Consider the following 54605-nt stretch of genomic DNA (forward strand, 5'->3'; position numbering starts at 1 on the left):
TTCACATCATATTATTTTAAGAGCTGAGTCGACCATCCCTGATTTAGGACAACAGTGGTTATCGAACCTGTCTGGCTATTTATCAGATTACGAAGGGTTATCAATACTAGGACCGACACCTGCTCCTATGACACGAAAAGCAGGTAAGTTTAGACATATGTTGATAATTCAAAGTCAATCTCGCCCTTATTTGCATAAATTAGTGAATTGGTTACTAGAAAACTTGGATACCATCCAAAAGGATAATAGAATCCGTTGGTCGGTCGATGTCGACCCTGTAGATTTAAGTTAATAGTATTAAGGCTCTTTGCCCATGAAAAATAAAGATTACGTTAGTCAGAAAAAACGACAGAAACCAGTAAAGCATGACGTTCCAAAAGGTCGACCTTTTCCCGTTGTGAAAATGTTATTAGTCGCCGCGTTGATAGCTGGTTTTGTTGGTGGTTTGCTCTATATCAAGAGTGACTCCAGCGATTTTCAAGAAACACAACCGCAAGTTCACAAAAAACAAACCCAAAAGTCAAAACCACTGCCTCCTCCTCCTGAAGATGAAGAGTGGTCATTTATTGAAGAGCTTGAAAATAAAAACGTTGAAGTAGAATCAGAAGAACTTAAAGATCGCGGGCCATACAAAATGCAATGCGCAAGCTTCCGTAGTCAATCGGACGCCGAAGGCTTTAAAGCACAGATCGCATTTGCTGGCTATGAGTCACAAGTGATACCTTCCCAAGGCACATCAGGCATGTGGTATAAAGTTGTTTTAGGCCCGTTTGAACGCAAGCGCGATGCTGAGAAAACCCGTCATATTCTGAAGCGAAATGACATCACTGGTTGTCAAATTTGGTTGTGGCGTTAAGCATTTAACGTCACCTCTTGAAATCCCCATAAATACCCCTACATAAGCTAGACTTATTTAAACTCTGGAGTGGATTATTCATGACCACAATTGTATCTGTACGACGCGGTAAAGACGTTGTACTTGGTGGTGACGGACAAGTGTCACTAGGCAATACTGTAATGAAAGGCAACGCCGTAAAAGTCCGTCGTCTGTATAAAGGTAAAGTAATTGCAGGCTTTGCCGGCGGTACCGCCGATGCGTTTACCCTATTTGAAAAGTTTGAAGCTAAACTTGAAATGCACCAAGGTCACTTAACCAAAGCCGCAGTAGAATTAGCCAAAGACTGGCGTACCGATAAAATGTTGCGAAAGCTTGAGGCTTTGCTTGCGGTAGCCGATGAAACTGCCTCGTTAATTATTTCTGGTAATGGCGATGTTATTCAACCAGAAAACGATCTTATTGCGATAGGTTCTGGTGGCCCATTTGCGCAAGCAGCTGCCACTGCACTTTTAGAGAATACTGATCTAGGCGCCAAAGATATTGTAGAGAAAAGTCTAAATATTGCGGGCTCTATCTGTGTTTATACAAACACAAATTTAACCATCGAAGAATTGTAACGATAGTAAGTATTAGAATTAAGGTTATTCCATGTCATCAATGACCCCTAGAGAAATTGTTCACGAATTAGATCAGCACATTGTTGGTCAAGATAAAGCAAAAAAAGCCGTCGCTATTGCGCTAAGAAACCGCTGGCGCAGAATGCAGCTAGAGCCAACGCTTCGAGCAGAAGTAACGCCAAAAAATATCTTAATGATAGGCCCGACAGGTGTCGGTAAAACTGAAATTGCCCGTCGACTAGCAAAATTAGCGAACGCACCATTCATTAAGGTTGAAGCGACTAAGTTCACCGAAGTGGGTTATGTTGGTAAAGAAGTAGAATCGATTATTCGCGATCTTACCGAAATTTCAGTAAAACTAACTCGCGAAGTCGCCATTGAAAAGAACAAACATAAAGCTGAAGAAGCAGCTGAAGAGCGAATTCTTGATGCATTATTGCCTCCTGCTCGCGATACCTTTGGCCAAGTAGTTGAGTCAGATCAGCCAGAAAGCTCAGCTCGTCAAGTATTACGCAAGCGATTCCGCCAAGGCGAACTAGACGATAAAGAGATTGAAATCGACATTGCTCAAAAAGAAATTGGCGTAGAAATCATGGCTCCTCCTGGTATGGAAGAAATGACTTCTCAGCTTCAAGGGATGTTCCAAAACTTATCAGGCGATAAGAAAAAAGCACGCAAACTAAAAGTTAGTGCTGCGTTTAAGATGCTGTTAGACGAAGAAGCCGCAAAGCTTATTAACAATGACGATTTAAAAGAAATGGCCATTGAAGCTGTAGAACAAAACGGCATTGTGTTTATAGACGAGATTGACAAAATTTGTAAACGTGAAGGCGCGAACAGTGCTGACGTATCACGAGAAGGTGTTCAAAGAGATCTACTTCCGCTTGTTGAAGGCTCTACTGTGACAACTAAGTATGGCATGGTTAAAACTGACCATATGTTGTTCATCGCATCTGGTGCTTTTCAGATGAGTAAACCATCTGATTTAATTCCTGAATTGCAAGGCCGTTTACCAATTCGTGTTGAGCTAAACGCATTAACGCCAGAAGACTTCGAACGCATTCTTACTGAACCAAACGCGTCCTTGACCGAACAATACAGAGCGCTGCTTGCCACTGAAGGCGTGACGGTTACATTTAGTGAAGATGGTATAAAGCAGATTGCACAAGCCGCATTTCGAGTAAATGAGAAAAACGAGAATATTGGTGCAAGAAGATTACATACCGTCTTAGAGCGTTTAATTGAAGAGATTTCTTACAATGCGTCTGACCGCAGCGGTGAGTCTTTTGTTATCGATGCAGACTTTGTTAAAGAAAATTTAGACGAAGTCATTGAAGATGAAGATTTAAGTAAATTTATTCTATAAGTTGAAGCTCACAATTTTTTGAGACAATACTACATCATTTAAACTGTGATAATGCTTCACGTTAAAGCCAGTTGCCTATGCTACTGGCTTTTTTATTCGTTGAGTTTCTTTTATTTACATTAATGTGTGTTAGTGTTTTTAATAGCATATTATTTTAATTTGCGATTACTCAAAGAGTGCAGATGGAATGAAAATTACGTTTTTTGGCGCGAGAGCTCAAATACCGACACCTGGTCCAGAAACACAACGTTTTGGCGGAAATACACATTGTATTATGCTCACCGCTAAAAGTGGTCAGAAGCTTTTATTAAACGCAGGTTCGGGAATTCGCTTTGCAAGCCATGAATTTGACGACTACCACGATCCAATTCATATCTTACTTAGCCAACATCACTGGGATCATATTCAAGGGTTTCCATTTTTTGACCCAATAAAGAAGCCTAAACAGCAGATTACTATTTACCCAGCCAATACTAATGAATCGCACGATACCGCTATACTGGATCAAATAAACAAAACTTACACAGCGGATAAATTTCATTTACTTCCATCTACTATTACTATCAAAAAAACAAAGTTTAACCTCCCTGAGGCTGTGCAAATTGGTGATTTTTCAATACAAGCAATGAAAGTCAATCACCCCGGCGGAGGCTCCGCCTACAAGATAACAGCGGATGATAAAACGATCGTTGTCTGCAACAACAATGAGTTATTTGCGCCCGACGCTAATAATTATCATAGCTTTGAAGAATGGAGCTTGTTTTGTCAATATGCTGATTTACTGGTCCATGATGCACGTTTTATGAATGCGGATATGGTGAACCGTTTAGGAATGGGACATAGCTGCCTAAATGACGTTATTGAATTAGGCATTGCGGCGGAAGTAAAAATGTTATGTATGTCGTGTTTAGATCCGTCAAGTAGTGATGAGCTATTAGACTTTTTAACCACTCGGTTATTTGCTGATAGGTTGCCCTTTAGCTTCTTTTTTGCAAAAGAAGGTCGGCAGATGCACATTTAGCTGTGCTTGACCGACCTTGAGACAATTTCAATTTACCGATTTTATTCGCTCTTCGGATCTCTAGCTAACAAAGCCATCGCCGCATGTTCAGCAGGCTTACCTTGATATAGTACTTGATAGATTTGCTCTGTGATTGGCATTTCTACACCCGCTCGCTGAGAAAGCATGTGTACTTCTTTGGTATTGCGATAACCTTCTACCACTTGACCAATTTCTGCCATAGCATCATCAACCGACTTGCCTTGGCCTAATGCTAAGCCAAAACGTCTGTTACGAGACTGATTATCTGTACAAGTTAATACTAAATCACCTAAGCCGGCCATGCCCATTAAGGATTGAGGATCCGCTCCTAATGCAGACGCAAGGCGCATCATTTCCGCTAGTCCGCGAGTGATTAACGCAGTACGAGCATTTGCTCCGTAACCAATACCATCGGCCATACCAGCACCAATCGCAATTACATTTTTCACCGCTCCACCTAATTGCACAGCAGTGAAGTCTTTGTTCTTATAAACTCGAAACTTTCTTTCACAATGTAGCAAGTCACAAAGTAACTGAGCGAAATCATCATCTTCTGATGAGCACGAAATGGCGGTTGGCAGACCTTTCACCATTTCTTTGGCAAATGTCGGCCCAGATAACACTGCCAATGATGGCGTATCACCTAATACGTCTTTGGCGACGTCTTGAAGTAGTCGTCCAGACTCTGGATCTAAACCCTTTGTTGCCCAACACAATTTAGGCTTGGCTGGTAACATAGGTTTAATCTGTATAAGTAGATCAGAGAAAACATGACTTGGAACAACCACTAAATGTAGTTCAGATTGCGTTACCGCCAGCTGCAGATTATCGGTCACCTGCAAGCTCTCTGGGAATGTTGCCCCCGGAAGGTACTTGGCATTTTCTCGGCTGGATTGCATCGCAGCGATTTGTTTTTTATCACGTCCCCACATAATGACGTCGTGACCATTTCTGGCAAAACAAAAAGCGAGTGCGGTCCCATATGAGCCCGCACCTAATACTGCAATCTTAAACTTTTTTTCGATATCCATAGATTAAGAATCTAGAGCTTGGCCTTCTGCGGCCTGCTTTTGAGCTTGTTCCATGTATTGTGCAAATAGCATATCAAAGTTAACTGGCGCTAAGTTTAATGCTGGGAATGTTCCACGGTTAACTAAGTTTGATACTGCTTCGCGAGCATATGGGAACAAGGTATTTGGGCAGAATGCACCAAGGATATGTGCCATTTGCTGCTCTGGCATGTTACCTAATACAAAAATACCGGCTTGTTGAACTTCACATAAGAACGCAGTTTGATCTTCAACCGTCGCAGTGACTGTTACTGAAAGAACAACTTCAAATACACCTGGTTCAATTTGAGTACTTTTATTATCTAAGTCCAGTTTTACTTCAGGCTTCCACTCTTTTGTAAAAATAGTTGGCGCGTTTGGCGCTTCAAACGAAAGGTCTTTCAAAAAGATACGTTGAATTGAGAATTGTGGTGCACCTTGCTCTTCTTGAGCTGCTGTAGCTTGATCTGTCATAAGAAATTTCCTGAAATTTTTATAGTTATAGTTTTGATTTAATCGCGCGAATAACTAAACGTTAAAGAAGCGCGTCTAATTTTTTTTGTTGCTCTAGGGCAAACAAATCGTCACAACCGCCAACATGCATATCACCAATAAAAATCTGTGGTACTGTTGAACGCCCCAATGCGCGTTCAATCATTGGCGCTCGCAATTCTGGCTGTTGATCAATTTTAATCTCGTTGTAGCTAATATTCTTTGAGTCTAACAATGACTTAGCACGCACACAAAACGGGCAGTATGCCTTAGTATAAATATCTATTTGTTTCATCAAAAAACCTTACTCTACTTGTTTATTTACTTTTAATTACTGGTAAGTTTGCACTTGTCCAAGTTTGCATGCCACCTTGTAAAACCGCGACGTTTTCATAACCCGCTTTTACTAATGTATTTGCAGCTGTTTTAGCTGAAATACCTGCGTTACACACCACTATTATTGGGTTTGTCTTATTTTTTTCAAGTGAACCAAACTGTGCATTGCTGATTTTTTCCATCGGCAGGTTAACAGAGTCAGTGATATGACCTTTATTAAACTCAGCCGGTTTACGGATATCAACTACAACGCCGTTTTCACGATTAACTAGCATTGTCATTTCATGAGTATTAACTGTCTTAACCTTCGACAATGCACCAGTTACATAACTAGAAACTAAAAGAACGAATAATATCGCCCACGCAGCCGTCATATACACATGATTACCTAAAAATTCGATAAATTGCGCCATTTACACTATTCCATTTTTACAACAAAAGTCGCGCGATTATACCTACATCTCAGAAAGAGTCCAAAAGCTAATTTTTTGTGACTTTAGTGCGCAATTGACGTTAGAATAATCAATATAAAATTTATCTAATTTGTAGAGTGAGTTATGTCTGATAAAAAACCATTTGTGCTATGTATTTTAGATGGCTGGGGCCATAGAGAAGAAACATCAAACAATGCCATTGCACACGCCAATACACCAGTTTTAGATAAGCTTTGGAAGGATTGTCCAAGTACGCTTATTTCAGGCAGTGGTATGGACGTTGGTTTGCCAGATGGTCAAATGGGTAACTCGGAGGTTGGCCATGTAAACCTTGGCGCTGGACGTATTGTTTATCAAGACTTCACTCGAATTAGTAAAGCGATAAACGATGGCGACTTTTTCAATAACCCTACATTAGTTCAATCGGTTGATTCTGCTATAGAGAAAAATGGCGCTGTTCATATTATGGGGCTATTGTCGCCAGGTGGCGTGCATAGTCATGAAGATCACATTCTTGCGATGATTAAGTTAGCAGAACAACGTGGCGCGACAAAAGTATATGTTCATGCCTTTTTAGATGGTCGAGATACGCCACCAAGAAGCGCAAAAAACTCACTTGAAATGCTAGAAACACACTTTGCAGAAACGCAGTCAGGTAAAGTCGCGTCTTTGATTGGTCGCTATTATGCGATGGATCGTGATAATCGTTGGGATCGTGTTGAGACGGCTTACAATATGCTGACGTTAGGTAAATCTGACTATACCGCCAACTCTGCTGTTGAAGGCTTAGATAAAGCTTATTCAAGAGATGAAAACGATGAATTTGTAAAATCGACCATTATTGGGGAAGCTGCTAAAGTTGAAGATAACGACTCTTTAATATTTATGAACTTTAGAGCTGATAGAGCACGAGAGATAACTCGCAGCTTTGTTGAAACGGAATTCTCAGGCTTTACACGTCAAATCGTTCCTAAATTATCAAAGTTTGTAATGTTGACTGAATATGCTGCCGACATTGATACTGTCGTCGCTTTTCCGCCAGCTGCATTAGATAATGTACTGGGCGAATGGCTAGAAAAGCACAACAAAACACAACTTCGTATATCTGAAACTGAAAAGTATGCGCACGTAACGTTCTTTTTCTCTGGTGGTCGAGAAGCGTTATTTGAGGGAGAAAAACGAGAACTAATTCCTTCGCCTCAAGTTGCAACCTATGATTTACAACCAGAAATGAATTCTGAGTTACTTACAGATAAATTAGTTGAAGCGATTAAATCAAAAGAATACGACTTCATTGTTGTGAACTATCCAAATGGCGATATGGTTGGCCACACTGGCGTTTTTGAAGCTGCAGTCAAGGCCTGTGAGGCGGTAGATCATTGTGTAGGTCGAGTTGTTGAAGCATTACGAGAAGTGGGTGGTGAATGTCTTATTACCGCCGATCATGGTAACGCTGAACAAATGAGTGACGTCAACACAGGTCAAGCACATACTGCGCATACTAGTGAGCCTGTACCTTTTATTTATGTAGGGCGAGAAGCGACACCGGTGACAGACGGTAAACTAAGCGATGTTGCACCAACAATTTTAAACCTTATTGGGATGCCGCAACCCGCTGAAATGACTGGCAAACCATTAATGATGGTTAAATAGTATGAAATCACAAGGAATCGTGAAACTTCTTGCATGGGTGATGATTAGCGCATTAAGCCTAACCGTCACCAATGCGTCTGCTAGATTACTCTTGGTCAATGATTCAGCGTTAGAAAAGTCGAATCAGCAACTCGCCGATATAAAAGCTCAGATTAAAAAACAAACCCAAGCTTTAGATAAAAAGATCGCCGAAAAGTCGACTTTAGAAGACACGTTTAAACGTTCAGAATTAAAAGTGTCGGAGCTAGTTATCGCGTTACAACAAACACAAAATCAATTAAATAGTGTTAAAGATAAAGTAATAAAGTTAACAGCAGAACAAAATAAGCTATTGGCAAAACAAGAGCAGCAGCAACAAATCCTCGGGGAAATGGTTCGTACCGCCTATCTAAACGGCAAACATGACTACACTAAGCTATTACTTAATCAAAATGATCCTGCTCAATTAGAACGACTTATCACCTATTATCGTAAACTGAATGATGCTCGTGTTGAGCAACTCGAAGAAATTGAGTACACCCTTTCTCGTTTACAAGAAATTGCTCGCGATTTAACACAACAGCAACAACAGCTTAATGAGCTAAACGAGCAACAAAATCAAGAACGCTCACAGCTTGTGTCGAGACAAAATGATAGAAAAAAAGCGCTGGCACAACTGAATCGTAAAATAGCGAGTGACTCAAGTAAGTTAGAACAACTTCAAGCCGATGAGCAAAGATTGGCTATTGCAATTGAAAATGCGCAACGTAATGCAATACCAAGACCGGAAGATTTAGCGGGCCTGTACAACTTAAAGAAACAATTAAACTGGCCTGTTAAGGGGCGGATTACCAAGCGATTTGGTCAACGTCGACAAGGTTCGATGCGTTGGAAAGGCGTTATTATTGATGCCAACTTAGGTAAGTCAGTAAACGCTATTGCTGATGGAATTGTTTTATATACAGATTGGTTAAAAGGGTTTGGTTGGGTTACGGTAATTGATCACGGTAAAGGCTACATGAGTTTATACGGTCATAATCAGGCCTTATTAAAGCAGGCTGGCGATTTTGTTGAGAAAAGTGAACCTATTGCACTGCTTGGTCAAAGCGGAGGCAAAGCAACACCAGGTTTATATTTTGAAATCAGATACAAAGGCAAAACTGTAGACCCTGCGCGGTGGTGTCGTTAAAGCTTTTGTTAAAGGTGACTTTATCGATCAGTAGGTTATAATCATTTTTATAAATATAAAAACAACTAAATTTAAGTAGGACCTTAGGATACATAAGGCCACTTAATCATAATAAAATATAACTAAAATTAGATTGTTAACGTGCGCATAATTTTAAAATGGACTGGCGTTATTGCCATAATATTGAGCTTATTTGTACCTGCTGTTAATGCGGGCAAAGTCGCGATCGTAATTGATGACATTGGCTACAAACGCTCTGACAAAAAATTAGTAGACTTAGATGCGGCGTTAACCTTTGCCGTGTTACCACACACTCCCCTTGGCAGAAAGTACGCAAAACTCGCCGCAAAAAATCAACGCGATGTCATTATTCACCTTCCAATGCAAGCTCGCAGTAATAATGAGTTATTAGGGCCCGGCGCATTACTGAACGGCATGAGTAAACAGCAGTATCAAAATACACTTATTGCAGCGTTAGAAGATATTCCGTATGCAATAGGTGTTAATAATCATATGGGCAGTTTACTGACGCAAATGGAGCAACCTATGGCGTGGACAATGGAATTGCTTAGACAACATAATATGTTTTTTCTAGACAGCAAAACCACTCGACATAGTAAAATTGAAGTCATTGCTTCTGAGTGGGGTGTAAATTCGCTTCATCGAAATATTTTTTTAGATCACGAAAAAGACAAAGAGCAAATTAGAAAACAATTCAAACGTCTTATTAATATTGCCAGAAATTATGGGACAGCCATCGGCATTGGCCACCCGTATACTGAAACTTATGAAGTACTGCAAGAACAACTTTTGGAGCTTGAAGAGGCTGGTATTGAGTTAGTCCCACTGTCTAGTCTGTTACCGACTTCTCCGGTTATTCAATTTGCAGGACAGCGACCTGAAAACGAGCAGCTTGAACCAACAATAACTGAATAACCATTTTTAAGTCATATAAAACTGACTGGCTTAGCCAGCCTAATTTACTTCTACTTCGTAGGAAGTGAACTTTCTGATATTTATGACCCCTGTATCTAAAATTAAATACTGCCCTTTTATGCCTTGAAGTACGCCACTTACAACCGGGTTCTTATCGAAGTTATGAGAAGCGATTTTGCTTGGATATTGATCAACTGGAAAATTAATGTCTACAACTTCTTCTGATAACTGCTCAACAGCGTCAGCACCAAACTTGAGCCTTACTTCATCTAAGCGTTCATTAATCAATGGAATTAGCTCTAACGCTTTTTGTTGCAGATCAATTTCAATATTGTCGCCCTTAAGCATGGCTCGCCAATTTGTCTTATCGGCAATAAAATCAGTCAACGCCGTTTCAACCAATCCTGAAATGAGACGGGTTTTAACCTTAAAAATAGGCAGAGCTTGAGTCGCACCTTGATCAATCCAGCGAGTAGGAATTTGCGTATGTCTAGTAATACCAACTTTTAAACCAGAAGTATTGGCGAGATAGACATAATGCGGGATCATACAATTGTCTTCGCCCCACTGAGGCTCACGACATGTCCCCTCCGCATGGTGACATGTTTCTGGCTTCATAATACACATATCACACGCTGCTAATTTCCGCATACAAGGAAAACAAAAGCCTTGTGAGAAGCTCTTTTTGGTTTTTTTGCCACAGTTAGAGCAGTGAATATTGCCTGTGTGTGTCAATGTAACTTGAGTTCCAATTCGCGCTGACAAATCAAATAACTCTTCTCCTACTGGCAGTGAATAAGTTACGTTACTTTGTGCATCTAACGTAGATCGCATCTTTTTTATATTGCCAATCATGAGTGTCCTTAAATAAATTATAGTTAGCGGCCTAAATGAAAAAACCAGCCGAAGCTGGTTTTATTATACGTCAATTTGAGTGTCTAACTGTTCATTTTTATCAATGAATTATGCAGCTAGAAGACCTTGGATTTTTTTCATCGCATTTTTTTCTAACTGACGAACTCGCTCAGCAGAAACAGAATACTTATCAGCTAACTCCTGTAATGTTGTTTTGCTGTTATCATCTAACCAACGACTATAAAGAATATCTTGGCTTCGCTCATCTAGCGTTTTAATTGCCGATAATAAGCGCTGATTTGAGCGTTCTTCCCACTGCTCATTTGCAATGTTTTCGGCCATATCAGAGTTGTCTGCTTCGAGATATAGTGATGGTGAATATGCCGCTGTATCTGAGTCTTCGTCATCTACACCCATATCAAATGCCATATCGTAATTGCTCATGCGAGATTCCATCTCAAGCACTTCTTTTTTAGTAACACCTAGTGTCTCTGCAACATTTGCAACTTCATCATTACTAAACCAACCTAAGCGCTTTTTAGACTTACGAAGGTTAAAGAACAATTTACGTTGTGCTTTTGTTGTTGCAACTTTAACGATACGCCAATTTTTTAAAACAAATTCATGAATCTCCGCTTTAATCCAATGTACAGCGAAAGAAACTAAACGAACCCCTACTTCAGGGTTAAAACGTTTTACTGCTTTCATAAGGCCAATATTGCCTTCTTGAATTAAATCAGCTTGAGGTAATCCATATCCAGAGTAACTACGTGCAATGTGAACAACAAAACGTAAATGAGAAAATATTAATTGACGTGCAGACTCTAAGTCTCCGTCTTCATAAAGTTTATACGCAAGTTCACGTTCTTGATCCGCAGACAACATATCAATGCCAGAAACATAAGACACGTACGACTCGATACTACCTGTTTGAGGCGATAAGGCTAATGTCATTGATTTATTAACTTGACTCATTGTGAAGCTCCTTTAGAAACCTGAATTGGTTAACTGACAATGATATTAGCACTCTCAATCTAAGAGTGCTAATTTTATTTTAACTATTTATAGAACAAAAAGATCTATGTAAAACGAACAACACAGGAAAACAAAATATAACTAAATATCATTGACTTAAACAAAACACTATTCGTGGTATTGTGGTGTAAATTAGCGAATAACAAAAAAGGTGGCTAAGACCACCTTTGCTATATTTGACTATTTTGCTGTACGTTGGTTAGCGAGATATGGATTAATCAAGGCTGGGTTCAATTTCTTTTATATGACGATGAACTGACCAGTAGGCACCTGAGAAGCCTAACCCTGAAGCCAAAAGTAGTAACATTAGGAATTCAGAAAATGTTAAACCCTGAATTTCAAAATCAGACATGTACAAACCAGAGATATCCACCAAAGCAGACTGCATCCACCACACAACAAAGGTAAGGACTATAAAAGCAACTAATCCCCCCATTAAGCCATACCATATCCCAGTATAAACAAACGGCCTTTGGATAAAGGACTCTGTTGCGCCAACCAGTTTCATTACTTCTATTTCTTCCCGACGAGAGATAATAGACAACCGTATGGTGTTTCCAATAATAAGTACAACGGATACTAAAAGAAGAATAGCGACTGTAATAACCGATTCTTCAAGCATAGATACAATGGCGTTTAGTCTCGCTAACCAATCTATGTCTAACTTACCAAAATCAACCTCACGCTCTTTTTGTAGTTTATACAATAAACTTTTCGCTGGCTGTGCTTGTCGATACTGGGGTTGTGGCGTTACTATTAATGACGCTGGTAACGGGTTGCTTTTCAAGTAATCAAGGGCTTGGCCGAAGCCTGACAGCTTTTTAAATTCCACCAGCGCGTCGTCTTTGCTTATATAGCGCAAAGACTCAACTTCATCGTAAGCACCAATTCGTCGAATAGCGCTTGAGATTTGTTGCTCTGATAAGTCTTCATGTAAAAACAGACTTATTTCTGAGGCACTATCCCACTGAACATTAATTGATTGAACGTTTTTAACAATTATATGCAAGGTTGCTGGCAAAGTAAGTGACAGACCCATCACTAAGATCGTCATTACTGAGGCAATTGGGGTTCGCCAAATTTCACCTAAACTTGTTACTATTTGACGAATATTGTTAACCCAGAAAAAAATAAATCGCTGAATTGGAACTATTTTTTGTTTAGATGCACCTGATTGTTCAGAATTAAATAGAATACTCATGTGCGTCCTTAAAACCCTAAACCATTGGTGGTGGAAGTTAATCCATCGTTAATCATTTGTCCTTTGTTTAACGTAAGCGTGCGGTTTTTCATTCGAGCAATTAAGCCTAAATCATGAGTCGCAATTAAAACCGATACTCCTACATCATTAAACTGTTGAAATACGTTAATGATTTCTTTGGACAGTTCTGGGTCTAAGTTTCCCGTTGGTTCGTCCGCAAGTAACAATGGTGGCTTATTCACAACCGCTCTCGCAATACCTACTCGCTGCTGTTCGCCACCCGATAACGTTTTTGGATAGCATTTAGCTTTATCTAGTAGGCCTACTTTATCTAGTGCTGCATGGACACGCTTCGCAATTTCGCCTTGTGTATATCCTTCAATAACCAGGGGCAACGCCACATTGTCAAACACAGTATGCTCTTGTAAGAGTCTATGATTTTGGAAAATCATGCCAATGTCACGGCGAGCATATGGAACTTTGTTCGGGGTAATTAAGTTTAGGTTTTTGTCGTTTATAAAAACGTTACCGATTGACGGACGCTCAATCATACTAATTAATTTTAGTAAGGTGCTCTTTCCTGCACCAGAGTGTCCTGTCAAAAAAGCCATTTCTCCTTTTGCAACTTCAAATGAGACTTTTTCAAGCGCTCTAAAGCCACCTGGATAGGTTTTACTGACTTGTTCAAATCGGATCATTTACGCTTCCCTAAACTTTAGAGCGAACATAGCCACTCTATGATTCTTATTATTATTTACAGATTAACTCAACCAAATCTGGTTAAAAAGTATTTAGTCGAATAACGCGTCAATAAATGTTTTATGCTCAAATGTTCTTAAGTCATCAACACCCTCACCAACGCCAATATAACGAATAGGAATATTATGCTGGGCTGCAACTGAGAAAATAACACCGCCCTTCGCTGAGCCATCAAGCTTAGTTAAGGTGATGCCTGTTAAGCCCACCGCTTCATTAAACAGCTTTGTTTGACTCATGGCGTTCTGACCTGTTGTCGCGTCAATTGTAAGCATAACTTCATGTGGTACTTTGTCGTTTATCTTTTTCAACACACGAACAATTTTTTCTAATTCTTGCATCAAGTTATCTTTATTTTGCAAGCGACCTGCTGTGTCAGCAATTAACACATCAACCTTTCGCGCAGAGGCTGCTTGGTATGCGTCAAAAATAACTGACGCACTATCAGCTCCTGTATGCTGCGCAACAACTGGTACATTGTTTCTTTCGCCCCAGACTTGCAATTGCTCAACCGCTGCGGCTCTAAACGTATCGCCTGCCGCTAACATTACAGATTTACCCTGCTGCTGAAATTGTTTCGCTAATTTACCGATTGTTGTGGTTTTACCAACTCCATTCACACCTACCATCAAAATTACGAATGGCCCGTCATCATTGTGGATCACTAAAGGCTTATCAGCTGTCGCCAAAATATCGGTCATTTCTTTTTTTAATAAGCCATACAAGGCATCAGCATCTTTTAGTTGTTTTCTGTCAGCATGTTCCGTCAGGCTATCAATTAACTTCATCGTTGTATCCATGCCAACATCGGCCATCAACAACTGAGTCTCTAATTCTTCATATAGGTCATCATCTATTTGCTTTCCGGCAAACAATGACAAAAAACCTCCGCCAATTTGCTCACGAGTTTTGGCCAACCCACGTTTTAAACGCTCAAATAAACCAGGCTTTTCTTGTGGCTGTGGCTGCGCATCAACAATAGGTGTGAGTTCTGCCTGTTCTTCAATCTCTACCGGCGCTTTACTTTCGGCGGTGAGCTCCTGAGTAGATGTCGGCTCTAATTCGGAAAACGAGACTGCATCTGTTTGCTCAGTATCTTCTGTCTGCTTAGCATCTTCTGTCAGCTCAGTATCTTCTGCCTGCTCAGTTTGCTCGGTTTGCGCTTTTTGCTCCGTATGTTCATCGATAGATTTAGGTGCAGGAGAAATGGGCGCCTCTATAGACGATTCAAGTTGGCTTTCAACGCCCTCGTTCTCAGTGTTTGCTACTGATTGCTCCGGTGTTGCCGGCGCCTCTTTTTTATCTTTACTAAACCAAGAAAAGAAACCTGACTTCTTTGCCATTAAAAAAACCTTTAAATGTGAACGCATGAGCGGGATAATATGGCCTGTATGTTATCGTAAATCTTCGCAGATTTTAACTGTTCAATTGATGAATAAAGGTGCAACTTTGAAACCCTCCTCAAATTTCCCGACTCGAACCAAAAAGAAATCGAGTAAAACACATAATAAAGGTGAAATTCGTCTCATTGGCGGTCAATGGCGAGGCAGACGCCTTCGGGTTCACGATAAGGAAGGTTTACGTCCGACTACCGATCGTTTAAAAGAAACATTATTTAACTGGCTAATGACTGAAATTCGTAACTCTACTGTTTTAGATTGTTTTGCGGGTGCTGGCTCCTTAGGCTTTGAAGCTGCTTCAAGAGGCGCTAAACAAGTGACTGCGATAGAAAAAAATAAACAGGCTGCCTTACAGTTAAAAGAAAATTGCCAATCGCTAAATGCAGGCACACAAATCACTGTTCATCAAGGCGACTTTTTTCAAAAAGCCAAATCAATAAGTGGCCAATTCAATATTGTTTTTGTTGACCCTCCATTTCACGCTAACTTGGTTCAACCGGCTATTGAGCTATTAATGGCTACCAACAAATTAGCCGAAAACTCATTGCTGTATATCGAGCAGGAACAAGGTGCAGACTTTGATCTCAGCAATAGTAACAAGGCCGATAATTTTGAGTTAATAAAACAAAAGGATGCGGGCCAAGTTAACGCCCAACTCTATCGATTTATAAGCAATTAGAAAAACTATACTTCTGTCCCTGGTCTCAATAGACGAAGTTACCGAATAGCGTTAATCGATAATTGCTCACTACTATTTTTAACTCGAGCTCAAGTTTGCTAAGTCTACAGGGCTCTTCGTGAAACCGAACCTATTTCCCAAAATGTGGGTATAAATTTCTGTTGTTTTTAAATCAGAATGCCCTAACAACTCCTGCACTGTTCTGATGTCGGTTCCCATCTGCAGAAGCTGGGTCGCAAATGAATGCCTAAACGTATGTGCCGTTACTCGTTTTGTCACACCACTAGCGGATACTGCTTTCCTTAATTGTTTCCTAAACGCCGACTCATGGATATGATGACGACAAATATAACCATCAAATGGATGTACGCAACGCGAGGATGACAGGAAAAGATATTGCCAACAAAAGTCCTTCGCAGCGTCACCAATTTTACGCTTCAGCCCTAAACTCATTGATGTAAAGCCCTCTCCTTCACTCAAGTCGCGTTCATGAATTCGGCGAGCCAATCTAATTTGATCTTGTAACGGCGCAATTAACGACATTGGCATTATCGTATACCTGTCTTTAGCCCCTTTCCCTCTATGAACAAGAATGGTTTTATTTTCGAAATTTAGGTCTTTTATCCTCAACTTAAGTACTTCATTGATTCTAAACCCTGAGCCATAAAGCAATGCAGTTATAAGCTTGTATTTGCCTTTCATCTGCATGAGAATTTCTTGCGCCTCATGAGACTCTAGAACCGTTGGCAACCGCTTAGGCTTGGTTGTATTAGAATAAGACAGCCCCTCGATTTCACGTTTTATAACATTCCTATACATAAATATAATTGCACACAAGGCTAGATTTTGTGTTGCTGCACTGACTTTTCTATCAACCGCTAGATAATTTAGAAAGCGCTCAATATCTAAGTTGCCTAAATCCTCTGGATGGCGCATGTCACAAAAGCGAATAAAATTTACAATCCAATAAATATAACTCTTTTCTGTTTTTAAACTGCATCTGCGCGTCCGCATTTCAATCCGAACCGTTTCTATAAAGGGAATTTGTTTCATAATGACTCCACTGTGTTTATACCCAGTTATAACTGTCATTTTTCTAGTCTGCGAATTAATCTGTACCCTATATCTAAATTTTGTATCGGTTTGCGAATTCGACGCCCTGATATTTATTTAAGAAAACAATAAAATAGCTAAAACAGATAAAATTAAACAAGAATAAAACTGAACCCTCTTTTTATTTTCTCGTTTTTACCCGAAAAGTTTTTCTTTCAAACTTTTTAATAATTATCTACAGTACTGATATTAAATAAATAAATTCGTGTAATAGACAATATCTTATTAAGTCGACAAGTCAGCTTAAAAAGAATTCCACCTAATACACTGTTATGTGTATTGGAGATTTAAGTGACACACGGAGGAGCTGGAGCAATATTTCCATTATTAGCGTTGCTCGTTTTAGCTTTACCAATAATTTTATTTTGGGTCTTTCGTGGGTCTGGTAATTTCCAAAAAAGACGACTTATTGGCTTTAGTCAATTAGCAGTTTTGGCTCTATCAATCGTTTTATTCTTTACAGGTATCGAGCAATTGCAAAGCATTGGTTTTGGTACAGCGTTTATTATTTTATTAAGTATGCTATTTACACCAGTCATATTTAAAAACCGAGTGTAAAATACACATAACAAACGCCTGAATTTGCTCGTAAACTCGCTCGGACAATTAACAATGGGTTATTGTCGCTTGCGCTCAATAATTTTAACCCATTGTTAAATTGCCGCTTAGGCGGGCGTTAGGTATACAAGGATAGTACGGTGAAAAACTTAACTTTCGTTTTAATCTGCTTATTGCTTTCTCTCTCAAGCAACGTCAAAGCAGCTTTTACTTCTGCGCAATTAATTGAAAAAGCCAAAGCGTTTGTCTCAGCTAAAAATGCACGCCAACAGCCCAATTCAACAATAAAAGAAATTGATAATTATATTTCTTTACTCTCTGATGACTTTGTTGACGAGCACGTTAAATTTAAGTTTACTTATACAAGTAAAACGAAACTTCGTGAAGATATTGTAAGTAAACTCAAAGATAAAGTAGTTTACAGTAATATCGAAATTATTGAGATCATGGTTGGTGCAAATGTTGTGTTTGTAAAAATGAATGAATCAGGCAAAGTAAAACCAGCTCATTTAGACAAAACAATTGAGTACAATAAAATCAATATTGTCTCTTTAGAATTTGATAACGCAGGATTAGTTAAGCATATTCGTCGACATCACGGCTAATGTATACCTAACAAGTGGTTCAAGAAGGTCTCGTAATAGCTTGCTCGAGCCTTCGGCAAACATTTTAGCAAGCTAAACTCGCCTCTTAACCAGGCGTTATATGTCTATTCGAAAATGGAGTTTGATATGAAACTAAACAAGTTAGTTTGGAAACGTTTTATCTTAATTGCTTTGTTTTTTCACCTCCCAATTGCAGCCATTTTAGTGGGAATAACTGGGGCGATGTTACCAGCTTTGTTTTGGATAAATATTCCTGTGTTGTGGACTGGAATTGCAAGTGCAATGGGAGAAAGTCATTTTCTAATTCGAGAGTTTGGAGCTTTACCACAGTCGGTATTGGCCTATGTTGTAATCTCGGGGTTTTGGCTAATAGTATCTTTTGCGATTTCAATTGTAAGTGTACGATTGTCTGAAAAGCTTTAGACATATAACAAGCGCCTGAATTCGCTCGTAAACTCGCTCGGACAATTAACAATGGGTTATTGTCGCTGCGCTCAATAGTTTTAACCCATTGTTAAATCGCCGTTTAGGCGGGCGTTAAGCGCCCTACTGTTCTTCTGAGCAATGTGTGTAATTGAAGTTGTTCGTTCAAACTGGACGTGGGGACAGTTATATCGAGTGTATTTTTAGTGTACGCTTGAGCGATACGCAACACATGCGAAGCTAGCTTCAACTTGTTGCTTTGATGCACAAGCATCAATGTAAAATTTTTATCCATATGACAGATTTTGTGTCCGTATGTTTGTGTTTGTACTGCAACGTCTTTTTTACAATCGTTGCATCAGTGACCATGTTAGTGACAGTGTACGAAACGAACATCACCACCGAGTAACAGGTGAGTAAAAGCGCTTAACAAGCCTCTGAACCCAGACTCGCCAAAGCTGTCATGCTATTTGCTGGGCAAATCGCTCGCCAGCAATTAGCTCACTGGTTAACGGGGCGTTAGGGTTACCATGAGGCATACTTTATTTTTAGTGTTAATGTTATCTTTTTATTGTCATTCAGAAAGCCTTAATCCACTAATAGGACATTGGAAAACTGATCATGAGCGTACATTAGCGAGTACTAAAAAAAATACAAAAGCGTATCAATGTTTCCAACAAAAATTATGTGGCACTACAGACTTAATCTTTTCAGAAAACGAGCTGATTTCTATTTCATATTCCCAAGATGGCGAAGAAATTATGAGGTATTCAGAGCCATATAAAATAACTTCATTTAAGGGTAATGAAATCACAATCTATTATCCTAAAAAAGACAAAAATTTTTCCTATCAAATAAAATCTAATGTGTTTTATTATTCATCGGAAGAACATGGTTTTACAGAGTATTTTTTGCTAAAAAAGTAACCCTAACAAGTGGTTCAAGAAGGTCTCGTAATAGCTTGCTCGAGCCTTCGGCAACATTTTAGCAAGCTAAACTCGCCTCTTAACCAGGCGTTATATGTCTATTCGAAAATGGAGTTTGATATGAAACTAAACAAGTTAGTTTGGAAACGTTTTATCTTAATTGCTTTGCTTTTTCACCTCCCAATTGCAGCCGTTTTATTGGGAATAACTGGGGCGATGTTACCAGCTTTGTTTTGGATAAATATTCCTGTGTTGTGGACTGGAATTGCAAGTGCACTGGGAGAAAGTCATTTTCTAATTCAAGAGTTTGGAGCTTTACCGCAGTCGGTATTGGCCTATGTCGTAATCTCGGGGTTTTGGCTAATAGTATCTTTTGCGATGTCAATTGTAAGTGTACGATTGTCTGAAAGCTTTAGACATATAACAAGCGCCTGAATTCGCTCGTAAACTCGCTCGGACAATTAACAATGGGTTATTGTCGCTGCGCTCAATAGTTTTAACCCATTGTTAAATCGCCGTTTAGGCGGGCGTTAGTTGTACTGGAATAATCTCATCACATGGAGTGCTTATGAAAAATTTATCTGAAATTTGGTTTTGGTTTACTTTATTATTTTGTCCTATCGGCATTCTTGTCGGTATTTTTCAACTGGCCAGCCTTTCAGGATTTTGGCTATATTCTGATACCGCTATATCAATGCACGAGTTACTTAAATCTGGCCAGTTAGTCATGATACTTGTAGGCTTTACTTGCGCTTGTGTTTTTGCTGACACCCTTAAAAAAGCTAAAATTCGCTTTCGAAGAAAGTACAACTAACAAGTGGTTAAAGAAGGTCTCGTAATAGCTTGCTCGAGCCTTCGGCAAACATTTTAGCAAGCTAAACTCGCCTCTTAACCAGGCGTTAGGGGCCTATGAAGATTGTCGTCGCATTTATGTCCGCAATACTTTTACCAGCATTATTAATTACTGCTTGGTACTTGTATGGCCAATTTGTTACTTTCGAACATGATGACCCCTATATCTGGGTTCGTACGCGAGGCTTTCTAGCTATCTGTATTGCAGTTTCAGCTGGCTTTGTTGTGTTTCTAGGTCTTCCTGCTTACTTTCTGTTACGTAAGTTTAATTCGGTAAATTGGTGGGCAACTTTAATTTCAGGCTTTGTTTTAGGAGCTATACCAATGGCAATTTTTACATGGCCGTTAAGATATCCTGAAATGAAAACATCAGCGTCGGTAAATGGTGTAAAAACTATGATTGATGGTGTGCCCACTTTAGATGGTTGGTTACAGTTTTTACAAGGTGTATCATTTTTAGGTGTTTGTGGCATGGCAGGAGCTTTGGCTTTCTGGCTAGTAGCCCCTAACAAGCCACTCAAGCAGGACAAATAACAGTTGGTTTTTGCTCCTTCGTCGCTTATTTTAACCAACTATTATTTACCTCTTAGCGGAGCGTTAGGTGTACAAGTACATGCAGCCCAGATTGATTCTCGAGTTTTTACATAGTGACCCTTCTAAAATATGGGTAAATGCATGCAATAATTCCTTCGCAGGAGAAACTGAGCAATATATAAATGATCAGATGTTGGAAGTACTTTCTGAACAATTAACAAATTTTCCTAAATCCGTCTCAGATGAAGTAACCTTAAAAGCTGGTGACGCTTGCTCAACTCATGGCTATTGCGAGCTTAAATTCCATTGCTTCGATTCGACTGGCCATACGGCTGTCTTAATCTCGGTAGCCGATGACAATGAAAATGTTGCAAAATTTACAGTTCAGTTTGAGGCGTCATCATTGGATGGTTTTGTATCTTCTATCAAACTTGCTTTAAAGTCAGGATCGGGTGTATCAGAATTAATTGGTATAAAGCCGTATACACAAAATGTGTAAGTACACCTAACAAGCGCATTAAGTCAGACGGTTCAATTTGTCCGATTTTTTGCAAATATAAACGACGCAAAAAAGCGTCCAATTAATTGACCCGCTTCTTATGCGGGCGTTAGGCATACCAACAAGGAAGTCATAAATTGAAATATTTAATCTTAATATCAACTTTATTTTTAGGTGCATGTAGCTCAACCCCTAATGTCAATATAGCTGACACTATGAACTTAATAGCTTTAACCGAAGAAAATGCTCCTGATGGAGTAAAAGGTATTTTTAAGTTTCAGGTCAAAGCATCAGGAATTCGAAGAGGAGAAGTCTTTTTGAATACGGAGCTAGACTACCGAGACAGAAGAGCTGTAACTATTGCTATATCACCAAAAATTGTCTCGCAATTAACCGATAAATACGGCTCATCACCTGGTACTTATTTCATTGATAAGACAGTAGAGGTTACAGGTGAGGCTAAACGAGTAAAAATATATTTCATTTACAAAGGGTTAAAGACTAGTAAATATTACTTTCAAACACATATTAATGTATCTTCAATCGAGCAAATCAAGGTTTTGGGCTAAGTATGCCTAACAAGAGCCTTAAGGCTCGCAAGCTCGCTCGGACAATTAACAATGGGTTATTGTCGCTGCGCTCAATAAGTTAAACCCATTATTAATTCGCCGCTTAGGCAGGCGTTAGGCTTATTGTCTCGCGGCGGCATTTTACAAAAAAAATTACTTAAGGAATAATTAGTACATGGAAAAGTTCAAAGTACCTCTTATTATTTTGCTATCAATTATATCGATAGCATTGTTCTATCAACATCAAAAAATTGTAGATGAAAATTCACTTTTAAAAATAAAATTATCTGAACGACTAGTTGTTTTAAAAGATACTTCTAAATCAATTATTGCCATTGATGACAATTGTTCCGAAAAATATCAAAATAACCCTATAAACAGCAGTAAAGTTACTAATGAAATAATCGAAAATGCCTCTATTAACAACAGTGAAGTTACTACTGAAATAATCGAAAGTGACTCTGTTGTAGTTAATGAAGAAGGAAGTACTGAATTTGAAACAACCCAAGAAAATCGAAATATCAAAACGGTTCCTTTTGAAGATCAAGAAATAGATTATGAATGGGCAACAACAATTGAAACAGCGGTTAGTGATGTTTTTATAACGAGTGAAATATTAGAGAATTTCACATTAGAAAATGTGGAGTGTCGTTCGTCTACATGTGAAGTTAGAATGCCTAAGGGGCAGGAAGATACATTTCACCAATCAGTACTAGTTCTTTTGGCTCTTGAAGAGGTAGGCATTAAGCATCACTCTTTAAAGATGAGTTCAGATACTGAAGAAGGTACTGTTGTGTTTTACTTTAGTAAACATGAATCGTAGTAAAATAAGCCTAACAAGTGGTTTAAGAAGGTCTCGTAATAGCTTGCTCGAGCCTTCGGCAAACATTTTAGCAAGCTAAACTCGCCTCTTAACCAGGCGTTATATTTCAGGGATGAATCATGTTTATATTAAAAATTTTGTTATTAATGGCCGCACTCCAGCTCCACACTCAAACAGATGAGCCTGTTAAGCCGACATTGCTGTACCTTATTCCTATTGTGATCCTTTCTTTATTTTCAGGCGCTAATATATTCCATTTATTATTCGTCAGTATTATTCTTGGCTGTGTTCTGCTCTGTTATTTTCTATTCCTTTCTAGGTGGAAAGATGGGTTACCGTATTATGGAATAATGATCGGTGGACTGGTTATAATACTCATAGGTTTTTAATAAAAGTTACGTATCACTTTGAAACTATTCAACAAATACAAACAGTAACTTACATTGTGCAAAAAGAAATATAACAAGTGGTTCAAGAGGGCCTCGTAAAAGCTTGCTCGAGCCTTCGGCAAATAGTCTAGCAAGCTTAAACTCGCCTCTTAACCAGGCGTTATATTGCAGGTTAAATTTTGAACACTCTGTTTATTGCTCTTTTCATATCGTATGTCATTGTCTATGTGGTAATTTTTTATTGGAAAAATCATCCAGACATAAAGAAAATAGCAAGTCGAGAAAAACAATCTAAATTGAAATTAGGTGTTGTGGTTATACTTGTAACTGTCTTTTTTGCTTTAGTTTTTGTCCGACCGCACAGTTTATGGCTATTCATATTCTTAGTTATTCCAATACTCTTTGTACTTTTTTTAACGAAATTGATTAAAAATCCATACCCTAAAAATTTTAAGTTGTTGTTAGGTGGAGGTGCTGCTATGAATGGACTATGTTGGTTAGCAATTGGTTACGAAATGTCTCAAATAGTAAACTATGCAATATAACAAGCGCCTAAACCACGATAACTTTCTGTTGTCATGGTTTTCGCAAACAACGCAAAAAGCCATGCCAACCGTTACGTGTTAGGCGGGCGTTATGTTTGTCAGCTAATTCGGTGCTGTGCAATTTTATAAACTTCTCCTTTGTCTCTTTTGCCAACCGTTATCACTTTGACGGTTACTTTCTCGTCTTGCACTTCATAAACCAGTCTGTAACCCGCTTGCCTCAACTTAATTTTATAAAGGTTATTTGCGCCGGTTAACTTTGCACTAGTTATATGAGGCCCATCGAGTACAGCCTTTAACTTCTTTTTAAATTGTTCTCTTACTGTCGAGCCTAACTTTTTCCATTCTTTAAAGGCAGATTTATTAAACTCTAACTCATAGGTCATTGAGACCTACCTTAATAGACTCTTCACCTCGTCTCTGCTCGACGATTCTTAGTAATTCTAAATCCTCTAAATGATCAATCATTTGTTCATAAGTTGCTGCTGGAATGCAATAGAACGCAGGCTCATTCCTATTTAAAACGGCAATTGCTTCACCGTCTGCACTTAACGCAACTTTCATAGGATTGGCTTTTAATTCACTTATGCTCGCGGCCGTTTCAGTTAAAATTCTATTTGCCATACTCTCACCAGTACTGTTTAAAGGTCTTTTAATAGGTCTGATTATAGTTCGACAAACATAACAAGGCAATCAAGAAAGACAAAAAACTGTTGCCTCTTGCTCCTACGTCGCTAAAGTATAAGCAACAAATTTTTTTGCTTCTTATTGAAGCGTTATATTTTAATCGATAATCATCATCACAAGGAGAATATGATGAAAAAACTATTTGCCACCGCAGTTGTTGTCGGTACACTTCTTACAACAGGTTGTGCTAGCACAAGTCCATGGGATGGTGTTCCCTATGCAGAGCGGCAGGCTTGGTCAGGTATTGGTGTATCCCCTTATGATGCCAAGCAACTTCGCAGCAACGGGTTCACCCCTAATGATATTGGTCAATGGGTTCAGTACGGAATTAATTCCCCTCAAGTTATAGTCAGTTGGCATAGAGCTGGCTTTACTCCAAAACAAACGTCTAAATGGCTTAAAAAAGGTATATCCTTAAAAGAAGCTATTGATTTAACTAGCTAAAATATAACAAGTTGCTCAAAAGGACTTTTAAAGTTTGGCTCGCGCTTCGCGCAGTGTAGCCAAAACTTTAAAAGCCCATTAGCAAAGCGTTAGTTTTTTTGTTCTGGTTTTGTTAGTTAACCATAAATTAAAGGAGAATCTTTATGGGTTGGTTTAGTAAAAGTAAAGGCACGGATCCATTGTCCGTTTTCAATAAATACAGAAATAGGGCTAGAATCACTTCCTCTCACTATATAGACCCCGATGGGTTTGAATACCCCAAATCATGTGTAGGTTGCCACGATTGTATTTTTAGAACCAAAGGAGGTTTGTTAGTGAATGGTTGTAAAATTTACGACAAGCCAGATTCAGAAATGGCTGAAATTGTAAAGAATGTAATCTCTAGTAACTATTGCGAATACTTTTTAGATCGCTCATTTGATGATGCCGATGAGGCCAGAAAAGAGCTTGGATAAGGAAAAACACGATGGCAATTTTTAAATTTGAAGCAAAAAAGATGAAGACTGGTGCGCATGTTAAAGTTGAGGTGTTTCTAGGGGGTAAGTCTAGAGGCTTTACATCCGAGCGAGCCGGCTCTCCACTGATGGTAGAAACTACACAATCAGGATCTTTTAGTTGGTACGCCAAAAGAATGGGGAGTAAGGTCGACTCTGGAGAGTCATCAGGTGGAAACATATTGATCGCAGTTGACTAAATATACGTTTACGCCTAGATTATTTAATCTAGGCGTAAAGCTCAGACGAGGTGGTTTATGAGAAAGGAAAAATTATCCAAGGTAATTGATCAATACGCTGATTATATTAAGGATGGTTCTAATAACTGGGAAAAGAAAAATGATCATTTAATGGAAATGCTTCTTGACTCATGTGAAGAAGAATCAGAACCTTCCGAAACAATAGAAGAACCATTAATTGATTGCTATTGGAACGACCTGCCAGCTTATAAGCTGATACTGCATCTAATTTATTTGTTTCACCTTGTTATCATGATTGTAACGTCTTTGGAGTTCTCATTTTCCTATTCATTTCGTGACTTCTACGAGTATACACCATGGGGAATGTGGGGAATGGGTAACTATTTTTCCGCTATTGTTATGGTAATCCTCTATGGGTTTGGTGCAGTATGTCTTACTTTTTTTGGGTCGGCGTTTATGAGCCTGTTTCTTAAAAACCATCTTTTGTCGCCCTATGGAAATTACAAAGCGTTTATTCCTTTTTACATTTTATTGATTCCATTTTTTGTAATACCTCTTATGGGGTGAGCACCAAAAACTAACAAGAAATTCAACAAGGACTAAAACAGCGGGCTATTCGCTTCGCTCCATTTTAGCCCACTATTTTTAGCCTGTTAATTAGGCGTTAACTTCACATAAAATTCTGCAACATAATTAATCTGTCGCAATATATTTGTGTCCTTAAATTAAAGTCCCCTTTCCTCTTTATTCTGAATTTATGAGTCTGCTTTAAGAGGCTATTTGCCATTATCACAAGACGCCAAGCCTAGCCGCTTGGCTATTGAAAGTTTCACTTTCCAATAACGTTCAGCAAGGCTTGAATTAGTTTCTACTGGTGATGTTTGATATTACTAACGATTTTGGAGCTTTTTTCTTTTAGTACTTACTATCGCCGCGCTCATGGCTTGGCTTATCAACTATTTGAGTAGTAGGCCTTCGGTTTTCTGAATAATTAGCGAGTTGATTTAGAAAGGAATTTAGGTAAAGTAGTTTTCTATTATTTTCAGCGTTGTCTAGTGATAGTTAACAAGCGCCTAAACTCCGTCAATGTTTCGTTGTCACGGTTTTGGCAAACAACGCAAAAAGCCGCGCCAACACATTGCGTGTTAGGCGGGCGTTATATTTACAGGGAAGTCATGCGTTACATCACTTTAGTATTTGCCATCTTGTGTTTAATTAGTTGTGCATCAAAACCACCAGTACCAGACAGTTGCTCTGATATGGATTCATGTGTCTCTTTAGTTAAATCAAAGTTAGTATCAAATATGATGGTGGATAAAAAGTATGAAGGTTATGAAGTTAAGATAGAGTTTTTCTTAAATGACAATGCTGAAGTTGTAGAATATAAAGTAACAAGTGAATCAGGTTTGTTAGAGCTTGATAATGCAGGAATTGATGCTATTAAAAAATCATCTCCATTCACTGCAATTAAAGTTTTACCTTTAGAAGTTTTTAATGAATTTAAGCATGTCAAACTTACAATAATTCCAACATTTGATTAATTGTAAATATAACAAGCTAATAAACAAGGACAAAAAACAGTTGGCTGTTTTCGTTCCTCAACATTTTAGCCAACAATTTTTTGCCCATTATTAGGGCGTTATATTTACAATTGAATCGGTGAATCAATCACCAACAATTAAACTTAAGGATGGGTTATGAAAAAAGTATTATTGGTAATATCAAGCGTTATAGCTTTAGCGGCTTGCAATGAATCTAGTTTATTTTCTAAAGATTTAACTTCAGAGGAAGTACGCTGTGGCAGTAAACCTGCTGAAGTTGCATTTCAAATATTGGCTACGATAGATCCAGAACTAACGGATGAACACTTTGATATAAGTAAAACAATCGAAGTTTATAAAGCCGAGGGATGTAGTGCTGAGTTTGTAAAAGACGCTTTGCATGCAATGACTAGCGAAAGGTAAATATAACAAGGCAATCAAGCAGGAAAATTTACAGCTGGCTGTTTTCACTGCGTTCAACATTTTAGCCAGCTATAAATTTCCTCTTATTGAGGCGTTATGTGCTTCAAGGAGCCTCAAAATGTATTTAACTGCTAGAAATATCGTCGCTGTCTTATTTTTAGTTCTCATTCACTATCCAACAGCATCGCATTCAAAGGAAAAAACAATGACTGCAAAAGGTAATTTCGAAATTGATTTAAAACCAGCTCAAGATGAGCAAAATCCAGCGGGCAGAATGCTTATCAACAAAGTCTATTCTGGCGACCTCCAAGGAAAGGGAAGCGGCCAAATGCTTAGTAAACGCACAGAAAGTGGCGCGTCAGCTTACTCAGCCATAGAAGAATTCCAGGGTAATATAGGTGGTAAAACAGGTGGATTCACACTTGTACACAATGGGTATATGACACCAAGCGAACAAAAATTAGAAATTATTGTGTTATCAGGATCAGGAACAGGGGAGCTTGCAGGTATTACAGGCACTATGGATATTATTCAAACAAATGGTGGTCATCACTACGTTCTTAGCTACGAGTTACCACGCACATAACAAAGCGCTTAACACGTTCACTTCGTTCACTGGGACAGTAACGCAGCGGCGCTTCGCGATTATGCCGCTACGTCACTGCCCGTTAGCTTAGCGTTAGTTGCAAGGCGTCTAATCCAGTTTCGGAGTATAAAATTATTAAGATTACATTAGTTCTAATTTTCACCTTCTTGCTAAATACGGCTAATGCGAGTGAATGGGTAGATACAACACAGCATAAAATACATTACGTAGAAATGGACGACAATATAAAATTAGAGGTTGTTGATTGGGGTGGCAAAGGTACACCTCTTGTATTTCTTGCTGGCCTTGCTCTTAATGCTCATACGTTTGATCCATTAGTTTCTTCGTTTGTTGATTCATATAGGGTTATCGGTATGACTCGTGTTGGTCATGGAAACTCAGAATCCCGAAATGAAAATTATTCAACAGCTAGGTTAACTAAAGATATCATTACCATTTTAGATAAAATGAATATTGAGAATGCTATTTTTGCAGGTCACTCTTTTGCTGGAGGTGAGTTAAATCATCTAGGAAGGCATTTTCCTGAAAGAGTAAAAGGCCTAATTTATATCGATGCTATCCAAGATTTAAATTATATGGACAGCCACTTAGCAGTGTGCCCAGACTTAGGTTACGCAACAATAGATATATTAAAGTATCAAGATAATTTCTATAATACACAGAGAGTTAAAAATCCTGATGGTAGCTATTTACCATATGCTGACCTCTCAGTTTTGGGGAGGTTCCTTACTGAAGAAGAAGAACGTCATTACTCTGGAATCGAAGCGCCTGCGATTGCAATTAGTCATATACCAGAACAAACAAAAGACTTTTTCATTGGCTTAGGTAATCCTACCCAGAAGTGCTTTGAAGAGATGAACAAGCTAACTTACCTTGGTATCGCTAGTTTTATAAAAGATAAACAAAATGCAGATGTGGCAGCCATTCAGAATAGCCAACACATGATGCATATGGCGACACCTGAAAAACTTGTTATGGTGATGAAAAATTGGCTTGCGAGAACATTTGCAACTAACAAGGAAATTAACAAGGACACGTAACAGTTGGCTACGTTTCGCTTCGCTACACAATTTTAGCCAACCATTACTTAGCCTGTTATTTAGGCGTTAGCTGCTTGAAGGACTTAATGGACATGGATTTTGATACTAAACTAAAAAACGCAGAGTTTTGGTTTACACAAGCGTCTCAAATGTTTGAAGCATCAAAGGCTTTATTTAACTCAATGACTTCAAAGGATTCATCAGATGAACTTCGAGTTGGTGCGCATAAAGGATCTCTTTTTTTACTAGGAATAGCCACTGAAAATGCTTTCAAAGGAGTTTTGGCTTTTAAAGAAGAACTAAAAATTGAAAATGAGAGACTAAAACCAATTACCCCAAAAGGTGTTTCTCCCCATGACTTGGAATGGCTTTCAGAAAAAATAGGCCATACTTTTTCTGAAAAGGAGATAGAGTTGTTTAAACGCTTAAGTGTATACACCATCTGGGCAGGTAAATACGGAACACCTCTAAAGAAAAGTGAGTTCCTCAAAGATAAAGGGGCACTGTTTCAGAGCGAATCCGATTACGATGTTATATCTGACGTTATCTCAAGGCTCAAGATCGAAGCTGGATTCAATAAGAATTCAGGATGGCCATCATTACGCAGCTAACAAACGCATAAACACTCGCTGCGCTCGCTAGGGACAAAAACACGTAGGCTCCCTGCGCTTCGCTTGGTATTGTAGCCTACGTATTTTTGCCCGTTATGCGGGCCGTTAGCTTTCAAGGAACGATATGAGATTGTGTCTAATATTGCTGTATTTAACTACGTTCAGTTTTATTACTTGCGCCAAAAGTGAAACACCGCTGTCGGAGCTAGCATCACATATAAGGCTTCCTTATCAAAAAGGAGAACATGTATCTCCATCAGAATTAAAGTTATACGAATTACAAATAAAAATGATTGGTGAATCCTTTAAAAGTAAAGAACCACTTTGCTACAACTACGATGAGCCATATCAAAAAATACAAAAAGAACTGGCGATATTGGTAGCTAAATCAGCTGTTAGTGATTCCAAGTATATTTTAGAAGCTGCTGTAATGGCTGATAGCTTCTCTGATGTTAAGCGGCTAGTTGAAGCTGGAGCTCCTTTTATTACTCGCAGACTGTCATGGGGAGCCAGTCTGTTACATATTGCTGCAATTCATTCCAGCCCGAAGGTCATAAATTACCTTCACTCTCAGGGAATAGACGTAAATATAAAAATTGAAGATACTGGTGTTACCCCTTTACATCTGGCAGTTAATTCAAACAAAACTATGAATATAGTAGCGCTAGTAGAGCTTGGAGCGGATGTAAACGCTAAAGATGATCAAGGTTCAGTTCCAATAATTAACACATTTGGTTGTAAAGACATCGATACTTTTAATTACTTACTTAAAAAAGGCACTAAAATTTACCCCAAAGTTATTGAGGTGGCTGATAAAATAGGTGCAAACATTGAAAGCTAACAAGTGCCTAAACCAAAGGACGCAAAACAGCAGGCTTGCGCTCCTTCGTCGCTAATTTTAGCCTGCTATTTTATTGCCGCTTAGCAAAGCGTTAGATTCTTTGGAAACTTATTTATTCTGAACAGCAAAAGGACTTACATGGTTTCTCTTCGAGACTTCACCGAAAATGATATTAATAGTCTTGTTACTATTTTAAATGACGAATCAGTAACGCAATTTCTATCCACCAAAATCCCTTTCCCATATACGCTAGAAGACGCAAAATGGTGGGTAAGCGAAGGAAGCCAAGGCGACTTAATAAAAGCTATAACAGTTAACGGTCAATTTGCAGGTTGTATTGGCGTAAACCGCGGCGAATTCGAATATCAAAAGTCGGGAGAAATCGGGTATTGGATTGCACAAGAGTTCTGGCGAAAAGGTGTCGCATCTTCAGCTTTAAACAAAATGTCAGAGTACGTTTTTTCGCACACCGATATTGTTCGCCTTTTTGCATCTGTATTTTCTGGTAATGCTGCATCAATGGGCTTACTTTTAAAATGTGGCTTTACTCAAGAAGCGGTGTTGCAAAAGGCCATTTTTAAAAACGGACAGTTCTACGATAATTATGTCTTCGCTAAACTGATGTCGTTTTAGAATGCGAGAAAAATCTAACAAGGCGCTTAACTCGTTCCCTTCGAACACTGGGAAACAAGCACGCGGCGGCTTCGCCATTTTCGCCGCATGTTTGTGCCCGTTAGCTTTCTTATCTTCCAAGTTGTAAATTGAGTAATCAAGGTATACTTTTAACTCACGTATGATTTCGAATTTAATACACAAAAAGTACGCTTAATTTTGAGAAGCATAGAATCGACTTTGTTGATGCTCAAGAGTTCTGGTCTGCGGTAATTACCTATCGGAAAAAGAACATCCTCATAATTTCGGTTCGAAGCTCCAGAAAGAAAGAGGTGAACTTCTATGAACGCCAGCAAATTTGGTGAAGCGTTTGACAAAATCAAGAAACACTATCTCGCCCTACCTCATTTCTAGCTGATTTAGCTTTTCTTTGCTCCATAGAAGTTTTGGCTGATTCGTGCTCAATAAATTTTGAGTTTCCAGATTCCAGTTTTCAGTTTTCAGTTTTCAGTTTTCAGTTTTCAGTTTTCAGTTTTCAGTTTTCAGTTTTCAAATGGCCTAGTTTATCTGTTCAGTTAGCCAACTATCATGCATTGTTTTTTTCGTTGCTGTTCTGCTAATTGCTCAGTTAGCTCTCGGCATTCATCGCTAATTGTTCGACCTCGCTTGTCATTTTCTATTGCAAACAGCGCAATAAAACTGTCAAACTGTTTAACCCATTATTGAAGCGCTACTTTCCTATCGAGGCGTCATGAAAAAAGTCGCTATTGCTATCTCTATTTTGGCCTTTGTCATTATTTACTTTCTTCCAAAAGAGCAAAGTCGGTTTGATAAGTTGCGTACTAAAAATGATAGCAATCAAGTAACTTATGAACACTTAATCGCTAACGAGAAGATTTCAACTGAAGCTGACTTTGAAGAAAAGGTGTTTACCACTTCTGAAGAATACTTGTATAAAGCCAAACAAATACGTCGTTGCAACACGATACCTAAAACTCAAGATGAGCTTGATGATTGGCTGATTAAAGCAAATGAGGTGGGTGAGCCACACGAATATATCGAAGATGTTTTACTTCGTTTTGAGCAGTGTTCACCGTTTCAATTTATATCTGAGGATTTTGTTGAATTACTCTTTCTCGCGATTGAATTAGGTTATGATAATGCCATCGCAGAATTATGGGCTGTTTCGGATAACGAATACCTTCAAAGTAAAGGCTTAGATGAATTAAATAGAGAAGAGACTATAGAGCAAAGAGTTGAATTTAATAAATTGAAATACCGCCTTTCCGAACGTATTGCTTTAGCTGGCGGAGAAAATGCACTATTACGTCTAGTTAAAGGATATCAAAACGACGATCCTGATACTGGAAAGCCAAACTATATAAAAGCCATCGCTTATGCTGATTTTGGGTTAAACATAGTGAAGAGCAATGATGTTTATCTAAAATTAGACTTTATGAAACGACGTATTTCTCTGAATATGGATTTACAATCACTTGAAGAGGCACAAACGTTGACTGAAAGTTTATTGAGCCAGCTTAATAAAACGGAGACTAATAGTACTGTTTTAGGAAGCAGCCACTAATTGTGGTGGTATGTGGCTGTACTATTTGTTGTCGCCGGCAAACCTATAAATATTGTTATTTTATTCTATTTGGCTGTTATATTTGTCTTATCAGGCTGTTGTAAATATGTATCAAACATAAAAAGGAAATAAAAAGATGAGTCAGAACCTTAAGCTTAACTATGCAGAGTTTCCCGCTAAAGATTTAGCTTCGACTAAACATTTTTTTGCTCAAGCTTTTGGTTGGACTTTTGTTGATTACGGTCCAGACTACACCGCGTTTACTGATCAAGGCTTAGATGGAGGTTTCTACAAGTCGGATTTGAACTCGAGCACAGCAAACGGATCTGCTCTACTTGTTCTAAAAACTAACAATCTAGAAGCTACTCAAGCTACCGTCGAAAAGTGTGGAGGGAAGATATCCACTCCAATATTCTCGTTTCCCGGTGGTCGTCGTTTTCACTTTATAGAACCGAGCGGTAATGAATTTGCTGTATGGTGTTTAGAAGATTCTTAATAGATAAAACGTTTCAAATACTCGTTTTTGGTAAATCGGAATAACGTTGATCTCTGGTTTCTGCTATTGAAGTTGAACCCAATTTAATTCTACTTGCTCATCACCAATGGCCACGTACATAGACTGCCCTGAGATCGTTAATGAAATATCCATTGTGCGATTCGCGTGTGACGCTATAGATTTAATTTCTTCCCAGTCAAACTGATAAACCTCGACGGCAATGGTAGATAATTGAGGTTGTGATTGTTTCCACCAAACCTCTGATTTTGAATTAAACGTATAAATCATGGTTTTTGTTGCTAAACGTGACGCTTTTTTCATTCGTTCAAAGCTAGGCTCACCCACGTCCAACCAAAGGTGCAACTGATCATCGAGGCCCTTTAACCAAATATCCGGTTCATCTACTGAGCTCAGTCCCTTTGTGAAAGTCATGAGCTTTTCATGATCGTTAGCACTTTGAATACAGAACGCCATTACTCGTACCATCATGCGTTCGATTGTTTCTGAAGGGTGTTGCGCTACCGTTAACTGAATGCTGTCGTAATGATCATTGTTAAAGTCTGACAATGCAATTTTAAATTTATAGATGGTTGGCTTTAAGGCCATATTAGGCAAACTCCAGAAGTGACAGAACAAATTAGCTTGTGTTTAAGCAAAGCGCGACCATCATACGCAGGACTGGGTGTAAAAGCATTAAATATGCGTTATGAATACAAGCTACTCATTTTAGAAAGGCAATATGACGAAAGCAACAACCGCAGTTATTGGACTTGGTGATACTGACGCCCAACTTTAACGTGTCTATTGGCAACCGGCCAGCCTTTGATTTTAAAGCCAGCGATGACAAGGTTCTTGCTGCTTAACATGGTTAGACAATGAGTTTGCTGTCTGATCAGAGTCGTGTTTAAAGTAATTACCAAACAGGCAAATAGAATTTAACCCACCGAAAAATAAACATTTATTGAGTATTCCCACTCTATGTATTACTGTTAACTGACCATAACGGTAAACTACTTGGAGAATTTATGAAAAAAATTATTAGTTATTTCTGTATTGCTCTTTTAACTATAGGGTCAAGTGCATCTGCATACGCTGGCGTGATCTCATCTGACAAAATTTTACAAAGTGCTAGTTCTCAATACCAAAAGTCTGAAATTTTATCCATGGTTGACTCTGCAGAAGTTCAGCAGAAACTGATTGAACTTGGCGTAAACCCTCAAGTTGCTAAAGACCGCATAAATGCCATGACCCCGTCTGAATTAGCAAGTGTTAATGCAGAAATGGACGACATGCCTGCAGGTGGTATTGTTGGTACTGTGGTTACCGTATTTGTCGTTTTATTTGTGCTCGACATTTTAGGCGTTACTGACGTATTCGATTTTATCAACCCAATCTAGACGATCACCTTCTTATTTAATAAATCGTAATATTGTTAAATCGCCCTGCCTGTCAGGGCGTTACTTTAAAGATAACAGGCAGAGCAAAATCTTGGTTTATATAAAACATGGTTTGAAGTTTCTAACTCTAGCGGTTCTTTCGCTGTATTTATCTGGATGTATCGCCCCTCAAACGGAGCGCTTTTTAACTACCTCAACAAACGCTGAACACTTGATAAAAGATGTTCCTTTTTATCCTCAACAAGAGTTTTTTTGTGGGCCAACCACCATTGCCGAAGTATTAAACTTTTATGGAGAGTCGATTAAACCTAATGACATCGCCCCGTCGTTATTTATTCCAGGAAGAAATGGCAGCTTACAAGTTGAAATGGCGTCAAGCATTCGACAGCTTGGTTACATTGCATATCAAGATCAATTGAACCTGACAGAACTGATTAATATTGTTGAAAAGGATGTGCCTGTCATTGTCCTGCAGAATAATGGATTGTCTTGGTATCCAAGATGGCACTATGCCGTTGTTATTGGTTATGAAAAAGCATCTCAATCGTTAATAATGCACACTGGCTTAACGGCAAACCGCAAGGTCGATATGTCGCTGTTTGAGAGAACTTGGAAACGCGCAAAACACTGGGCGATCGCTCCAATGCCAGTGAGCCTGGCACCGACTGGGTTAAAGGAAATTCCATACCTACAAGCTGCACAAGATCTCATCACCGTCGGTCAACAAACGAACGGCGTTATAGCATTAACAACAGCATATAATCATTGGAAAGAGTCTCACCTTCCTGCACTGTTACTCGCTAATCATTTTATTGAAAGTGAGCCTAATAGAGCGAGAGAATGGTACAAAAAAGCCTTCAAGTTGGCACCAAACAACGCCCCTCTTTTAAACAACTACGCGTATACTTTGGGGAAATTAGGTTGTAAAAATACGGCTAAACAGTTAATTCAACAAGCCATTGATGCAGAGCCGAATAACGAAAACTATATAAACACGTTAAACTCGATACGCTCTATGATTCCAAACGCTAAGCGTATTGAAGAATGTTCATTATAAAAAGGAATATAAATATGAAATTGAAAATAATTACACTGCTATCTTTATTGCTCTCTTTCTCGGCTTTTTCAAATGAATACCAAGAAGAAATAGATAAGTTTTTTAATCTTTATAAAGCTGAGAAAATCAGCCAAGCTGTTGATTCAATTTATTCAACAAATAAGTACGTGTCGTCAATTCCAGATCAAGTCCAAAATGTCAAAAACCAATTAACTGCTGCGAAGGGCATGTTAGGTGAAATAAATTTCATCAACAAAATTTCTGATTATAAAGTGGGTGATTTGATGGTGCAGGTGACTTACATAGTAACTTATGATCGACAACCACTACGATTTGAGTTTCAGTTTTTTAAGGTAAACGACGGCTGGAGAGTCTATTCATTTTCTTTCGACGATGATCTTGATGACGAGCTGAAAGTGCTAGCTAGAAAGTCAGCACTTTCAAATAGTTAGTTAACTTGAAACTTTTGCCTCTATAAATGCTTTGGCCGCTTCAGATAAGTGAGCAAAGCTTAGGTAATATCGGCCTTTGGTGTAGGTTAAAATAACACCCTTTTCCGTTCGTGTTATCGACTTTATGTCATCCCACTCAATGGTAACCTCGTGATACAAGGTCTGTGTTGATACACCGGCCTCGTCTATTTTTAACGTCACGTCTGAATTCGACTCTTTTGATAGCATTTGACGCCAAACCCACCACGTTTGCTGCCAATAAACACTCATTGCCTCTATCACGGACAAAACAATAATAAATATAGCGACATGCCAAAGTTGACCGAGCAGCAAAGCAATACAGCCGAGTATTAAAATCGCTAGAGCTTTTTTATAAGCTTTAAGGCCTGTAGGTTTGTTCGCTGATTGTTCAAAGCACTCATGGTAGAACGCTTTATCTAACTTAAAAGTTGTCTCGAATGTAAAACTCAAAATTAATCTCTGCTGTGATTTTTTGTGTAGTTTACCTTTAACTATTATTAAAGCCTAGTTTAAGTAAACCTGAGGTGATCACTATAAGTGATGCGCCGGCGGGTGGCTCAATTATATTGTTAGACGCCACACATATTTACGTACAAGACGACTTGATTGAAAATGGCATGATAAACCAGGATAAATTAGACACAGTTGGCAAAATGGCTGCCGACTTTTTTAGCCTAACAAAACAATTAGTTGAACTGAAACGACCATAATGTGATCAACCGTGGTGACTGTCTTTCATCAATAGTTCAAGCTTAGCCTTTGCTTTTTCAGGATTTTCTAAGTCAGTCATCTCTACCATTTCACATTCGTCTCTGATCATTTCGGATAATAAGCTGGGATAATGCCGGCAGTCTTCAGGTCGATTCAGATAAATACTACAGGTATATATTTTTTTTGCCGTTGGGTCGGTTTGTGGTGCGGTTTCTAAAAACGGGCAAGTTGTGTACGGCTCGCCTGTGTTGGGATTAAACCAGATTTGACCGTTTTTTACATATTGGTATATTTCAGGATTGAATATTTCCCAAAGTTCTATTTCTTCTTTTGTTACCGCCAAGTCGCCGCCACCATATTTGATACAGCATTTGCCACATTGATTGCAGTTCTTCATTAAGATAATCGTCCGTTTACTTTGTAAACCGAGTGTAGCACTAATTACACCAGTTCATTGTGGAAGTAATACCATCAGCGAATATAAAAGAGTTGGTTAAATACATAATCATAGTTAAAGTATAACCAGTTGATAAAAATGGAGTATCTAAGTTTGAAATATCTTTGGCTGATAATTTTTACTAGCGTTTTGGTGTGGTCTGGCATTAACCCTAAAGATCATTTTACTTGGATACTTGAAGTCGCCCCAGCGGTATTAGGTGTGGTGTTAGTCGCTGCAACATACCACTCATTTAAGTTAACTCCTCTTCTATATACGCTCATTCTTTTGCATTGCATTGTCTTAATGGTTGGTGGTCACTATACCTACGCCGAGGTGCCATTATTTGACGGTCTGTGGGGCGCTGAGCGAAATAACTACGATAAAGTTGGCCATTTTTTTCAAGGTTTTGTACCAGCTATAATTGCCAGAGAAGTATTAATTAGGAAACACATTATTAATGGCCAGGTTTGGCTGGCTTTTATTATCATTTCAATATGCCTCGCGTTTAGCGCGTTTTATGAATTAATAGAGTGGTGGGTTGCCATCATGACGGGCGAAGGCGCGGAAGCCTTTTTGGGCACTCAGGGTTATGAGTGGGATACACAATCCGATATGTGGTTAGCGTTAATCGGTGCTTGTACCGCATTAGTAACCCTGTCTAAATATCATAACCACCAGCTATCAAAGTGCTAATTTGGAAATACCTTTGAAAAGTAAAAGGTTAGATTTCTCAATATGTTAGAACTAACCTTTTTATGTGGTTATTTTTAAAAAATAAACATGGTGTGCTCATGACTCCTGCAATTAATAGCTTGCTGCAACACAACGTTAAGCACAAAGTGCATGAGTATCATCATGACTCAGCGTCACCTTCTTATGCGTTAGAGGCGGCAGAAAAGCTTAGTGTTGATGCAAGTGCGGTGTATAAAACGTTAATTGTTAAATTGCAGACATCGGAGCTAATTGTTGCTCTTGTCCCTTCAAACTCAAAACTAAATATGAAGTTGGTTGCCAAAGCCACCGGTTCAAAAAAGGCGACGATGGCCGATGCAATAGATGCACAAAGAAGTTCTGGGTATGTACTTGGTGGAATTTCGCCACTCGGGCAAAAAAAACGATTACGCACCTTCATCGACACCTCGGCGTTAAACCAATCTTCTATTTTTATTAGTGGTGGTAGACGTGGACTAGAACTTGAGCTATCGGCAACAGATCTTGCTAAATTATGTGACGCAACATTTACAGAATTAGTCGACTAATCAAAAGTATTCTTTGGTAAATTGTATTTTTACTTTTTTATATTGTGAAAGACTCGTTGAATTATGCTAATTTTGCGGCTCAATTAGGAGCAATTAAAAATAAAATGAACGACGAGCAACAACCTATAGGTATTTTTGATTCCGGTGTCGGTGGACTGTCAATCGCCAAAGACATTCATGCTTTAATGCCAAATGAAAATCTCATCTATGTTGCCGATCAAGCTTATGCACCTTATGGCAGTAAATCGCCTCAACAGATTCAACAACGTTGCCAGAGCATTACGCAGTTTCTTATTGAAAAAAACTGCAAGGCGATTGTGGTTGCATGCAATACGGCGACGGTAAATGCAATCTCGTTTTTACGAGAACAATATTCATTGCCAATTATTGGTGTAGAACCAGGAATTAAACCGGCTGCGTTAAATAGTCGGTCAGGCATTATTGGTGTATTAGCCACTGAACAAACTATACAAAGTGCTGCATTTAGTTCACTTATCAATCGATTTAAGCAACATGTTAAGGTTGAAGTTCAAGCTTGTCCAAAAATGGTGGAATTAGTTGAGGCAAACAACTTATTAAGTGATGAGGCTTTGTCTATTGTTGCTGAGTATATTAGCCCGCTACTTGAAAAAGGGGCGGACCAAATTGCACTGGGTTGTACACATTATGTTTTTTTAGAACCACTTATTAGCAAAGTAATTAATGACAGAGCTGAAATCGTCAATACCGCTAGCCCCGTTGCCGCCCAAGTACAACGACGCTTGTTAGAAAAGAATCTATTATCGAATGCTAAACATAAAGGTAATGTGACTCTGTTTAGCTCATCCGCTAGTGAACAAAACATTAATCTACTTAATCAACTTTGGGGAAGTGAACCAAGTCATTATTTGCACGTAGAGTCTTTTACTCGTTAAGGTGAATTTATATGAAAGCAAAAATACTCTCGACAACCCTCATTATTATCATGGCCTTGTTGCTATCGTCGTGTTCAAGCAAGAACTGGCGTGAAACAAGTCGTGAGCCTGCCGGGATAGCGCCTAACCCTGAAGTGACGCAAGACGCCGTGATTCAATTTTATGCTGCTGACGCTTTTAGCTGGCGTGGTTGGTTTGCCGTTCACTCTTGGTTTGCATTAAAAAAACAAGGAGCTGATGAATATACCGTATACGAAGTGGTTGGTTGGGGTGTAAAAGAGGGCCGCCCAGCTATTAGAACTTACACAACAAAAACACCTGATCGCTACTGGTATGGTGCCAAACCAGAGGCATTTTTAACCATTAGTGGTGCTAAAGCATCTAAACTTATCCCACAAATAGAGGCAGCAGTCCTTCGCTATCCTTGGAAAAATGAATATACCCTTTTTCCTGGCCCAAACAGTAACACCTTTCCCGCTTGGATAGGCTTACAAGTGCCTGAACTGGAGCTAGATATGCCTTTTCGAGCCATTGGCAGTGGTTACGCCGACTAGTGCCTGATACTCAAAAAACAAGGTTACAGTAACGTTAGCTATCGTTTTCTATTTTTACACTCTCATAAGCCGCTATTGCTGTATTAGCAAACTCATTGTTTCCTTTTTGCATTCGTCTATAGTGCGTTAGTGTTTTTATTAAATATCGCTCAAGTATGCTCTTTTCGTTTTCGGTTTTATAAAACCAAAGTGCTTCACCTGCAACGTCTATCCGCTTTGGTTGGCTTGAACTACCTGTGGTCACAAATTCACCTTCTGAGTTCATAAACTTAGTATGTTTAGTCTCCGTAGGTTTAACGTCATTTGTTACTAAAAGTACTTCATAAAAACGATTGTTTTCTTCTAGTACCACTTCATGGCGAAGTCTGAATTCCATTTCCTTGAGTTGCTTACGCAATGGAAATTGGTGGTGCACAGGGCACAACAAAAAATCTAACGATAAGTTTGGAAATCTGTTGTTTAGTTGAGTGATAAACTCAATCATTAAATCACCGCCGACGCCCGCAATTATAATCAAGTGTCTTACATCGTCCGCGACCTTTGAACTTACAGCCGTTTTTCCATTTATATTGGCGGCTTTATCTAAAGGTAAAGAAGAAACGTCTTCGCACAATGTGTGCCATTGATTTGTTTGATTCGGAAAAAACTGTTTTAGGTTTAGCTCTACATTCGCCACCAACTCAGGAACAATATCCACAAAAAAGAGCTGGCTACTTATGCCATTTTTTAACAGTGCGGCACCAAGTTGGCCATGGTCACAACAGGTATCCCATATATAGTCGTATTCAAACTGCTTATGGTATTGCTCTGCAATTGACTGAATTGTGCCTAAACGATCGCTAAGTTTCACCTGTTGGCGCCCTATTTTAATATTATGAAAGCAACTCATTGAATAATCATCGCGTTACTGCAACAATCATTTTATATTCTTGATAACTCGATACAAAGGAATCTCCGTGGACCGTTTTAAGGACAAATACATGTCAAAAAACACTCAACTAATTACCGCTTTGTTTACGCTTGTATTTACTCTTTTTGCATTCCAATCAAACGCTGCTGAATTTGAAGAAGGCGTACATTATCAAGAAATAAAGCCTTATGATGTTAAAAAACCTGAAGTCCGTGAGTTCTTTTCATTTTACTGCCCTCATTGTTTTAAGCAAGAAAGCTTCATGAGAGAAATTAAATCAAAACAAGAATATTTCGCTTTGATTCAGTATTTATTAAATAAACCGCTTTAATAACAAGGTCGTATTTTGACAAAATATATAAACAGTAATGCCCACTATTTAGATGCGTTTTTTACTGATCTAGATATGTCAGACAGCGCTATAAATGATGCCGAATTTGAAGGTTGTACGTTCACAGACTGTAATTTTAGTGATGTAAACTTTGAAGACTGTAAATTTGTTGAATGCCATTTTGTTCGCTGCAATCTAAGCTTGTCAAAAGTAGGTGGTTGCCAATATGCAGATGTTTTATTTGCCGATTGCAAAATGTTAGGTATTGATTGGACGCGAGCTTATTGGCCAAATATCAGCTTGTCGGCGCAGGTAAAATTTGAAAAGTGCGTGCTCAATGACAGTTCTTTTTTTGGCTTAGAGTTACCTAGTTTGGTATTAGAAGAATGCAGAGCTTTTGATGTTGATTTTCGTGAAGGCATTTTTAAAAACGCAGACTTTAGTTTTACTGACTTTACTAATAGCCAATTTAACAAAACGGTTTTAAATAATGCTAACTTTACCGAAGCCGTTGGCTATTCCATTAATTTATTTGAAAACGATATTGAAGGTGCAACGTTTTCAAGGTTTGAGGCCGTAAACTTACTAGAAAGTATTGGGCTAAAATTAGTTTAACGTGTATAACGCGCCTTCTTTTTTCAGAGTATTATCATGACATTAACAGAATTATTATCGATACACCCTTTTAGTTGGCAATCCATTGGGGCCGCATTATTATGTGGTTCCATTATTGGTCTTGAACGTCAGTTACGAGGCAAGCCTGTTGGCATTAGAACCTCGTCGCTGATTGTACTAGGTACTTATATGTTCGTCGCTATTTCTGCCTTTGTTATAAACGACGCGTCTGATCCGTCTCGTATTATTGGTCAAGTCGTTACCGGCGTTGGCTTTTTAGGTGCCGGTGTAATGATGACCCGGGAAGGCGTTGTGACTGGCGTTACGTCTGCAGCAACAATATGGGCACTTGCCGCGTTAGGTGTCTGTATAGCTGTAGTTGACTCGATAGTGGCAATAAAACTGTCGGTGTTAGTTGTGGCTATTTTATACGGAATTGATGCAGTAGAAGGTTACTCTGCTAACTTAAGTCGTGGCGTACATGCCAAATACAGCAAATGGCGTCGCCACAAATAACGGCACCAGACGCAATCAAAATAAGTTAACACATACGTCTATTTAGGAGAATTGAGTGATAAGCCAAAAGTATCACCGCATTGTTTTTTCGTTTTTTATGGCATTGATCATGTCTTGTGTTATGTCACTTGTGATCACTACTTTTAACGTAGGTATAATTCCAGATTTATTATTAATGTGGTTAAAAGCTTGGGGATTTGCCTTTACAGTTGCATTTCCTGCTATTTTTATCGTGTCGCCATTAGTACATAAATTAGTAAATTTAGTCCTTGTTGATAAGTGACAAACTTGTTACTAAAGTGCGAAAAAAAGCAGCGTATTAATAACACTGCTTTTTATAGAAGCTTACTTATTTACAACTAAAAGACTAATCTTCCAGTGAAATTCCTATATTTGTTACGCCGTCAGCATACGCTTTGCTAAGTGCAAGTTTTTTGATTTCATTCGCCGAGAGCTTTTTCATTTCAAACGTTTCTAACCAATCAATCAACTCAGTAAGTAATTCAACTTCGTGGATCATTAGCTCATGGTCACGAATTTGAGCGTTATCTAGCTCTGTATCGCCAGCTTGGTATTCAATCAAATGGACAATACAACCTTGAGAGATTTTTGCGATGTCTACACCGTCAAAATCATCTTCTGTCTGCTCACCAGCGATATAGTTTAGTAGGCCTGTACAAAAGTATATTGCTGGATACACGCCATACATATCAAAGTCAGCTTCATCGGGCGTTAACAATTCGACTTTTTCTTCTAACGCCGAAAAATTCAATTTACTTCCGTGAACTAATAAGCGTTCCCATAAGCTGTTCATTACGTTGTCTATTTGATGTGGCTGAGGAAACTCGGTAACTGTGGTAAAAAGTTTGTAATTCGGCAACATTCGTTGCAATAGCACGAGAGAAAGAATACCTTGCTGCTTACGCGGAAGGGCACGAATTCGTGCAAAGTTGTTCGCCTTGTTTTGGCTCATAAATATAATCTCAGTTTAATAGATCAAATTGAGCAACATAATTAACTTTGTTGCTCTGATAACTGCTGCTGCGCAACAAGTTGTTGTTGGGCAAAGTTGAATTTTAACCGATACTCGGTAACCTGGCTTTCTAATTCTGAAATTTTTTCATCTAAATCAGTTTTCAACCTAGAGTTTTCTGCTCTTAATTGCTGGATAACAGTTCTAGCATGATCAATTTCAGCTTCGGCCACCAATTCAGTTTCTTCTATATGACCTTGTTTATAGGCTTCTAACTCATCCCTATGTTGTTGCTCTATTTCATTAACTAACTTTAATTCATGCTCTACTTGATGGTTTCGCTCACGTTCTTTACGTAACTCGTCTTTAACTTCTCGTAGGCGTTGTTGACTTTCAACTAGGTCATCATCAACTTGGGCTAATTGGCCCATCGAGTCATCAAATCGAACTTTTAGCTGTTCAAAATCATTTTTCATTTGAGCATTTTCGATTTTGAGCGTTTCAATAAGTTCGTTAAATTCTATATTAGTTTCAAGTAACTGATCGCTATGCTCGGTACTAACATTTTGTGCGGTAGACAATTGAGCTTGCAATGATGCCGCTTTCTGCTCTGAGTAATTAACTTGCTCTTGCAGTTCATGCTTAGCATCGCTGATTGTTTTCAATTCTTTTGCTAAACGACTATTTGTCGCCTCTAGCATGGCCATCGCATCATCAGCATTAGAATTACTGGCCAATTTTTCTTGAGAAGCAACCAACTGCTCTTTTGTTTCAACTAATTCCACTTTAAGTTGTGTAATTTGCTGCTGAGACAGTCGGTCATTCTCGTTAGCTAATGCCAGTATGTTCGCTAAGTCGTCGTTTTTGACATTTAATTGGTCAATTTGTTGTTGGTACTTAAGCTCCAGCTCGCCAATTCGGCTTTGCAGGCTAGATGCTAGTTCTTCGGCCACTTTAACTTTTTCTGCTAATTCTTTATTTTGTTGAGTAAGCGCGGTTGAGTTTTCATCACCATTTTGAGTTGCTATTAATAACTCATCTTGTAGGTTATCTCTCTCTCTTTCAACGTCTTGAAGCTGTGCTGTCATGGCTAACAAGTTATTTTGTAATTGCTGATGAGCAATATCGACATCCACTTTTTGGCGTTCGATTTGCTCTTTTTCAATTGCCCAGTTAGCCGCTTGCTCTATTTTTTGAGCTTCATAAGCTTCAAGCTGTTCTGCAGTCTCACGATTGGCCTTGCTTAATGCGTTTTCTTTTTCAATATACTTAGCGTTCAGCGCCGTAATTTGCTGTTGAGATTGTCGGTTGTTCTCTTCAGCCAACGCCAGTAAATTCGCTAAGTCGTCCTTTTTAACATTTAACAGGTCAATTTGCTGTTGGAGTTGCTGTTCCTGTTGTTGAGTTTGCTGTTCCTGTTGTTGAGTTTGCTGTTCCAACTCACCAATTCGGCTTTGTAGGTTATCCCTTTCACTTTCTAGGTCTTTTAGCTGCGCCGTCATCGCTAACAAGTTATTTTGTAATTGCTGATGAGCAGTGTCTACATCCACTTTTTGACGCTCAAGTTGTTCTTTTTCAGACTCCCAGTTCGCCGCTTGCTCTGTTTTTTGAGCTTCATAAGCTTCAAGCTGTTCTGCCGCTTCACGGTTCGCTTGGGTTAAGGCGTTTTCTTTTTCAATATACTTAGCGTTTAGCGCAGTAATTTGCTGTTGAGATTGTCGGTTGTTCTCTTCGGCCAACGCCAGTAAATTCGCTAAGTCGTCCTTTTTAACATTTAGCAGGTCAATTTGTTGCTGATGTTGCTGTTCTTGCTGTTCAATTTGTTGTTGATGTTGCTGCTTTTGCTGTTCAATTTGTTGTTCAGCTATTTGTAACTGTTCAGACTGAGATTTTTTCGCATTTTCTAACGCATTTTTTGTTTCTTCTTGGCTTATTTCTAAAAGGTTACTTAGCTTTTCAGAGTTAACTAACGCCTCAGTTAAGGCACTTTCTTTTTCAATATACTTAGCGTTTAGTTCAGCGATTTGTTCGGTAAAATCGATCTTCTGAGAATCAAGTGAGTCGTTCAATTCCTTTATCGTAGACTCTAGAGATTCGACATCAGCTTGCTTTTGCTGTTCTTGGCGAACTTGCTCTTGAACTAATTCGGCATTGCGTTTTTCGAGCTTATGAATTTGCAGCTCAAGATTTTGCACTGTTTCTATTTGTGTTGCTAAGTTGTCTTTACTTGATGAAAACTGCTCTTCTAATGCAATATAAGCTTGTTCTTTTTTACTCAGCTCCAATGATAGCGTCTTATTGCTTTCTTCAGCGCCTTGGAACTTTAATTTGTACTCAAGACCTAACTGCGTCTTTTCTTCTAACTGCTCTTCAAGATGATCAATTTTTTCGGTCAACGATGTGGTTAGTTGCTGAAGAGCACTTAACTCTCCAACTTGTTTTTCTATATCGGATTGATAACCGACAACTTCTTCTTGCAACATCTTATTGTCAAAAGCATCAACTTCAACTTGTTGCTCTAATTCTGCAACGCGATTTTTAAGTTTTGATATGCTTTGGTTCTGTTCGACTTGTTGTTTTGCGAATTCAGTTTCTGCTTCATTTTGGCTTGTCGAAAACTTGACTTGTTGCTCTTGCAGTTGTTGTTTATGATTAACGTTTTCTTCTGAGGTCTTGTCTAGTAACTCGGAGAGGTGACTAATTTGTTGCTGTAACTCAACTAGCTGTTCAGCTTGCTTTTCAGCTAATATTTTTGATTGGTTCGTATCTTCAATTGCTGCATTGGTTGCCTGAGTTGACTCAATAATATCTTTTAAATCGCCAATTTCGGTCATAAATTGACTAATTGATAAGTCTTTAACAAGCAACTGTTCAGAGAGCCGCTCAGACTCCAGTTCGGCGTTTTTGAGCTTCTCTGTGAGTAACGCAATTTCACTTCCATCGGCTATCGGCTGCTCTTGCTGTAACGCTTCGAGTTGCTCTTCTTGAATTGTTAAGTGCTGCGACAATTCCACAAGCGCATCTTCTGCTTCCTGCTTGTCATTCTCTACCACGGCTAACGTCTTTTGCAATTTTGCTAATTCGTCTTTTACCTTTAGTAGTTCTTGTTCTTCCACTTTATTTACAGCCAATGGTCGCTCTCCATAAAAGGCTCGACTTAATTAAAAACAGAATAGCAACTTTTGTTATGAAAAATAACTAATTTTTATGGCAAAAATAATTGTCTTTAAGCAATGACTGTCTGTATGCTTTTTAAACCCTAGTTTTATTGATGTATTCGACATGACGTTAACTACTCCAGCACTACTTTTTCCTGCTATCTCTTTGCTTTTATTAGCTTATACCAACCGATTCCTCGTTCTTGCGCAACTGATTAGAGAACTAAATCAGAGAAACAATAAAGGTCTGGAAGTCGTTGTTAAAAGACAAATCACCAACTTAAAAAGCCGCTTACATTTAATCCGCTCGATGCAAACCTGTGGCGTATTAAGTTTCCTGCTGTGTGTATTGGCTATGCTCGCATTATTCCTAGAGCAACCGCAACTTGGTTCTATTATGTTTGGGTGTAGTTTATTAACGTTAGTATTGTCGTTGTTGATGTCGCTATATGAAGTGTGGATAAGCTGCCGAGCGATTGAAATTGAACTTGAATCAATGCAAGACTAGAGTTCCTTTTGATAAACGTTCAATAAATAGTACCGCTTGATAATTGGTAACAATTTAATAGAAGTGCAGACACAAAAAAAACCGCATGTGATTAAAACCTAACGTTGCGGTTTTTGTTTTAAATGGATAACTTCATTTTAGCCGGCTGCTTATATAAATTTACGACCTTTGGCTAAACTTGTTTTTTTTAATTAAAGCTTAAAAAATGTGTCTTTATAATGTTTAAGCTCTGCGATACTCTCGCGAATATCATCAAGGGCTAAATGAACACCTTTTTTCTGAACGCCGTCTAACACTTCAGGGCGCCATCTTCTGCCTAATTCTTTAATCGTGCTTACATCTATATTTCTGTAGTGAAAAAATTCTTCTAAAGAAAGCATATGAATATGCATAAAGCGACGGTCTTGGCCTATGCTATTTCCACACATTGGAGAAACACCGGCAGGCACATAATCCTTTAAAAAATCAATCGTCATTTCACAGGCTTGCGCTTCTGTTACTGTACTTTTTTTACAGCGGTCAGTAAGGCCTGTTTTACCATGTTGACGAATGCACCACTCATCCATGTTATCTAAAATTTCGTCCGACTGATGGATGGCTAGTTCTGGGCCTTCGGCAATGATATTTAATTCACTGTCGGTGACTATGGTGGCTATTTCCAAAACTTTGCAATGTCTTGGCTCTAGTCCAGTCATTTCTAAATCTACCCAAACTAGGTTATTTTCACTAAAAGACATATAAGGGCCTACTCATTCCTTTTTATCAAGGTCGGTTACGTATACTATAAAGGCATTGTTATTCTTTTTAATGACTTTCACAAGTTTTAATAACTAAATCATAGAGCAAAAGTGGCAAAACAAAAGAAATTATCAAAATCTCAAACACGTCGTATCAAGGCCAATCAGAGTAAGCGATTAGCTAAAGCGAAAGGTGCTGAAAATCAAGAACCAGAGACAGTTGTTGATGATGCCTTATTAGGCCCGCAAAGTTTCGGTCGTGTAATTACGCGCTACGGTCAGCATGCCGATGTAGAAATGGAAGATCAAACCATGATCCGCTGCAACATTCGTCGTAATGTTGCGTCATTAGTTTGTGGTGACTCTGTCGTTTGGCGACCATACACGGTTAATAACGATGACTTCCAAGGTGTTATAGAAGCCGTTGAACCTCGAACTAGTGAATTTGTTCGACCAGACTTTTATGACGGTTTAAAGCCAGTCGCTGCGAATATTGACCGTATTTTGATTGTGTCCGCGTTACTCCCAGATTTGACGCCTAATATTATTGACCGCTACTTAGTGGCGGTTGAGCAGCTCAGCATTACACCTATCATTCTGATAAACAAAATGGACTTGCTCGACGACTCTAACCGCGATGTAGTGGAAAGCACTGTTGCCTTGTATCGTTCTATTGGTTACGAAGTGGTTACCCTGTCTGCTATTGAAGAAGAAGGCATTGATCAGGTAAAACAACTTATCGAAGGCCACACCAGTGTGTTTGTTGGTCAGTCTGGCGTAGGTAAGTCATCACTTACCAATGCAATATTGCCTGACGTAAACATTGAAACCAAAATCGTCTCAACGAATAGCCGTTTGGGTCAGCATACAACAACCGCTTCTAGACTCTATCGTTTAGAAAATGGCGGTGCTGTTATTGACTCACCAGGAATACGTGAATTTGCTATGTGGCATTTAAGCCAAGAAGAAATATTGGCTGGCTTTGTTGAGTTTTCTGACTATGTCACACAGTGTAAGTTTAGAGACTGTAGCCATAAAAACGACCCTGGCTGTGCGTTAAAGCAAGCCATTAAAGATGGTCATGTGAGTGAGCAACGTTACCAAAGCTATATTCGTATTTTACAGACGGTTGATGAAATTACGCTTCGTCATCAGTCTAAAGATTCAAAATAATTCTCAAATTACGGTCTGTCGGTTACAATAATCGGCTCACGAAAAACAGTAGGAAATGACAGTGAAATACGACAATTTAAAATTAGCCTTTCAGTACGCATTACCAAAGCATGGTGTGTCTAAACTTGTCGGTTATTTAGCAAAAGCAAAGCTTGGTTTTGTCACCACGTTTTTTATTAAAAGTTTCATAAAAGCTTACGACATTAATATGGACGAAGCGAAATACCCAGATCCAAAACACTACAAAACCTTTAACGACTTTTTCACCCGTGAGTTGGCTGAAGATGTTCGTACTATCGTTGATGGCGAAAACGAAATTGCACATCCTGTAGATGGCGCGGTAAGCCAACTGGGTAAAATTGATGATGGTCGTTTAGTACAAGCGAAAAACCATTACTACACAGCATTAGAATTACTAGGTGGCTACGAAGACTTAGCAGAGAAGTTTGATGACGGTGACTTTGCCTGTATCTACCTTGCTCCTAGTGATTACCACCGTTTGCATATGCCGGTAGCTGGCACATTAACAGATATGATCTACGTACCGGGTGACGCGTTTTCTGTTAACCCATTAACGGCGCAAAACGTGCCTAACTTGTTTGCTCGTAATGAGCGTGTTGTGGCCATGTTTGATACTGAAATTGGTCCAATGGCGATGGTATTAGTAGGCGCTACTATTGTAAGAAGTATCGAAACAGTATGGGCGGGAGAAATTACACCTCCTCGCGGTAAGTTTGTTAATCGTTGGGATTACCCAGCGGAAGGCGAAAAGTCTGTTAAGTTAGAACGTGGCGAAGAAATGGGTCGCTTTAAATTAGGTTCGACGGTGGTTTGTCTATTTGGTAAAGACGCTATTGAATTTGCCGACGATGTTAAAGCAGGCTCAACTACTCGTTTAGGTGAACTGTTCGCAACTAAAAAGTCTAACTAAACCAATATGTCAGGTTTACTGCAACTTCACCTTGGGGTACTTCTCTTAGGTGGAGCTGGACTTTTTGCTAAGTTAATTGATTTACCCGCTTTAGATATTACAGCTTATCGCGCCATTTTTGCGGCAATATTTTTAGCTATTTTTGTTCGATATAAGAAGCAATCCCTAAAGCTTCACTCAAAAAAAGATATATTAATGGCCCTGCTCATTGGCGCACTTGCCGCCATTCATTGGGTTACCTACTTTTACGCGATTCAAATTACAACAGTTGCTATCGCCATGTTAGCGCTATTCACCTATCCAATGATGACGGTTTTTATTGAGCCTTTATTTCGAAAAACCCGCCCTACCAACAAAGATATGGTATTGGGTTTAGCGGTTTTATTTGGTGTTGCTATGCTATTCCCAGACTTGTGGTTTGGTGGTGAGTCATTAAGTGACGATACGATTTTGGGCATAGGCTGTGGTTTAATCTCAGCGTTTTGTTTTGCACTTCGAAACATTTTAGTTCAACACAAATTTAGTCACTATTCGGGTGGCCAATCTATGTTTTTCCAATTTTTAGTGACCGCTCTCTTACTATTCCCAATTGCAGAGACGCCTGCGTTAACCCTAACGGCTGAGTCTATCGGTAAGCTTATTTTATTTGCTGTGGTATTTTCTGCATGTGCTCACGCACTGTTTGCGTCTGCTATTTCTTTGACTTCTGCGAAAACTGCCTCTTTAGTAGGGTGCTTACAACCCGTTTATGGTATTAGCTTCGCGTTTTTAATTCTTGCTGAAGTGCCTGCACTTGCTACTATTGGTGGAGGTTCTGTTATTCTCGCTGCGGCAATATATGAAACTCAGTCAACTAAAAAAGCGTCGGCTAAACAATAATCTACGCTCACACCAACAAAATAAAGAGTATGCCTTATGATGGTTTTTGCTCATCGCGGTGAATCGGCACTGCATCCGGAAAATAGTCGCGTCGCTATTCGTCATTGTAACGATGATATGATGCATGGTGTGGAAATTGACGTCTTTGAAACCGAAAATGACTTTGTGGTATTCCATGACAGGTGGCTTACTCGATTATTAAACATCGACAAGCATGTAACTCAACTTTCAGATTACGATTTACAGACAATCCAAGGAAATGATGGTGAGCCGTTGCCAACATTGTCATGGCTTATTGAGTATTGCTCTCAATTTGAATTTGTTTTAAATATTGAAATTAAATACCTCAAGTCTATTAAGCGCTTTGAACAAGAGTTAAGCCGACTTTGTCGTGAATTTAACTTCGATCGATCCCGTCTCATTATTTCTTCTTTTAATCACCATTATCTAAAAGATATCTCTAAACACCTGCCAGATTTGAAACTTGGTCTATTATTAGCGGTAAACCCAATAAATATTGAGTCTTTGTTAAAGGACTTTGCTTTGTATAGTGTTCATTTGGATATGGACTGCCTAAATTTAAAGCTTGTACATGCAATACAAGCACAAGGTCTAAAGGTATTTGTTTTTACTGTTGACCATGCAGAAGAAATTAAATGGCTATACGACAATGGGATTGATGGACTGTTTGCGAATCACCCAAGACAAGCTTTTAATATTATTGAGCAATTATCGATGACCTCTACTGATTAGGAGATATCATATGGCGTTAAATTTATCGACTGGTGCCGATCTATGTTTTCGTTCTGAAACCGCAAAATTACTTGCACTGAATGTGGCTCAGATTCATACAGGCATGCTAGACGGTGAAAACTCCATTGAGCAAATCGGCGACTCTTTTCAAAATCTTGCTAACTTTTGCTTGTCGATGCAAAGTAACGACGAGTGCTCAAAGGAAACACAACAAGCTGCCGCCAAAATGTATGAAAAAGTAAATGGTGCAATTGTCGCTTTCCAATTTTATGATCGCCTTGCACAAAGACTCAATCACGTTCAGGAAAACTTAGTTTTACTTGCCGACTTATTAAGTGATAACGAAAAATTAGAGAGCCCGGAAGACTGGGGTTCGTTGCGAATAAAGATTCGTTCTAGTTATAGTATTGATAGTGAAATGGCGATGTATGAAGCTGTTATGAATGGGGCCAGTATTGAAGAGGCTATTGAGCTGTTTAAAAAAGAGCTAAACCAAAGCTCGAGTGACGAAGCTATCGAGCTGTTTTAACTAGGGAAAAACATTAATGAAGTCTGCGCCGTTACATTGGAAAGAATCGGAGAGGGTAAAAAAACTTCTTGAGTATGAAGTGTTAGACACTGAAGCAGAAAAGTCATTCGACGATTTGACTGAGTTGGCCTCTGAGATTTGTGGTACTCCTATATCTCTCATAAGTTTAGTGGATCCAGATCGACAGTGGTTTAAAAGTAAAGTTGGTCTAGGTGCGAATGAAACGAACCGAGATATTGCTTTTTGTAGCCATGCAATCTTACAAGACGAAGTTTTTGAGGTAGAAGACACCAGTAAGGATGAACGCTTTTTTGATAATCCGCTCGTTACTGAAAACCCAGATATACGCTTTTACGCTGGTATGCCATTAAAATCCCCTGAAGGTCTGCCCATTGGTACACTTTGCGTAATAGATCGAATCCCTAAAAAACTCGATGCTCATCAGAAAAAGGCGTTAGAGATACTAGGGCGTGAAGTTATTAATCAATTAGAGCTTAGAGTTAAAACCAAAAGATTAGAACAGGCAAATCAGTTTAAGACTGAGTTCTTATCCAATATGTCTCACGAAATTCGTACACCACTTAACGCTATTATTGGATTTAGCGAGTTACTACTAAGTGACGCCGATACATTACTTAAAGATAAACAAGCTAGAAGCTATATTGAAAACATAGATTTTAGTGGCAAGCACTTATTATCGATGGTTAATGCGGTTTTAGAGCTGAGTAAAATTGAAGCCGGTAAGATGACATTAGAGCCTCAACATTTTGACGTATGTGACACTGTTGATAATGTTTTAAACATGCTAAACGTTAAGGCTCAAGAGCAAGGCATTAACATAAGTCACTCATATTCTTCTGATAGTAACTTTGAGGTTTATTTAGACCCAGGTAAGTTGTCGCAAATTATTATTAATTTAGTTAACAACTCTATTAAGTTTTCCAATTCGGGCACTACTATAACCTTAAACTTAGAAATTCAATCTAACCAGGCCATTATTAATATTATTGATGAAGGCGTAGGAATAAGCGAACAAGATTTACCTAATATATTTGATAAATATCATCAAGTTGGTAATAAAAAAGCACATGGCACAGGGTTAGGCTTAAGTATAACGCTTGGATTACTTGAGTTGATGAATGGCGAAATATCCGTAAGTAGTGAAGTAGGAAAAGGCACACATATAAGACTAGAAATTCCACTTCCTGTTGTTAAAAAGCAAGTACAAAAAAAGCCGACTCAATCAGAAAAACACCTTCCACCTGGAAAAAGCATTTTAGTAGTCGAGGATAACAATATTAATCAGGTGTTAGTAAAAGCTATGCTGGAAAACCTAGGCTGTATAGTGTCACTTGCAGACAATGGTTTACAGGGCGTACAACTATGCAAAGACAACACGTTCGATTTAGTATTGATGGATATTAACTTACCCGACATTAATGGTTTTGAAGCAACTGAACAAATAAAAACAAATAAGCCAAATCAGACGGTTGTCGCATTAACCGCTGATGTGTTTGTCGATGATAAAGACTCGTTGTTTGCCTTGAAATTAACCAAGCCAATTACCTTTAGCGGGTTATCAGAGGCTATAACCCAAGTGCTTTCATAGGTTGCCGCAAATTATAAAGTTACCAATGTAGCTTACTCTCTAACAACGAGAGTAAGCGAAACTTATCACTTCGTTAATGGAGTCTTTTTGTTGTGAAAGTAAAAAGAGTCTATCTACGCCCAATGCTACGCCTGCACAATTTGGAAAACCACTTTTTAAAGCATCAATCAAATTCTTATCGATTGGCATAACCGGTTTATTTAATAAAGCTCGCTGTTCGTTGTCTTTAGTAAATCGCATTAGCTGTTCTTGCTCACTTTGCAGTTCGTAATAACCATTCGCTAGCTCTATCCCTTTAAAATAGAGTTCAAAACGGTGCGCAAGCGTTGAGTTGTTTTTATTAATTCTGGCAAGTGCGGCTTGCGATGCTGGAAAGTCATAAACAAAACAAGGACACCATTGTTCTGTCGAATTATACAAGGAATTAGGCGCGCCTAAAGTAGGCTCGATTACAACACTAAACAACCATTGCAAAAGAGTATCTTTATTAGTTTCATTGTGAACCCAGTCATCATGTGGACTGTGGGCAAGCACTAGCGCTTTTAATTGGCTAATCTCAGTAGTATGTAGCTCAATATTGAATGCGTTTTGAAATGCTGTTTGATAACTAATACGTATCGCAGCCTGCGTACCCAAAAGCGTTTTCAGCAAGGCATCAACTTCATCCATTAACTCATGTTCATCATAATCTACTCTGTACCATTCCAACATAGTAAATTCGGGATTATGCAAGCGACCCGGACTCTCATTTCGAAACGCTTTGCATATTTGATAAATGGAACCACTACCTGCGCTTAATAAACGTTTCATAGCAAATTCAGGTGAAGTTTGTAAAAACAACTGCTTATTTTGTCCCGAGTTGTCATGAAAAAATTCACTACTAAATGCATCAAGGTGCACATCCG

Annotated in this window: 72 protein-coding genes (2 of these 72 only partly in view); 52 read left to right on the forward strand and 20 right to left on the reverse strand. The window is 38.8% G+C overall.

Annotated elements, in window-relative coordinates; all coding sequences use genetic code 11:
• The 5 genes from priA to J9318_RS13355 all read left to right on the forward strand — a co-directional run.
• Positions 1-292: the final stretch of a primosomal protein N' gene (gene priA, locus J9318_RS13335; RefSeq protein WP_210560369.1), read on the forward strand. It extends 1934 nt beyond the left edge of the window; only the last 292 of its 2226 coding nucleotides appear in the window; its start codon lies beyond the left edge, outside the window; the stop codon is at positions 290-292.
• A 21-nt stretch (positions 293-313) separates the two neighbouring features.
• Complete coding sequence (locus tag J9318_RS13340) at positions 314-856, forward strand: SPOR domain-containing protein (protein ID WP_210560370.1); 543 nt, start codon at positions 314-316, stop codon at positions 854-856.
• 80 nt (positions 857-936) lie between these two features.
• Positions 937-1455 carry an ATP-dependent protease subunit HslV gene (gene hslV / locus J9318_RS13345; protein WP_210560371.1) on the forward strand — a complete coding sequence of 173 codons (519 nt, stop codon included), beginning with the start codon at positions 937-939 and terminating at the stop codon, positions 1453-1455.
• A gap of 31 nt (positions 1456-1486) precedes the next feature.
• A complete protein-coding gene (gene hslU / locus J9318_RS13350) occupies positions 1487-2821 on the forward strand; it encodes an ATP-dependent protease ATPase subunit HslU (protein ID WP_210560372.1) in 1335 nt (444 codons plus the stop codon).
• 187 nt (positions 2822-3008) lie between these two features.
• Positions 3009-3842 (forward strand): MBL fold metallo-hydrolase, encoded by an 834-nt coding sequence (locus J9318_RS13355; protein WP_210560373.1) that lies wholly within the window; start codon positions 3009-3011, stop codon positions 3840-3842.
• Positions 3843-3883: 41 nt separating this feature from the next.
• Here the strand turns inward: J9318_RS13355 and gpsA are convergent, their stop codons facing one another.
• The 4 genes from gpsA to J9318_RS13375 all read right to left on the reverse strand — a co-directional run bounded on the left by gpsA (position 3884) and on the right by J9318_RS13375 (position 6153).
• Positions 3884-4894: an NAD(P)H-dependent glycerol-3-phosphate dehydrogenase gene (gene gpsA, locus J9318_RS13360; protein WP_210560374.1), complete on the reverse strand. Its 1011-nt coding sequence runs from the start codon at positions 4892-4894 to the stop codon at positions 3884-3886.
• Between the two features lie 3 nt (positions 4895-4897).
• Positions 4898-5386 (reverse strand): protein-export chaperone SecB, encoded by a 489-nt coding sequence (secB, locus tag J9318_RS13365; RefSeq protein ID WP_210560375.1) that lies wholly within the window; start codon positions 5384-5386, stop codon positions 4898-4900.
• Positions 5387-5447: 61 nt separating this feature from the next.
• Entirely contained in the window at positions 5448-5699 is a 252-nt protein-coding gene (grxC, locus tag J9318_RS13370; protein ID WP_210560376.1) for a glutaredoxin 3, read from the reverse strand.
• Between the two features lie 22 nt (positions 5700-5721).
• Entirely contained in the window at positions 5722-6153 is a 432-nt protein-coding gene (locus tag J9318_RS13375; protein ID WP_210560377.1) for a rhodanese-like domain-containing protein, read from the reverse strand.
• 144 nt (positions 6154-6297) lie between these two features.
• On the opposite strand from J9318_RS13375, the gene gpmM reads away from it, so the two are divergent.
• The 3 genes from gpmM to J9318_RS13390 all read left to right on the forward strand — a co-directional run bounded on the left by gpmM (position 6298) and on the right by J9318_RS13390 (position 9931).
• Positions 6298-7827 carry a 2,3-bisphosphoglycerate-independent phosphoglycerate mutase gene (gene gpmM, locus J9318_RS13380; RefSeq protein ID WP_210560378.1) on the forward strand — a complete coding sequence of 510 codons (1530 nt, stop codon included), beginning with the start codon at positions 6298-6300 and terminating at the stop codon, positions 7825-7827.
• Position 7828: 1 nt separating this feature from the next.
• Positions 7829-8995 (forward strand): murein hydrolase activator EnvC family protein, encoded by a 1167-nt coding sequence (locus tag J9318_RS13385; RefSeq protein ID WP_210560379.1) that lies wholly within the window; start codon positions 7829-7831, stop codon positions 8993-8995.
• A gap of 141 nt (positions 8996-9136) precedes the next feature.
• A complete protein-coding gene (locus tag J9318_RS13390; RefSeq protein ID WP_244731730.1) occupies positions 9137-9931 on the forward strand; it encodes a divergent polysaccharide deacetylase family protein in 795 nt (264 codons plus the stop codon).
• A 39-nt stretch (positions 9932-9970) separates the two neighbouring features.
• Here the strand turns inward: J9318_RS13390 and J9318_RS13395 are convergent, their stop codons facing one another.
• The 5 genes from J9318_RS13395 to ftsY all read right to left on the reverse strand — a co-directional run bounded on the left by J9318_RS13395 (position 9971) and on the right by ftsY (position 15121).
• The gene (locus tag J9318_RS13395; protein ID WP_210560380.1) at positions 9971-10786 is read right to left on the reverse strand and encodes a DUF2797 domain-containing protein; all 816 of its coding nucleotides are present in this window, start codon (positions 10784-10786) and stop codon (positions 9971-9973) included.
• Between the two features lie 108 nt (positions 10787-10894).
• A complete protein-coding gene (gene rpoH, locus J9318_RS13400) occupies positions 10895-11761 on the reverse strand; it encodes an RNA polymerase sigma factor RpoH (protein WP_210560381.1) in 867 nt (288 codons plus the stop codon).
• Between the two features lie 274 nt (positions 11762-12035).
• The gene (gene ftsX, locus J9318_RS13405) at positions 12036-13022 is read right to left on the reverse strand and encodes a permease-like cell division protein FtsX (protein ID WP_210560382.1); all 987 of its coding nucleotides are present in this window, start codon (positions 13020-13022) and stop codon (positions 12036-12038) included.
• 8 nt (positions 13023-13030) lie between these two features.
• Positions 13031-13720 carry a cell division ATP-binding protein FtsE gene (gene ftsE / locus J9318_RS13410; protein ID WP_210560383.1) on the reverse strand — a complete coding sequence of 230 codons (690 nt, stop codon included), beginning with the start codon at positions 13718-13720 and terminating at the stop codon, positions 13031-13033.
• 93 nt (positions 13721-13813) lie between these two features.
• Positions 13814-15121 (reverse strand): signal recognition particle-docking protein FtsY, encoded by a 1308-nt coding sequence (gene ftsY / locus J9318_RS13415; protein WP_210560384.1) that lies wholly within the window; start codon positions 15119-15121, stop codon positions 13814-13816.
• Between the two features lie 106 nt (positions 15122-15227).
• On the opposite strand from ftsY, the gene rsmD reads away from it, so the two are divergent.
• Positions 15228-15857 carry a 16S rRNA (guanine(966)-N(2))-methyltransferase RsmD gene (gene rsmD, locus J9318_RS13420; protein WP_244731733.1) on the forward strand — a complete coding sequence of 210 codons (630 nt, stop codon included), beginning with the start codon at positions 15228-15230 and terminating at the stop codon, positions 15855-15857.
• Positions 15858-15935: 78 nt separating this feature from the next.
• On the opposite strand, the gene J9318_RS13425 is transcribed toward rsmD, so the two are convergent.
• On the reverse strand, positions 15936-16910 hold the full coding sequence (locus J9318_RS13425; RefSeq protein WP_210560385.1) for an integron integrase: 975 nt from the start codon (positions 16908-16910) through the stop codon (positions 15936-15938).
• 351 nt (positions 16911-17261) lie between these two features.
• Here J9318_RS13425 and J9318_RS13430 point away from each other — a divergent pair, with 351 nt between their 5' ends.
• From J9318_RS13430 to J9318_RS13475, 10 genes are all read left to right on the forward strand, one after another.
• Positions 17262-17528, forward strand: coding sequence for a hypothetical protein (locus J9318_RS13430; RefSeq protein WP_193330568.1), 267 nt, complete (start codon positions 17262-17264; stop codon positions 17526-17528).
• A gap of 140 nt (positions 17529-17668) precedes the next feature.
• Positions 17669-18133: a nuclear transport factor 2 family protein gene (locus J9318_RS13435; protein ID WP_210560386.1), complete on the forward strand. Its 465-nt coding sequence runs from the start codon at positions 17669-17671 to the stop codon at positions 18131-18133.
• 126 nt (positions 18134-18259) lie between these two features.
• Complete coding sequence (locus tag J9318_RS13440) at positions 18260-18556, forward strand: hypothetical protein (RefSeq protein ID WP_210560387.1); 297 nt, start codon at positions 18260-18262, stop codon at positions 18554-18556.
• Between the two features lie 530 nt (positions 18557-19086).
• Complete coding sequence (locus tag J9318_RS13445) at positions 19087-19482, forward strand: hypothetical protein (protein ID WP_210560388.1); 396 nt, start codon at positions 19087-19089, stop codon at positions 19480-19482.
• A 120-nt stretch (positions 19483-19602) separates the two neighbouring features.
• Positions 19603-19917, forward strand: a complete 315-nt coding sequence (locus J9318_RS13450) for a hypothetical protein (RefSeq protein ID WP_210560389.1) — start codon at positions 19603-19605, stop codon at positions 19915-19917.
• Positions 19918-20050: 133 nt separating this feature from the next.
• Positions 20051-20296 carry a hypothetical protein gene (locus J9318_RS13455; RefSeq protein WP_210560390.1) on the forward strand — a complete coding sequence of 82 codons (246 nt, stop codon included), beginning with the start codon at positions 20051-20053 and terminating at the stop codon, positions 20294-20296.
• A gap of 95 nt (positions 20297-20391) precedes the next feature.
• A complete protein-coding gene (locus tag J9318_RS13460; protein WP_210560391.1) occupies positions 20392-20868 on the forward strand; it encodes a hypothetical protein in 477 nt (158 codons plus the stop codon).
• Positions 20869-20947: 79 nt separating this feature from the next.
• Positions 20948-21367 carry a hypothetical protein gene (locus J9318_RS13465; RefSeq protein WP_210560392.1) on the forward strand — a complete coding sequence of 140 codons (420 nt, stop codon included), beginning with the start codon at positions 20948-20950 and terminating at the stop codon, positions 21365-21367.
• 137 nt (positions 21368-21504) lie between these two features.
• Positions 21505-21936 (forward strand): hypothetical protein, encoded by a 432-nt coding sequence (locus tag J9318_RS13470; RefSeq protein WP_210560393.1) that lies wholly within the window; start codon positions 21505-21507, stop codon positions 21934-21936.
• A 175-nt stretch (positions 21937-22111) separates the two neighbouring features.
• Positions 22112-22759 carry a hypothetical protein gene (locus tag J9318_RS13475; RefSeq protein WP_210560394.1) on the forward strand — a complete coding sequence of 216 codons (648 nt, stop codon included), beginning with the start codon at positions 22112-22114 and terminating at the stop codon, positions 22757-22759.
• A gap of 1032 nt (positions 22760-23791) precedes the next feature.
• Here J9318_RS13475 and J9318_RS13480 read toward each other — a convergent pair.
• The gene (locus J9318_RS13480; protein WP_210560395.1) at positions 23792-24079 is read right to left on the reverse strand and encodes a type II toxin-antitoxin system RelE family toxin; all 288 of its coding nucleotides are present in this window, start codon (positions 24077-24079) and stop codon (positions 23792-23794) included.
• Positions 24069-24317 carry a type II toxin-antitoxin system Phd/YefM family antitoxin gene (locus tag J9318_RS13485; protein WP_210560396.1) on the reverse strand — a complete coding sequence of 83 codons (249 nt, stop codon included), beginning with the start codon at positions 24315-24317 and terminating at the stop codon, positions 24069-24071. The genes J9318_RS13480 and J9318_RS13485 overlap by 11 nt, the downstream gene beginning before the upstream one ends.
• A 192-nt stretch (positions 24318-24509) precedes the next feature.
• Between J9318_RS13485 and J9318_RS13490 the strand changes: the two genes are divergently transcribed.
• The 13 genes from J9318_RS13490 to J9318_RS13550 all read left to right on the forward strand — a co-directional run bounded on the left by J9318_RS13490 (position 24510) and on the right by J9318_RS13550 (position 33274).
• Entirely contained in the window at positions 24510-24824 is a 315-nt protein-coding gene (locus J9318_RS13490) for a hypothetical protein (RefSeq protein ID WP_210560397.1), read from the forward strand.
• 143 nt (positions 24825-24967) lie between these two features.
• Positions 24968-25279, forward strand: coding sequence for a hypothetical protein (locus J9318_RS13495; RefSeq protein WP_210560398.1), 312 nt, complete (start codon positions 24968-24970; stop codon positions 25277-25279).
• 11 nt (positions 25280-25290) lie between these two features.
• Positions 25291-25518: a hypothetical protein gene (locus tag J9318_RS13500; protein ID WP_210560399.1), complete on the forward strand. Its 228-nt coding sequence runs from the start codon at positions 25291-25293 to the stop codon at positions 25516-25518.
• Positions 25519-25575: 57 nt separating this feature from the next.
• Entirely contained in the window at positions 25576-26085 is a 510-nt protein-coding gene (locus J9318_RS13505; protein WP_210560400.1) for a hypothetical protein, read from the forward strand.
• 488 nt (positions 26086-26573) lie between these two features.
• Positions 26574-27059, forward strand: coding sequence for a cell envelope integrity TolA family protein (locus J9318_RS13510; RefSeq protein ID WP_210560401.1), 486 nt, complete (start codon positions 26574-26576; stop codon positions 27057-27059).
• A gap of 156 nt (positions 27060-27215) precedes the next feature.
• Positions 27216-27482, forward strand: coding sequence for a lipoprotein (locus tag J9318_RS13515; RefSeq protein ID WP_210560402.1), 267 nt, complete (start codon positions 27216-27218; stop codon positions 27480-27482).
• Positions 27483-27687: 205 nt separating this feature from the next.
• A complete protein-coding gene (locus J9318_RS13520) occupies positions 27688-28068 on the forward strand; it encodes a DUF3224 domain-containing protein (RefSeq protein WP_210560403.1) in 381 nt (126 codons plus the stop codon).
• Between the two features lie 167 nt (positions 28069-28235).
• Complete coding sequence (locus tag J9318_RS13525; protein ID WP_210560404.1) at positions 28236-29129, forward strand: alpha/beta fold hydrolase; 894 nt, start codon at positions 28236-28238, stop codon at positions 29127-29129.
• Between the two features lie 92 nt (positions 29130-29221).
• The gene (locus tag J9318_RS13530) at positions 29222-29740 is read left to right on the forward strand and encodes a hypothetical protein (protein WP_210560405.1); all 519 of its coding nucleotides are present in this window, start codon (positions 29222-29224) and stop codon (positions 29738-29740) included.
• A 124-nt stretch (positions 29741-29864) separates the two neighbouring features.
• The gene (locus J9318_RS13535; RefSeq protein WP_210560406.1) at positions 29865-30581 is read left to right on the forward strand and encodes an ankyrin repeat domain-containing protein; all 717 of its coding nucleotides are present in this window, start codon (positions 29865-29867) and stop codon (positions 30579-30581) included.
• Between the two features lie 138 nt (positions 30582-30719).
• Complete coding sequence (locus J9318_RS13540; RefSeq protein WP_210560407.1) at positions 30720-31214, forward strand: GNAT family N-acetyltransferase; 495 nt, start codon at positions 30720-30722, stop codon at positions 31212-31214.
• Positions 31215-31944: 730 nt separating this feature from the next.
• A complete protein-coding gene (locus J9318_RS13545) occupies positions 31945-32778 on the forward strand; it encodes a hypothetical protein (protein WP_210560408.1) in 834 nt (277 codons plus the stop codon).
• A gap of 136 nt (positions 32779-32914) precedes the next feature.
• Positions 32915-33274 carry a VOC family protein gene (locus J9318_RS13550; RefSeq protein WP_210560409.1) on the forward strand — a complete coding sequence of 120 codons (360 nt, stop codon included), beginning with the start codon at positions 32915-32917 and terminating at the stop codon, positions 33272-33274.
• A 63-nt stretch (positions 33275-33337) separates the two neighbouring features.
• On the opposite strand, the gene J9318_RS13555 is transcribed toward J9318_RS13550, so the two are convergent.
• Positions 33338-33880, reverse strand: coding sequence for a YaeQ family protein (locus J9318_RS13555; RefSeq protein WP_210560410.1), 543 nt, complete (start codon positions 33878-33880; stop codon positions 33338-33340).
• Positions 33881-33898: 18 nt separating this feature from the next.
• Between J9318_RS13555 and J9318_RS13560 the strand changes: the two genes are divergently transcribed.
• From J9318_RS13560 to J9318_RS13575, 4 genes are all read left to right on the forward strand, one after another.
• Positions 33899-34051 carry a hypothetical protein gene (locus J9318_RS13560; RefSeq protein WP_210560411.1) on the forward strand — a complete coding sequence of 51 codons (153 nt, stop codon included), beginning with the start codon at positions 33899-33901 and terminating at the stop codon, positions 34049-34051.
• 248 nt (positions 34052-34299) lie between these two features.
• Positions 34300-34671, forward strand: coding sequence for a PA2779 family protein (locus J9318_RS13565; protein ID WP_210560412.1), 372 nt, complete (start codon positions 34300-34302; stop codon positions 34669-34671).
• A gap of 112 nt (positions 34672-34783) precedes the next feature.
• Positions 34784-35728 carry a PA2778 family cysteine peptidase gene (locus J9318_RS13570; RefSeq protein ID WP_210560413.1) on the forward strand — a complete coding sequence of 315 codons (945 nt, stop codon included), beginning with the start codon at positions 34784-34786 and terminating at the stop codon, positions 35726-35728.
• Between the two features lie 14 nt (positions 35729-35742).
• Positions 35743-36180 (forward strand): hypothetical protein, encoded by a 438-nt coding sequence (locus J9318_RS13575; RefSeq protein ID WP_210560414.1) that lies wholly within the window; start codon positions 35743-35745, stop codon positions 36178-36180.
• Here the strand turns inward: J9318_RS13575 and J9318_RS13580 are convergent, their stop codons facing one another.
• Positions 36181-36651, reverse strand: a complete 471-nt coding sequence (locus tag J9318_RS13580) for a YcxB family protein (RefSeq protein WP_210560415.1) — start codon at positions 36649-36651, stop codon at positions 36181-36183.
• Between the two features lie 74 nt (positions 36652-36725).
• Between J9318_RS13580 and J9318_RS13585 the strand changes: the two genes are divergently transcribed.
• Entirely contained in the window at positions 36726-36911 is a 186-nt protein-coding gene (locus J9318_RS13585; protein ID WP_210560416.1) for a hypothetical protein, read from the forward strand.
• Between the two features lie 5 nt (positions 36912-36916).
• Here J9318_RS13585 and J9318_RS13590 read toward each other — a convergent pair whose 3' ends face one another.
• The gene (locus J9318_RS13590) at positions 36917-37309 is read right to left on the reverse strand and encodes a YkgJ family cysteine cluster protein (protein WP_210560417.1); all 393 of its coding nucleotides are present in this window, start codon (positions 37307-37309) and stop codon (positions 36917-36919) included.
• Positions 37310-37462: 153 nt separating this feature from the next.
• On the opposite strand from J9318_RS13590, the gene J9318_RS13595 reads away from it, so the two are divergent.
• The 4 genes from J9318_RS13595 (at position 37463) to J9318_RS13610 (ending at position 40078) form a co-directional block, all read left to right on the forward strand.
• Positions 37463-38044 (forward strand): DUF2238 domain-containing protein, encoded by a 582-nt coding sequence (locus J9318_RS13595; RefSeq protein WP_210560418.1) that lies wholly within the window; start codon positions 37463-37465, stop codon positions 38042-38044.
• 98 nt (positions 38045-38142) lie between these two features.
• Positions 38143-38610, forward strand: a complete 468-nt coding sequence (ybaK, locus tag J9318_RS13600; RefSeq protein ID WP_210560419.1) for a Cys-tRNA(Pro) deacylase — start codon at positions 38143-38145, stop codon at positions 38608-38610.
• 104 nt (positions 38611-38714) lie between these two features.
• A complete protein-coding gene (murI, locus tag J9318_RS13605; RefSeq protein WP_210560420.1) occupies positions 38715-39524 on the forward strand; it encodes a glutamate racemase in 810 nt (269 codons plus the stop codon).
• 11 nt (positions 39525-39535) lie between these two features.
• The gene (locus tag J9318_RS13610; protein ID WP_210560421.1) at positions 39536-40078 is read left to right on the forward strand and encodes a DUF3750 domain-containing protein; all 543 of its coding nucleotides are present in this window, start codon (positions 39536-39538) and stop codon (positions 40076-40078) included.
• A 34-nt stretch (positions 40079-40112) separates the two neighbouring features.
• Here the strand turns inward: J9318_RS13610 and J9318_RS13615 are convergent, their stop codons facing one another.
• Positions 40113-40928, reverse strand: coding sequence for a tRNA (adenine(22)-N(1))-methyltransferase TrmK (locus J9318_RS13615; protein WP_244731737.1), 816 nt, complete (start codon positions 40926-40928; stop codon positions 40113-40115).
• Positions 40929-41058: 130 nt separating this feature from the next.
• Between J9318_RS13615 and J9318_RS13620 the strand changes: the two genes are divergently transcribed.
• From J9318_RS13620 to J9318_RS13635, 4 genes are read left to right on the forward strand one after another with little or no spacing between them, the layout of a single operon-like run.
• Positions 41059-41319: a thioredoxin domain-containing protein gene (locus tag J9318_RS13620; protein ID WP_210560423.1), complete on the forward strand. Its 261-nt coding sequence runs from the start codon at positions 41059-41061 to the stop codon at positions 41317-41319.
• 15 nt (positions 41320-41334) lie between these two features.
• Positions 41335-41934, forward strand: coding sequence for a pentapeptide repeat-containing protein (locus J9318_RS13625; RefSeq protein WP_210560424.1), 600 nt, complete (start codon positions 41335-41337; stop codon positions 41932-41934).
• 36 nt (positions 41935-41970) lie between these two features.
• On the forward strand, positions 41971-42450 hold the full coding sequence (locus tag J9318_RS13630; RefSeq protein WP_210560425.1) for an MgtC/SapB family protein: 480 nt from the start codon (positions 41971-41973) through the stop codon (positions 42448-42450).
• A 55-nt stretch (positions 42451-42505) separates the two neighbouring features.
• Positions 42506-42733 (forward strand): DUF2798 domain-containing protein, encoded by a 228-nt coding sequence (locus J9318_RS13635; protein WP_210560426.1) that lies wholly within the window; start codon positions 42506-42508, stop codon positions 42731-42733.
• An 84-nt stretch (positions 42734-42817) separates the two neighbouring features.
• On the opposite strand, the gene J9318_RS13640 is transcribed toward J9318_RS13635, so the two are convergent.
• Positions 42818-43423: a DUF416 family protein gene (locus J9318_RS13640; RefSeq protein ID WP_210560427.1), complete on the reverse strand. Its 606-nt coding sequence runs from the start codon at positions 43421-43423 to the stop codon at positions 42818-42820.
• A 41-nt stretch (positions 43424-43464) separates the two neighbouring features.
• Positions 43465-46554 carry a coiled-coil domain-containing protein gene (locus J9318_RS13645; RefSeq protein WP_210560428.1) on the reverse strand — a complete coding sequence of 1030 codons (3090 nt, stop codon included), beginning with the start codon at positions 46552-46554 and terminating at the stop codon, positions 43465-43467.
• Positions 46555-46705: 151 nt separating this feature from the next.
• Here J9318_RS13645 and J9318_RS13650 point away from each other — a divergent pair, with 151 nt between their 5' ends.
• Positions 46706-47089: a DUF2721 domain-containing protein gene (locus J9318_RS13650; protein ID WP_210560429.1), complete on the forward strand. Its 384-nt coding sequence runs from the start codon at positions 46706-46708 to the stop codon at positions 47087-47089.
• A 191-nt stretch (positions 47090-47280) separates the two neighbouring features.
• Here the strand turns inward: J9318_RS13650 and orn are convergent, their stop codons facing one another.
• Positions 47281-47826: an oligoribonuclease gene (orn, locus tag J9318_RS13655; RefSeq protein ID WP_210560430.1), complete on the reverse strand. Its 546-nt coding sequence runs from the start codon at positions 47824-47826 to the stop codon at positions 47281-47283.
• Between the two features lie 111 nt (positions 47827-47937).
• Here orn and rsgA point away from each other — a divergent pair, with 111 nt between their 5' ends.
• The 6 genes from rsgA to J9318_RS13685 all read left to right on the forward strand — a co-directional run bounded on the left by rsgA (position 47938) and on the right by J9318_RS13685 (position 53700).
• On the forward strand, positions 47938-48999 hold the full coding sequence (gene rsgA, locus J9318_RS13660) for a small ribosomal subunit biogenesis GTPase RsgA (protein ID WP_210560431.1): 1062 nt from the start codon (positions 47938-47940) through the stop codon (positions 48997-48999).
• A gap of 61 nt (positions 49000-49060) precedes the next feature.
• Positions 49061-49930 carry an archaetidylserine decarboxylase gene (asd, locus tag J9318_RS13665; protein ID WP_244731740.1) on the forward strand — a complete coding sequence of 290 codons (870 nt, stop codon included), beginning with the start codon at positions 49061-49063 and terminating at the stop codon, positions 49928-49930.
• A gap of 6 nt (positions 49931-49936) precedes the next feature.
• The gene (locus J9318_RS13670) at positions 49937-50809 is read left to right on the forward strand and encodes a DMT family transporter (protein ID WP_210560433.1); all 873 of its coding nucleotides are present in this window, start codon (positions 49937-49939) and stop codon (positions 50807-50809) included.
• A gap of 36 nt (positions 50810-50845) precedes the next feature.
• Complete coding sequence (locus J9318_RS13675) at positions 50846-51562, forward strand: glycerophosphodiester phosphodiesterase (RefSeq protein ID WP_210560434.1); 717 nt, start codon at positions 50846-50848, stop codon at positions 51560-51562.
• Positions 51563-51572: 10 nt separating this feature from the next.
• Complete coding sequence (locus tag J9318_RS13680) at positions 51573-52091, forward strand: hypothetical protein (RefSeq protein WP_210560435.1); 519 nt, start codon at positions 51573-51575, stop codon at positions 52089-52091.
• 16 nt (positions 52092-52107) lie between these two features.
• On the forward strand, positions 52108-53700 hold the full coding sequence (locus J9318_RS13685; protein ID WP_210560436.1) for a GAF domain-containing hybrid sensor histidine kinase/response regulator: 1593 nt from the start codon (positions 52108-52110) through the stop codon (positions 53698-53700).
• Between the two features lie 39 nt (positions 53701-53739).
• Here the strand turns inward: J9318_RS13685 and epmA are convergent, their stop codons facing one another.
• Positions 53740-54605, reverse strand: partial view of an elongation factor P--(R)-beta-lysine ligase gene (epmA, locus tag J9318_RS13690; RefSeq protein WP_210560437.1) — the 3' portion only. The gene runs 130 nt beyond the window's last position; the window shows 866 of its 996 coding nt (coding positions 131-996); its start codon lies beyond the right edge, outside the window — the gene reads right to left on this strand; it ends in the stop codon at positions 53740-53742.

Source organism: Psychrosphaera aestuarii (assembly GCF_017948405.1).
GTDB lineage: Bacteria > Pseudomonadota > Gammaproteobacteria > Enterobacterales > Alteromonadaceae > Psychrosphaera > Psychrosphaera aestuarii.

What these genes read in the sequence shown, in the direction of transcription:
- J9318_RS13385 (WP_210560379.1), top strand. Translation starts at nt 7,829, where the DNA reads ATGAAATCACAAGGAATCGTGAAACTTCTTGCATGGGTGATGATTAGC.
- J9318_RS13675 (WP_210560434.1), top strand. Translation starts at nt 50,846, where the DNA reads ATGATGGTTTTTGCTCATCGCGGTGAATCGGCACTGCATCCGGAAAAT.
- hslV (WP_210560371.1), top strand. Translation starts at nt 937, where the DNA reads ATGACCACAATTGTATCTGTACGACGCGGTAAAGACGTTGTACTTGGT.
- J9318_RS13590 (WP_210560417.1), bottom strand. Translation starts at nt 37,309, where the DNA reads ATGAAGAACTGCAATCAATGTGGCAAATGCTGTATCAAATATGGTGGC.
- J9318_RS13550 (WP_210560409.1), top strand. Translation starts at nt 32,915, where the DNA reads ATGAGTCAGAACCTTAAGCTTAACTATGCAGAGTTTCCCGCTAAAGAT.
- ftsY (WP_210560384.1), bottom strand. Translation starts at nt 15,121, where the DNA reads ATGGCAAAGAAGTCAGGTTTCTTTTCTTGGTTTAGTAAAGATAAAAAA.
- J9318_RS13440 (WP_210560387.1), top strand. Translation starts at nt 18,260, where the DNA reads ATGAAACTAAACAAGTTAGTTTGGAAACGTTTTATCTTAATTGCTTTG.
- J9318_RS13425 (WP_210560385.1), bottom strand. Translation starts at nt 16,910, where the DNA reads ATGAAACAAATTCCCTTTATAGAAACGGTTCGGATTGAAATGCGGACG.
- J9318_RS13500 (WP_210560399.1), top strand. Translation starts at nt 25,291, where the DNA reads ATGGCAATTTTTAAATTTGAAGCAAAAAAGATGAAGACTGGTGCGCAT.
- J9318_RS13490 (WP_210560397.1), top strand. Translation starts at nt 24,510, where the DNA reads ATGAAAAAACTATTTGCCACCGCAGTTGTTGTCGGTACACTTCTTACA.
- J9318_RS13340 (WP_210560370.1), top strand. Translation starts at nt 314, where the DNA reads ATGAAAAATAAAGATTACGTTAGTCAGAAAAAACGACAGAAACCAGTA.
- J9318_RS13485 (WP_210560396.1), bottom strand. Translation starts at nt 24,317, where the DNA reads ATGGCAAATAGAATTTTAACTGAAACGGCCGCGAGCATAAGTGAATTA.
- J9318_RS13450 (WP_210560389.1), top strand. Translation starts at nt 19,603, where the DNA reads ATGAAACTAAACAAGTTAGTTTGGAAACGTTTTATCTTAATTGCTTTG.
- J9318_RS13375 (WP_210560377.1), bottom strand. Translation starts at nt 6,153, where the DNA reads ATGGCGCAATTTATCGAATTTTTAGGTAATCATGTGTATATGACGGCT.
- J9318_RS13610 (WP_210560421.1), top strand. Translation starts at nt 39,536, where the DNA reads ATGAAAGCAAAAATACTCTCGACAACCCTCATTATTATCATGGCCTTG.
- secB (WP_210560375.1), bottom strand. Translation starts at nt 5,386, where the DNA reads ATGACAGATCAAGCTACAGCAGCTCAAGAAGAGCAAGGTGCACCACAA.
- J9318_RS13540 (WP_210560407.1), top strand. Translation starts at nt 30,720, where the DNA reads ATGGTTTCTCTTCGAGACTTCACCGAAAATGATATTAATAGTCTTGTT.
- ftsX (WP_210560382.1), bottom strand. Translation starts at nt 13,022, where the DNA reads ATGAGTATTCTATTTAATTCTGAACAATCAGGTGCATCTAAACAAAAA.
- J9318_RS13545 (WP_210560408.1), top strand. Translation starts at nt 31,945, where the DNA reads ATGAAAAAAGTCGCTATTGCTATCTCTATTTTGGCCTTTGTCATTATT.
- J9318_RS13670 (WP_210560433.1), top strand. Translation starts at nt 49,937, where the DNA reads ATGTCAGGTTTACTGCAACTTCACCTTGGGGTACTTCTCTTAGGTGGA.
- hslU (WP_210560372.1), top strand. Translation starts at nt 1,487, where the DNA reads ATGTCATCAATGACCCCTAGAGAAATTGTTCACGAATTAGATCAGCAC.
- J9318_RS13530 (WP_210560405.1), top strand. Translation starts at nt 29,222, where the DNA reads ATGGATTTTGATACTAAACTAAAAAACGCAGAGTTTTGGTTTACACAA.
- ybaK (WP_210560419.1), top strand. Translation starts at nt 38,143, where the DNA reads ATGACTCCTGCAATTAATAGCTTGCTGCAACACAACGTTAAGCACAAA.
- J9318_RS13520 (WP_210560403.1), top strand. Translation starts at nt 27,688, where the DNA reads ATGACTGCAAAAGGTAATTTCGAAATTGATTTAAAACCAGCTCAAGAT.
- J9318_RS13630 (WP_210560425.1), top strand. Translation starts at nt 41,971, where the DNA reads ATGACATTAACAGAATTATTATCGATACACCCTTTTAGTTGGCAATCC.
- J9318_RS13505 (WP_210560400.1), top strand. Translation starts at nt 25,576, where the DNA reads ATGAGAAAGGAAAAATTATCCAAGGTAATTGATCAATACGCTGATTAT.
- gpmM (WP_210560378.1), top strand. Translation starts at nt 6,298, where the DNA reads ATGTCTGATAAAAAACCATTTGTGCTATGTATTTTAGATGGCTGGGGC.
- J9318_RS13475 (WP_210560394.1), top strand. Translation starts at nt 22,112, where the DNA reads ATGGAAAAGTTCAAAGTACCTCTTATTATTTTGCTATCAATTATATCG.
- J9318_RS13515 (WP_210560402.1), top strand. Translation starts at nt 27,216, where the DNA reads ATGAAAAAAGTATTATTGGTAATATCAAGCGTTATAGCTTTAGCGGCT.
- J9318_RS13480 (WP_210560395.1), bottom strand. Translation starts at nt 24,079, where the DNA reads ATGACCTATGAGTTAGAGTTTAATAAATCTGCCTTTAAAGAATGGAAA.
- J9318_RS13555 (WP_210560410.1), bottom strand. Translation starts at nt 33,880, where the DNA reads ATGGCCTTAAAGCCAACCATCTATAAATTTAAAATTGCATTGTCAGAC.
- J9318_RS13465 (WP_210560392.1), top strand. Translation starts at nt 20,948, where the DNA reads ATGCAGCCCAGATTGATTCTCGAGTTTTTACATAGTGACCCTTCTAAA.
- J9318_RS13575 (WP_210560414.1), top strand. Translation starts at nt 35,743, where the DNA reads ATGAAATTGAAAATAATTACACTGCTATCTTTATTGCTCTCTTTCTCG.
- J9318_RS13495 (WP_210560398.1), top strand. Translation starts at nt 24,968, where the DNA reads ATGGGTTGGTTTAGTAAAAGTAAAGGCACGGATCCATTGTCCGTTTTC.
- murI (WP_210560420.1), top strand. Translation starts at nt 38,715, where the DNA reads ATGAACGACGAGCAACAACCTATAGGTATTTTTGATTCCGGTGTCGGT.
- rpoH (WP_210560381.1), bottom strand. Translation starts at nt 11,761, where the DNA reads ATGAGTCAAGTTAATAAATCAATGACATTAGCCTTATCGCCTCAAACA.
- gpsA (WP_210560374.1), bottom strand. Translation starts at nt 4,894, where the DNA reads ATGGATATCGAAAAAAAGTTTAAGATTGCAGTATTAGGTGCGGGCTCA.
- ftsE (WP_210560383.1), bottom strand. Translation starts at nt 13,720, where the DNA reads ATGATCCGATTTGAACAAGTCAGTAAAACCTATCCAGGTGGCTTTAGA.
- J9318_RS13395 (WP_210560380.1), bottom strand. Translation starts at nt 10,786, where the DNA reads ATGATTGGCAATATAAAAAAGATGCGATCTACGTTAGATGCACAAAGT.
- J9318_RS13535 (WP_210560406.1), top strand. Translation starts at nt 29,865, where the DNA reads ATGAGATTGTGTCTAATATTGCTGTATTTAACTACGTTCAGTTTTATT.
- J9318_RS13460 (WP_210560391.1), top strand. Translation starts at nt 20,392, where the DNA reads ATGAAGATTGTCGTCGCATTTATGTCCGCAATACTTTTACCAGCATTA.
- J9318_RS13455 (WP_210560390.1), top strand. Translation starts at nt 20,051, where the DNA reads ATGAAAAATTTATCTGAAATTTGGTTTTGGTTTACTTTATTATTTTGT.
- J9318_RS13680 (WP_210560435.1), top strand. Translation starts at nt 51,573, where the DNA reads ATGGCGTTAAATTTATCGACTGGTGCCGATCTATGTTTTCGTTCTGAA.
- J9318_RS13685 (WP_210560436.1), top strand. Translation starts at nt 52,108, where the DNA reads ATGAAGTCTGCGCCGTTACATTGGAAAGAATCGGAGAGGGTAAAAAAA.
- J9318_RS13650 (WP_210560429.1), top strand. Translation starts at nt 46,706, where the DNA reads ATGACGTTAACTACTCCAGCACTACTTTTTCCTGCTATCTCTTTGCTT.
- grxC (WP_210560376.1), bottom strand. Translation starts at nt 5,699, where the DNA reads ATGAAACAAATAGATATTTATACTAAGGCATACTGCCCGTTTTGTGTG.
- J9318_RS13640 (WP_210560427.1), bottom strand. Translation starts at nt 43,423, where the DNA reads ATGAGCCAAAACAAGGCGAACAACTTTGCACGAATTCGTGCCCTTCCG.
- orn (WP_210560430.1), bottom strand. Translation starts at nt 47,826, where the DNA reads ATGTCTTTTAGTGAAAATAACCTAGTTTGGGTAGATTTAGAAATGACT.
- J9318_RS13445 (WP_210560388.1), top strand. Translation starts at nt 19,087, where the DNA reads ATGAGGCATACTTTATTTTTAGTGTTAATGTTATCTTTTTATTGTCAT.
- J9318_RS13565 (WP_210560412.1), top strand. Translation starts at nt 34,300, where the DNA reads ATGAAAAAAATTATTAGTTATTTCTGTATTGCTCTTTTAACTATAGGG.
- J9318_RS13355 (WP_210560373.1), top strand. Translation starts at nt 3,009, where the DNA reads ATGAAAATTACGTTTTTTGGCGCGAGAGCTCAAATACCGACACCTGGT.
- J9318_RS13620 (WP_210560423.1), top strand. Translation starts at nt 41,059, where the DNA reads ATGTCAAAAAACACTCAACTAATTACCGCTTTGTTTACGCTTGTATTT.